The sequence below is a fragment of the Brachybacterium sp. genome (genome assembly GCF_036379615.1).
Taxonomy (GTDB): Bacteria; Actinomycetota; Actinomycetes; order Actinomycetales; family Dermabacteraceae; genus Brachybacterium.
Map to the genome: position 1 here is coordinate 1 of NZ_DASVGJ010000051.1, position 40,878 is coordinate 40,878.

The 40,878-nt window shown below is 69.8% G+C and carries 30 protein-coding genes and 6 tRNA genes; 26 read left to right on the forward strand and 10 right to left on the reverse strand.

Annotated features, from left to right (window positions below; all coding sequences use genetic code 11):
* Positions 1-129 precede the first annotated feature (129 nt).
* The 5 genes from treZ to VF289_RS09630 all read right to left on the reverse strand — a co-directional run bounded on the left by treZ (position 130) and on the right by VF289_RS09630 (position 7,077).
* Positions 130-1,920, reverse strand: a complete 1,791-nt coding sequence (gene treZ / locus VF289_RS09610; RefSeq protein WP_330883475.1) for a malto-oligosyltrehalose trehalohydrolase — start codon at positions 1,918-1,920, stop codon at positions 130-132.
* On the reverse strand, positions 1,917-4,496 hold the full coding sequence (gene treY, locus VF289_RS09615; protein WP_330883477.1) for a malto-oligosyltrehalose synthase: 2,580 nt from the start codon (positions 4,494-4,496) through the stop codon (positions 1,917-1,919). Before treY ends, treZ begins: the two co-directional genes overlap by 4 nt.
* 79 nt (positions 4,497-4,575) lie before the next feature.
* Positions 4,576-6,741 carry a glycogen debranching protein GlgX gene (glgX, locus tag VF289_RS09620; RefSeq protein ID WP_330883479.1) on the reverse strand — a complete coding sequence of 722 codons (2,166 nt, stop codon included), beginning with the start codon at positions 6,739-6,741 and terminating at the stop codon, positions 4,576-4,578.
* A gap of 158 nt (positions 6,742-6,899) precedes the next feature.
* Positions 6,900-6,974, reverse strand: a tRNA-Val gene (locus VF289_RS09625).
* Between the two features lie 27 nt (positions 6,975-7,001).
* Positions 7,002-7,077, reverse strand: a tRNA-Gly gene (locus tag VF289_RS09630).
* 333 nt (positions 7,078-7,410) lie between these two features.
* Here VF289_RS09630 and VF289_RS09635 point away from each other — a divergent pair.
* The 4 genes from VF289_RS09635 (at position 7,411) to VF289_RS09650 (ending at position 7,818) form a co-directional block, all read left to right on the forward strand.
* A tRNA-Val gene (locus VF289_RS09635) sits at positions 7,411-7,482 on the forward strand.
* 26 nt (positions 7,483-7,508) lie between these two features.
* Positions 7,509-7,581, forward strand: a tRNA-Gly gene (locus tag VF289_RS09640).
* A 65-nt stretch (positions 7,582-7,646) separates the two neighbouring features.
* Positions 7,647-7,717: transfer RNA gene (locus VF289_RS09645), tRNA-Cys, on the forward strand.
* Between the two features lie 26 nt (positions 7,718-7,743).
* Positions 7,744-7,818 (forward strand) — tRNA-Val (locus VF289_RS09650).
* A gap of 254 nt (positions 7,819-8,072) precedes the next feature.
* Here the strand turns inward: VF289_RS09650 and VF289_RS09655 are convergent.
* A complete protein-coding gene (locus VF289_RS09655) occupies positions 8,073-9,875 on the reverse strand; it encodes a BCCT family transporter (protein ID WP_330883526.1) in 1,803 nt (600 codons plus the stop codon).
* 387 nt (positions 9,876-10,262) lie between these two features.
* Between VF289_RS09655 and thrS the strand changes: the two genes are divergently transcribed.
* The 12 genes from thrS to VF289_RS09715 all read left to right on the forward strand — a co-directional run bounded on the left by thrS (position 10,263) and on the right by VF289_RS09715 (position 24,389).
* On the forward strand, positions 10,263-12,263 hold the full coding sequence (gene thrS / locus VF289_RS09660; RefSeq protein ID WP_330883481.1) for a threonine--tRNA ligase: 2,001 nt from the start codon (positions 10,263-10,265) through the stop codon (positions 12,261-12,263).
* Positions 12,260-12,829, forward strand: a complete 570-nt coding sequence (locus tag VF289_RS09665; protein ID WP_330883483.1) for an HIT domain-containing protein — start codon at positions 12,260-12,262, stop codon at positions 12,827-12,829. The genes thrS and VF289_RS09665 overlap by 4 nt, the downstream gene beginning before the upstream one ends.
* A 106-nt stretch (positions 12,830-12,935) precedes the next feature.
* Positions 12,936-14,219, forward strand: a complete 1,284-nt coding sequence (locus VF289_RS09670) for a PrsW family intramembrane metalloprotease (RefSeq protein WP_330883485.1) — start codon at positions 12,936-12,938, stop codon at positions 14,217-14,219.
* 111 nt (positions 14,220-14,330) lie between these two features.
* On the forward strand, positions 14,331-15,095 hold the full coding sequence (locus VF289_RS09675; RefSeq protein WP_330883487.1) for a YebC/PmpR family DNA-binding transcriptional regulator: 765 nt from the start codon (positions 14,331-14,333) through the stop codon (positions 15,093-15,095).
* Positions 15,096-15,156: 61 nt separating this feature from the next.
* Positions 15,157-15,750, forward strand: a complete 594-nt coding sequence (ruvC, locus tag VF289_RS09680) for a crossover junction endodeoxyribonuclease RuvC (RefSeq protein WP_330883488.1) — start codon at positions 15,157-15,159, stop codon at positions 15,748-15,750.
* A 26-nt stretch (positions 15,751-15,776) separates the two neighbouring features.
* A complete protein-coding gene (ruvA, locus tag VF289_RS09685; protein WP_330883490.1) occupies positions 15,777-16,391 on the forward strand; it encodes a Holliday junction branch migration protein RuvA in 615 nt (204 codons plus the stop codon).
* Positions 16,388-17,434 (forward strand): Holliday junction branch migration DNA helicase RuvB, encoded by a 1,047-nt coding sequence (gene ruvB / locus VF289_RS09690; RefSeq protein ID WP_330883492.1) that lies wholly within the window; start codon positions 16,388-16,390, stop codon positions 17,432-17,434. Before ruvA ends, ruvB begins: the two co-directional genes overlap by 4 nt.
* Before the next feature lie 134 nt (positions 17,435-17,568).
* Complete coding sequence (gene yajC, locus VF289_RS09695) at positions 17,569-17,982, forward strand: preprotein translocase subunit YajC (protein ID WP_330883494.1); 414 nt, start codon at positions 17,569-17,571, stop codon at positions 17,980-17,982.
* Between the two features lie 84 nt (positions 17,983-18,066).
* Complete coding sequence (secD, locus tag VF289_RS09700; protein ID WP_330883496.1) at positions 18,067-20,013, forward strand: protein translocase subunit SecD; 1,947 nt, start codon at positions 18,067-18,069, stop codon at positions 20,011-20,013.
* A complete protein-coding gene (gene secF, locus VF289_RS09705) occupies positions 20,010-21,290 on the forward strand; it encodes a protein translocase subunit SecF (protein WP_330883498.1) in 1,281 nt (426 codons plus the stop codon). The genes secD and secF overlap by 4 nt, the downstream gene beginning before the upstream one ends.
* Positions 21,287-21,832, forward strand: coding sequence for an adenine phosphoribosyltransferase (locus VF289_RS09710; RefSeq protein ID WP_330883500.1), 546 nt, complete (start codon positions 21,287-21,289; stop codon positions 21,830-21,832). Before secF ends, VF289_RS09710 begins: the two co-directional genes overlap by 4 nt.
* 145 nt (positions 21,833-21,977) lie before the next feature.
* Complete coding sequence (locus tag VF289_RS09715; protein ID WP_330883501.1) at positions 21,978-24,389, forward strand: bifunctional (p)ppGpp synthetase/guanosine-3',5'-bis(diphosphate) 3'-pyrophosphohydrolase; 2,412 nt, start codon at positions 21,978-21,980, stop codon at positions 24,387-24,389.
* Here the strand turns inward: VF289_RS09715 and VF289_RS09720 are convergent.
* Both VF289_RS09720 and VF289_RS09725 read right to left on the reverse strand, forming a co-directional pair.
* On the reverse strand, positions 24,376-25,146 hold the full coding sequence (locus tag VF289_RS09720; protein ID WP_330883502.1) for a hypothetical protein: 771 nt from the start codon (positions 25,144-25,146) through the stop codon (positions 24,376-24,378). The genes VF289_RS09715 and VF289_RS09720 overlap by 14 nt on opposite strands.
* 128 nt (positions 25,147-25,274) lie before the next feature.
* Positions 25,275-27,128, reverse strand: a complete 1,854-nt coding sequence (locus VF289_RS09725) for a DUF349 domain-containing protein (RefSeq protein ID WP_330883503.1) — start codon at positions 27,126-27,128, stop codon at positions 25,275-25,277.
* Between the two features lie 223 nt (positions 27,129-27,351).
* Here VF289_RS09725 and hisS point away from each other — a divergent pair, with 223 nt between their 5' ends.
* Both hisS and trxA read left to right on the forward strand, forming a co-directional pair.
* Positions 27,352-28,725, forward strand: coding sequence for a histidine--tRNA ligase (hisS, locus tag VF289_RS09730; RefSeq protein WP_330883528.1), 1,374 nt, complete (start codon positions 27,352-27,354; stop codon positions 28,723-28,725).
* Positions 28,726-28,796: 71 nt separating this feature from the next.
* Positions 28,797-29,165 carry a thioredoxin gene (trxA, locus tag VF289_RS09735; RefSeq protein WP_330883504.1) on the forward strand — a complete coding sequence of 123 codons (369 nt, stop codon included), beginning with the start codon at positions 28,797-28,799 and terminating at the stop codon, positions 29,163-29,165.
* Between the two features lie 165 nt (positions 29,166-29,330).
* On the opposite strand, the gene VF289_RS09740 is transcribed toward trxA, so the two are convergent.
* On the reverse strand, positions 29,331-31,286 hold the full coding sequence (locus VF289_RS09740) for a DEAD/DEAH box helicase (protein WP_330883506.1): 1,956 nt from the start codon (positions 31,284-31,286) through the stop codon (positions 29,331-29,333).
* A gap of 339 nt (positions 31,287-31,625) precedes the next feature.
* On the opposite strand from VF289_RS09740, the gene aspS reads away from it, so the two are divergent.
* Positions 31,626-33,488: an aspartate--tRNA ligase gene (gene aspS / locus VF289_RS09745; RefSeq protein ID WP_330883508.1), complete on the forward strand. Its 1,863-nt coding sequence runs from the start codon at positions 31,626-31,628 to the stop codon at positions 33,486-33,488.
* Positions 33,489-33,692: 204 nt separating this feature from the next.
* Here aspS and VF289_RS09750 read toward each other — a convergent pair whose 3' ends face one another.
* Positions 33,693-34,286 carry a DUF3043 domain-containing protein gene (locus tag VF289_RS09750; RefSeq protein WP_330883510.1) on the reverse strand — a complete coding sequence of 198 codons (594 nt, stop codon included), beginning with the start codon at positions 34,284-34,286 and terminating at the stop codon, positions 33,693-33,695.
* 101 nt (positions 34,287-34,387) lie between these two features.
* Between VF289_RS09750 and VF289_RS09755 the strand changes: the two genes are divergently transcribed.
* The 7 genes from VF289_RS09755 to VF289_RS09785 all read left to right on the forward strand — a co-directional run bounded on the left by VF289_RS09755 (position 34,388) and on the right by VF289_RS09785 (position 40,706).
* Positions 34,388-35,800 carry a dipeptidase gene (locus tag VF289_RS09755; RefSeq protein ID WP_330883512.1) on the forward strand — a complete coding sequence of 471 codons (1,413 nt, stop codon included), beginning with the start codon at positions 34,388-34,390 and terminating at the stop codon, positions 35,798-35,800.
* On the forward strand, positions 35,797-36,105 hold the full coding sequence (locus VF289_RS09760) for a hypothetical protein (RefSeq protein ID WP_330883514.1): 309 nt from the start codon (positions 35,797-35,799) through the stop codon (positions 36,103-36,105). The genes VF289_RS09755 and VF289_RS09760 overlap by 4 nt, the downstream gene beginning before the upstream one ends.
* A gap of 121 nt (positions 36,106-36,226) precedes the next feature.
* Entirely contained in the window at positions 36,227-36,586 is a 360-nt protein-coding gene (gene erpA, locus VF289_RS09765; RefSeq protein ID WP_330883516.1) for an iron-sulfur cluster insertion protein ErpA, read from the forward strand.
* A gap of 396 nt (positions 36,587-36,982) precedes the next feature.
* Positions 36,983-37,921, forward strand: coding sequence for a cytochrome c oxidase subunit II (coxB, locus tag VF289_RS09770; RefSeq protein WP_330883518.1), 939 nt, complete (start codon positions 36,983-36,985; stop codon positions 37,919-37,921).
* Positions 37,918-39,630 (forward strand): cytochrome c oxidase subunit I, encoded by a 1,713-nt coding sequence (gene ctaD, locus VF289_RS09775; protein ID WP_330883520.1) that lies wholly within the window; start codon positions 37,918-37,920, stop codon positions 39,628-39,630. Before coxB ends, ctaD begins: the two co-directional genes overlap by 4 nt.
* Position 39,631: 1 nt before the next feature.
* A complete protein-coding gene (locus tag VF289_RS09780; RefSeq protein WP_330883522.1) occupies positions 39,632-40,048 on the forward strand; it encodes a cytochrome c oxidase subunit 4 in 417 nt (138 codons plus the stop codon).
* Positions 40,049-40,427: 379 nt separating this feature from the next.
* Positions 40,428-40,706 carry a hypothetical protein gene (locus VF289_RS09785; protein WP_330883524.1) on the forward strand — a complete coding sequence of 93 codons (279 nt, stop codon included), beginning with the start codon at positions 40,428-40,430 and terminating at the stop codon, positions 40,704-40,706.
* The last annotated feature ends 172 nt before the right edge of the window (positions 40,707-40,878 follow it).

Sequence of the window (40,878 nt, forward strand, 5' to 3'; positions counted from 1 at the left end):
CGCAAGAAGTACCTCCGCGCCCTCTCCCGCCTCGCCTCGCTCACGAACGACGGGGGAGCGCTGCTGCGCCCCGGGGCGCCGGACGACGCTCAGCACTCCGGGACGGCGGACGCCGCCTCCTGAGGGCGCTCAGCCGAGGGGGCCGTCGGCCGGTCTCAGCACCACGGCTCCCGCCCCGGCGAGCCGGAGCGCGCCAGCCGCGTCCTGCGAGACGTCGCCGAAGGAGGCCAGCACCTCCAGCGTCCGCGGCCCCGCGCCGAGCGGGCCCGGGCCCCGGTGCGCGAGCACGGCCACACCGCCCCGGCGCAGCAGCACCGTCTCCTCCGCGATCACCTCGAGCGAGGTCCTGCCCAGGTCAGGGTCGTGGAGATCCGGGAGCTCGCGCCGCAGTGCGATGAGACGGCGGTACCACTCCAGCATCGACGCATGCTCTCCCTGCTCCCGCTCCTGCCAGCGCAGGAAGGAGGACTCGAAGGTCGAGCGGGCCTGAGGATCGGGGACCTGATCGCTCCAGCCCATCGCGGCGAACTCCTGCACCCGACCGGCGCTCACCAGCGCCCCCAGCTCGTCGTCGTGGTCGGTGAAGTAGGTGAACGGCGTCGACGCCGCCCACTCCTCGCCCTGGAACAGCATCGGCGTGCCGGGGCCCAGCAGGATCAGAGCGCTCGCCGCTGCGTGCTGCCCGGGGGTGATCCCGTGGTGGATGCGATCGCCGGCGGCGCGGTTGCCCACCTGGTCATGATCCTGGAGGAAGGTCACGAAGGAGTGGGCGTCGTACGCGGTGGAGGCGGGATCCACCGGTGCTCCCCACACCGCCTCCCGGAAGCTGGACCAGGTGCCGGCATGGAGGAACACCTGCTGGAGCACCGTGGCCAGCGCCTCGGTGCGTCCGAAGTCCGCGTAGTAGCCGGTGCGCTCGCCGGTGATCCAGGCGTGGACGCCGTGGTGGACGTCGTCGGCCCACTGCATGTCCATGCCGAGGCCGCCCAGGCCGGTGGGGCTCACGGTGGAGGGCTGGTTCCGATCGGATTCGGCGATCAGGGTGAGCGGGCGCCCCGTCTCCTCCTCCCACGCGGTCACCGCGTCGGCGAGCTCGGCGAGGAAGTGGCGGGGGGAGTCGTCCTTCAGCTCGTGCACGGCATCCAGCCGCAGCCCGTCCAGCCCCATGTCCACGAGCCAGTGGTGGGCGCTGCCCACCAGGAAATCGCGCACCTGACGGGAGCCGGGCTGATCGAGGTTCACCGCCGAACCCCACGGCGTCTCGTGGCGGTCGGTGAAGTAGGGACCGAACATGCCCAGGTAGTTGCCCGAGGGGCCGAGGTGGTTGTGGACCACGTCGAGGACCACTGCGAGACCTCGCCGGTGGGCGGCGGCGACCAGACGCGCAAGACCTTCGGGCCCGCCGTAGGCGGCATGGACCCCGTACAGCCCCACCCCGTCGTAGCCCCAGCCGCGGTCCCCGGGGAAGGGCGCCACGGGCATCAGCTCGATCGCGTCGACGCCGATATCCACCAGCTCGTCGAGGCGCTCGATCGCGGAGTCGAAGGTGCCGCCGGTCCCGTCGGCCCCGGCGGTGAAGGTCCCCACGTGCACCTCGTACAGCACCTGCCCTCGCACGCTGCGGCCCTCCCATCCGGCCTCCTGCCTCAGGGAGGCCGGGTCGACCACCTCACTGTCGGCATGGACGCCGTCCGGCTGCGAGAGCGATCGCGGGTCGGGCAGCCACAGCTGCCCGTCGTCGAGCCGATAGGCGTAGCGGGCGCCGGGCACTGCGGGCACCTCCGGCAGGTCGAACCAGCCGTCCGCCTGCTGGCGCATCGGATGCTCGGCCCCGTCGACCCGTACGGTCACCCGCCGGGCCGCGGGTGCCCAGACACGGTAGCGGGCGCCCGCGGACGGGCCGTCGGGCGTGGTGCTCATCGGGCGTCCTCCTGGTCACCGGCGCGCACCAGCAGCGCGACCGGCCAGTCGTCCAACAGCGTGTCCAGCGGGGTCTGCCCGCCGGTGAGCTCCCTGCCGGTGAGCGTGTCCCGCCAGCGGCCCGGAGGCAGGGCGATCCACGCCTCGCCCCAGCCCCCTCGCTGGGCGAGACCGTGGGCGAGTCGGGTCACCACGGTCACCGTCCCGATCGGTCCCTCGCCCGCCGCACGCCCGAAGGCGAGGGCGTGCCCGGTCGTGGTGGGCAGCGGACGGTAGGAGGCCTCGCGTCCCTGGAAGAGCTCCGGCCGCTCGCGACGCAGCCCGAGGGCGCGGTGGGTGAGCCACAGCTTCTCGTCCGCGATCCCGTCGGGCCCCGCCCCCTCGATCATCCTCTCCAGACGAGCCCGGTGCGCCGCGTGGTCCACCGGCCGGCGATTGTCCGGGTCCACCAGGGACAGGTCGATCGTCTCGTTGCCCTGGTACACGTCAGGGACGCCGGGCATCGTCAGCTGCACCAGCTTCTGGCCGAGGATCGCGCTGCGCTGTGCGGCGAAGGTGCGGCGGGTCCAGTCGGTGAGGATCTCGTCGACCTCGGGCGCATCCAGAGCCGCTCGTCCCAGGGTGAGCACCTGCTGCTCGTATTCGGGATCCTGCTCGGTCCAGGTGGTGTGGACCTTCGCCTCCCGCATGGCCTTGAGGAGGTAGCCCTCGAGCCGTTCGGGAGTCAGCGGGGCGGTGGTTGCGCCGGGCAGGCCCCAGCAGGCGGCGAGGATCTGCCACAGCAGCAGCTCGATCGCGCCATCGACCCGGTCGCCGCGGTGCGCGGCGGTCGCCCGATCCAGGTCCTGCACCACCAGCGCCCATTCCAGCGGCTGCTCGGTGAGCACGGCGAGACGGGCGCGAACGTCCTCGCTGCGCTTGGTGTCGTGGGTGGACAGGGTGGTCATCGCATCGGGACGAGTGCGCACCATCGTCAGGGCGTGATCGTGCAGCTCATCGGGGTCCACCCCGATCCGGTCCGGGTTCGCCCCCACCTCGTTGACGGCCACGAAGCGGGAGTAGCGGTAGAACGCGGTGTCCTCCAGGCCCTTCGCGTGCACGGGGCCGCAGGTCTGAGCGAAGCGCACCACCACTTCGTCCCTCTCCGCGCTGCGCGTGCGCCCTGCGCTGCCCACCTCGTCGCCGCAGACCAGGGCCACGACCGTCTCGAGGGTCGCCATGAGGTCCTCGTCCTCGCCGAGCCGGTGACGTGCCCGAGCAGCGGCCTGCTCGATCACCGCCCGCTCCGCCCCGGAGGCAGGCTCGCCCGGGACGATGTAGGCGCGGTAGCGGTCCATGGACCCCAGCAGCGCCACCACGACCTTCTGGAGGTTGCGCCGGGTGGTGTCCCGCAGCCGGATGTCCTCCTGGCAGATGCGATGGATCAGCGTGGTCAGGCGCTCGATCTCCGCCCAGAGGCTGGTCGAGACGATCAGATCGGTGGACTCCTCGGCGACCTCGTCGAAGGGTCGCAGGTCACCGGTGCGGCGCTGCCACAGATGGGTCAGGCCGATCGCACCGTGAGGATCATGGAACAGGCCGCCCACCCTCCACAGCGCGTCGTAGCCGGTGGTCCCCGCGCAGGGGAAGTCCCCTGGCAGCTGCTCCTCGCCGTCCAGGATCTTCTCCACCACGGTCCAGGCCCCACCGGTCGCGCGCTCGAGATCCCGCAGGTAGCCCCGGGGATCCGCCAGTCCGTCAGGATGGTCGATGCGGTAGCCGTCGATCACCCCTTCGCCCTGCAGCCGCAGCAGGGTCGCGTGGGTGGCGTCGAACACCTCCGGCAGCTCCACCCGCACCGCGGCGAGCGTGTCCACGTCGAAGAACCGCCGGTAGTTCAGCTCGTCGTCGGCGACCTTCCAGTACGCCAGGCGGTACCACTGCCGATCCAGCAGGTCGGCGAGCCCGAGATGCTCCGTCCCCGCGGCGACCGGCAGCGCATGGTCGTAATAGCGCACCACGTGCTCGATCCGGGTGGTGCCGTCGGCCTGAGGGACCTCCGCCTCCCCGAGGGTGATCTCGCCGTCGGCCAGCACCGCGCCGATCGGGCGGCCCAGCACCGGCACCAGCACCGAGAGCTCCCCGGCGAGGTCCACGTCGAACCAGTCCGAGAAGGGGGAGTGCGGCCCCTCGCGCAGCACCGACCACAGGGCACGGTTGTGCCAGATCGGCGTGGGGATCGCCATGTGGTTGGGAACCACGTCCACGATCAGGCCCATCCCGTGGGCATGGGCGGCGTCGGCGAGGCGTCGCAGCGCGCCCTCCCCGCCGATCTCCTCGCCGATCCTGGTGTGGTCGACCACGTCGTAGCCGTGCATCGAGCCGGGCGCCGCCTGGAGGATGGGGGAGCAGAACACGTGGCCCACGCCGAGCCGGGCGAGGTAGGGGATGACCTCTGCGGCGTCATCGGCGGTGAAGCCCGCATGCAGCTGCAGGCGGTAGGTGGAGGTCGGGACCGGGCGGACGGCCGGCAGGGCCCCGGTGGTGGCGCTCTCAAACCGGCGCGGGGAGGGACGGTGTCCGGGGTCGATGCTCACGGGGCGGATGCTCTCCTTCGTCACGTCCGGGCCGTCCTCATGGCGCCGGGGCAGGGCGGTCGTCGTGGAGGGGTCCGGTTCAGGCCCGGGTGCTGCGGGTCTCGTCCTGCTCGGGGAGGGAGTCCTCGGGATCCGTCATGGGGGGCCGCATCAGGATCAGGAGCGAGTGGCTCGGCCGGGTCAGGGTGGTCTCTGCGGTGAGGGCCTCACCGACCTCGATGGTGTCGCCGGTGCCCAGCTGGACGCGCCACTCCCGGCCGTGGTCGGCCGGGGGCAGGGTGAAGTCCACGGGGTTCCCTGAGGCGTTGAACATCACCAGCGCCGAGCTGTCGACGATCCGCTCCCCCCGCAGGTTCGGCTCGGGGATGCCGGAGCCGTTGAGGAACATCGTCAAGCACTTGTTCTGCGGGTTGTCCCAGTCCTCGTCGGTCATCAGGGCGCCGTCGGTGCCGAGCCATTCGACGTCCGGGAGCACCGAGTCGGCGCCGTCCTGGGTCACGCCCTGCAGGAACCGCCGACGGCGGAAGATCGGATGGTCGCGGCGCAGCGCGATGATGCTCTGGGTGAACCAGAGCATGTCCATCTCGTACGGATCCAGCTCCCAGTCCATCCAGGACAGCTCGTTGTCCTGGCAGTAGGTGTTGTTGTTGCCGCCCTGGGTGCGGCCCATCTCGTCGCCGTGCAGGATCATCGGCACGCCCTGGCTGAGCAGCAGCGTCGCCATGAGGTTCTTCGCTCGACGCAGGCGCAGGTCCCGCACCTCAGAGTCCTCCGTCGGCCCCTCGATCCCGGAGTTCCAGGACCGGTTGTGGCTCTCGCCGTCCTTGCCGCCCTCGCCGTTGGCCTCGTTGTGACGATCGTTGTAGGAGACCAGATCCCGCAGGGTGAAGCCGTCATGCGCGGTGACGAAGTTGATCGAGGCGATCGGGGTGCGGCCCGTGTGCTGGTACAGGTCCGAGCTGCCGGCCAGACGCGAGGTGAAGTCACCGATCTTGCCCGGCTCGGAGCGGTGGAAGTCCCGCACCGTGTCGCGGTACTTGCCGTTCCACTCCGACCACAGCGGCGGGAAGCCACCCACCTGGTAGCCACCCTCGCCGAGGTCCCAGGGCTCGGCGATGAGCTTGACCTGGGAGATGATCGGGTCCTGCTGGATGATGTCGAAGAAGGCGGAGAGCCGGTCCACCTCGTGCAGCTCCCTGGCGAGGGTGGAGGCGAGGTCGAAGCGGAAGCCGTCCACGTGCATCTCGGTGACCCAGTAGCGCAGCGAGTCCATGATCAACTGCAGCACGTGCGGGGTGCGCATCAGCAGCGAGTTCCCGGTGCCGGTGGTGTCGTAGTAGTGCGCCTTGTCCTCCTCGACCAGGCGGTAGTAGGCGGCGTTGTCGATGCCGCGGAAGCAGAGGGTGGGGCCGAGCTGGTTGCCCTCGGCGGTGTGGTTGTAGACCACGTCGAGGATCACCTCGATGTCCGCCTCGTGGAGGTTCTTCACCATCTGCTTGAACTCCTGGACCTGCTGGCCCAGCTGACCGGCGTGCGAGTACTCGTTGTGGGGAGCGAAGAAGCCGATGGTGTTGTAGCCCCAGTAGTTGCGCATGCCCTTCTCGACCAGGTGCCCGTCCTGCACGAACTGGTGGACCGGCATCAGCTCGACCGCGGTGACGCCCAGCTCCTGGAGGTGCTCGATGATCGCGGGGTGCCCCATGGCGACGTAGCTGCCGCGGATGTCCTCGTCGATATCGGGATGCAGCATGGTCAGGCCCTTGACGTGGGCCTCGTAGATGACGGTGTCGTGGTACTCGTGGGCCGGCGGATGATCGTTTCCCCAGTCGAAGTAAGGGGAGACCACCACCGAGTGCATGGTGTGCTCGGCGGAGTCGTCGGAGTTGCGCTCCTGGGGGTTCTCGAAGTCGTAGCTGTACAGCGAGGGATGGTTGCTCGCCATCCCGGCGATGGCCTTCGCATAGGGGTCCAGCAGCAGCTTCGAGGGATCGCAGCGATGCCCGGCGGCGGGGTCGTACGGGCCGTGCACCCGGAATCCGTAGCGCTGCCCGGGCTGCACCGACGGCAGGTAGACGTGCCATACGTAGGCGTCGACCTCCGTGATCTCGACCCGGCGCTCGGCGCCCCGCTCGTCGACGAGGCACAGCTCGACGCGTTCGGCGACCTCCGAGAAGAGGGCGAAGTTCGTGCCCGAGCCGTCGAAGGTGGCGCCGAGGGGATAGGCCTGTCCGGTCCAGATCTGCATGAGCCCACAGTAGACGGGAAGTCCCGGCGGGGTATCAGGCACGGCGCGTCCGTGCGGGCAGTGGGGGCGCAGAGGCGGTGACCTGCCTCGAAAGCTCCCCGAGGTGGTGCCCCGGGGGAGCACGAAAAGGCCCCCTCGCTGCTGCGAGGGGGCCGTCGTGGTGGGCGATACTGGGATCGAACCAGTGACCTCTTCCGTGTCAGGGAAGCGCGCTACCGCTGCGCCAATCGCCCGGTGCGTCCGAGGACGCGGGGGAGGGATGGAGCGGACGACCGGATTCGAACCGGCGACCCTCACCTTGGCAAGGTGATGCTCTACCAACTGAGCTACGTCCGCACATCGGCTGGGCCGACGAAGGAAGACAATATTCCGCCCTGGGCCGTCGCGCAAATGCTGAGGGTCGACAGTGTCCGAGGTCACCGGGGTGACGGGCGGTGCCGCGGCAGGTCGCTGCGGTGCGCGGCGGAGTCGCGGTCGCGCATCGGCGGGGCGTGCGGGTCGTGGCGGACGGGTGCGTGCACGGAGGGGCGGTCGCGCGGGCGCGGCAGGCATCGGCTGGGGGGCCGGCCGTTCGCGGCCGGGATGTAGGTCACACGCCGAGTGGTGCGGAGCCCCCGTCACACCGTGTAAGCTTCTTCGAGTCCACTCAAGAGGGTGGCCAGCACCTTCGGGCGATTGGCGCAGGGGTAGCGCGCTTCCTTCACACGGAAGAGGTCACTGGTTCGATCCCAGTATCGCCCACGACAGGATCCATGGATCCCGGTCATGCGGACGTAGCTCAGTTGGTAGAGCATCACCTTGCCAAGGTGAGGGTCGCCGGTTCGAATCCGGTCGTCCGCTCCGAGGAGCGGCGCGCTCGACGACTCGTCGGGAGCGCCGTTTCCCATAGATGCGAGAGCATCTGTGGTGGGTTGGCCGAGAGGCGAGGCAACGGCCTGCAAAGCCGTGTACACGGGTTCGAATCCCGTACCCACCTCCGGTGGCATCTCAGGATGCCGTCCCGGGCGATTGGCGCAGCGGTAGCGCGCTTCCCTGACACGGAAGAGGTCACTGGTTCGATCCCAGTATCGCCCACCAGCACGAAGGAGCCCCGGCCGATGGTCGGGGCTCCTTCCACGTCCCCGGTCCATGTCCCCGCGCCCCATGCTCATCGCACCTCGGCGGCCTCATCGACCTCCGTCGCAGGGAGGGCGTCGGGCCCTCCTGGCAGTCTGATCTCGATGCCATCACGGCACGACCTCGGAGGGCGCCGTGCCGGACACGGACGAGGGCCCCTGCCGTGAGGCAGGGGCCCTCGTGGTGCACCGGCGTCGCGCGTGACGCCGCCGTCGTCAGCTCCGAGGGGAGTCGGTCTCTCCGTCGTGGCGCGCCGCCTGCGCGCCGTCTGCGGGCGTCGACCCCGGCGTGGAGGCATCGGTCGCCTCGGCGGACGTCGCCGAACGTGCCGCGCGGGACTTCTTGTCGGATTCCATCTTCTCGGCATCGGCCGCGGTGACCTCCACGACCGCTTCGACCGTGCGGAGCTCGAAGGGCTCGCCATCATGACGGCCGATGGCTGTCTCCACCGAGTCCTCCAGGATGTGCCGCGCCAGGCGGTTGCGGATCATCAGCGGATCCTTCGAGAGGTCCTTCCAGATCGCCACGCACAGCAGCAGCATGACGATCACGAAGGGCAGGGAGGACACGATCGTGATGTTCTTCAGCCCGTTCAGCGCCGCTGCGGGATCGTTCCCGCCGGCCAGCAGCATGATCGCGGCGACCGCACCGGTGGCCACGCCCCAGAAGACGACCACCTTGCGGGTGGGCTCCTGGGCGCCCTTCTCGCTCAGACCGCCCATGACGATCGAGGCGGAATCCGCGCCGGTGACGAAGAAGATCGCGATCAGCACGACGGCCAGCACCATCAGCGCGCCGATGATGACGCCCGGCAGGGGCAGCGCCTGCAGGGTGTCGAACAGAATCAGGTCGAAGTTGATGTCCGGCGCGCCGTCGACGATCTGCGAGAGCATCGCGGAGGTGTCCTCGGACTTCTCCGCACGCTCCTGGATGCCGATCGCTCCGCCGCCGAAGACGGAGAACCACAGCAGGGAGACGACGGAGGGCACCAGCAGCACGCCCACGACGAACTGGCGGATGGTGCGGCCACGGGAGATGCGGCCGATGAACAGGCCCACGAAGGGGCACCAGGAGACCCACCACGCCCAGTAGAAGACGGTCCAGCTGCTCATCCACTCGGAGAGCGACTCGTCGCCGGAGGCGGCGGTGCGCGAGGCCATCTCCGGAAGGTCGCCGATGTAGCCGCCGACCGCGTTGGGGATGACGTTGAGGATGAAGAGGGTGGGCCCACCGATGAAGACGATCAGGGCGAGGAGCACTGCGAGCACCATGTTGATGTTCGAGAGGTACTGGATGCCGCGCTCGACGCCGGAGACGGCCGAGGCGACGAAGCAGGCGGTGAGGATCGCGATGATGATCACGAGCGCCGGAGAGCTCACATCGCTCATGATTCCGACGGACTCGATGCCGCCGCCGATCTGCAGGGCGCCGAGGCCGAGGGAGCAGGCGGAGCCGAACAGGGTCGCGAGGATCGCCAGGATGTTGATGACGCGGCCGCCGATGCTCTCGGAGATCCGCTCGCCGAACAGCGAGGCGAACATCGAGGAGAACAGCTGCGAGCGGCCCAGGCGGAAGGTGCCGTAGGCCATGCCGAGGCCCACGATCGCGTACATCGCCCACGGGTAGAGGGTCCAGTGGAAGAGCGTCGTGCCCATGGCCGTGGTCATCGCCTCGGGGGTCTGGCCCTCGACGGTGCCCGGCGGCGGGGACATGTAGAAGAACAGCGGCTCGCCCACGCCGTAGAACACGAGGCCGATGCCCATGCCGGTCGAGAACATCATCGAGATCCAGGAGGCGGTCTTGAACTGCGGCTCCTCGCCGTCGCGCCCCAGCGGGATCCGGCCGAAGCGGGAGAACGCCACGACGATCACGAAGACGGTGAACACCGTCGCGGCGATGACGTACAGCCAGCCGAAGTTGCCCATCACGCCGTTCAGGGCGCTGGTGGCCACGGAGCCCAGGCCGGTCGGCGAGATCAGGCCCCAGATGACGAAGCCGATCGCCAGGACGGCGGCGATGACGAAGACTGCCTTGTCGAGGCCTGCTTGGTGACGCTTCCGGCGCCGTGGAGCAGCGGTGCGGAGATCCTCGAGGAGCTCCTTGGTGGTCTGTGTGCTCTAGCTCATGAAGACGCCCCGGCGCGCCCGCGGGGCGGTGAGGAGGGGCGCACTCCTTCCTGGGGAGGGGATGTCGTGCCGGCACAGACTAACGATCCGACAATCCGCAGATCCGCGCTCCCGCCTCCCACCAGCCAGCGCGGCCTGTCGATGTGCAGGGACTCACCTCCTCGGCGTGACCCAGCGAACCCGCGGGCCCGGGGGAGCAGCGGCGGCCGGGAGCCCGATACCATCACCCGTGGAGCCGGCATCGTCGGCCGGCTCGACCCGAACTCAAGGAGCACCCCCGTGGCCCAGATCGCCTTCACCCTCGACGGTTCCCCCCAGCACATCGAGGAGGGGACCACGGGCACCGAGCTCTTCGCGGCGACCCCCTCGATCATCGCCCTGCGCATCGACGGGGAGCTGCGTGACCTGGACACCGCCCCGGCTGCGGAGCAGAGCGTCGAGGGCGTGGACATCTCCAGCCCCGACGGCCTGTCCATCCTGCGCCACAGCGCCGCCCATGTGCTCGCCCAGGCGGTCCAGAAGACGAATCCGGACGCGAAGCTCGGCATCGGCCCGCCGATCACCGACGGCTTCTACTACGACTTCGATGTCGCCGAGCCCTTCACCCCCGAGTCCCTCAAGTCGCTCGAGAAGGAGATGAACCGGATCGTCAAGTCCGGCCAGCGCTTCGTGCGCCGCGAGATCACCGACGACGCCGCGCGCGTCGAGGAAGCGGGTGAGCCGTACAAGCTCGAGCTCATCGGGCTGAAGTCCACCGCCGAGGACGCCGGCGAGGGCGCGAGCGTCGAGGTCGGCGAGGGTGGGCTGACCATGTACGACAACGTCGACAAGAAGGGCCAGACCGTCTGGACGGATCTGTGCCGCGGGCCGCACCTGCCCAGCACCAAGCTGATCGGCAACGGCTTCGCGCTCACCCGCTCCGCCGCCGCCTACTGGCGCGGCAGCGAGAAGAACCCGATGCTGCAGCGCGTCTACGGCACCGCCTGGCCCACCAAGGAGGAGCTGCGCGCCCATCAGGAGCGCATCGCCGAGGCCGAGCGCCGCGACCACCGCCGCCTGGGCAGCGAGCTGGACCTCTTCTCCTTCCCGGACGAGATCGGTTCCGGCCTGCCGGTGTTCCATCCCAAGGGCGCCATGGTCAAGATGGAGATGGAGGACTACTCCCGCCGCCGCCACGTGGAGGCCGGGTACTCCTTCGTCTCCACTCCGCACATCACCAAGAAGAACCTCTTCGAGACCTCCAAGCACCTCGAGTGGTACGCCGAGGGCATGTACCCCCCGATGCACGTGGACGAGGAGGTGGACGCGGACGGCAACATCACCAAGCAGGGCCAGGACTACTACCTCAAGCCCATGAACTGCCCGATGCACAACCTCGTCTTCTCCTCCCGCGGTCGCTCCTATCGTGAGCTGCCGCTGCGGCTGTTCGAGTTCGGCAGCGTCTACCGCTACGAGAAGTCCGGCGTGGTGCACGGCCTGACCCGTGCCCGCGGCTTCACCCAGGACGATGCGCACATCTACACCACCCGTGAGCAGATGAAGGACGAGATCGCCTCGACCCTGGACTTCGTCCTGGGACTGCTCAAGGACTACGGGCTGGATGACTTCTACCTGGAGCTGTCCACCCGCGATCCCGAGAAGTCCGTGGGCGACGAGTCCACCTGGGAGGAGGCCACCCGCACCCTCGAGGAGGTCGCCACCGCCTCCGGTCTCGAGCTGGTCCCGGACCCGGGCGGCGCCGCCTTCTATGGTCCGAAGATCTCCGTCCAGGCCAAGGACGCGATCGGCCGCACCTGGCAGCTCTCGACCATCCAGCTGGACTTCTTCGAGCCCGAGCTGTTCGAGCTCGAGTACACCGCCCCCGACGGTTCGCGCCAGCGCCCGGTGATGATCCACCGTGCCCTGTTCGGCTCGATCGAGCGGTTCTTCGGTGTGCTGCTGGAGCACTACGCCGGTGCCTTCCCGGTGTGGCTGGCCCCCGTGCAGGTGGTCGGTGTGCCGGTCGCGGCGGAGTACGTGCCCTATCTCGAGGAGGTCGCCGCGAAGCTGCGAGCCCGCGGGGTCCGGGTCGAGGTCGACTCCTCCGACGACAGGATGCAGAAGAAGATCCGCACCCACACCAAGGAGAAGGTGCCCTATCTGCTCATCGCCGGCGGCGAGGACCAGGAGAAGGGCGCGGTCTCCTTCCGTCTGCGCGACGGCAGCCAGGACAACGGCATCGACGTCGACGAGGCGGTCGAGAGGATCGTCGCCTCGATCCACGACAAGGTGCAGGTGTGACCTCGCAGCAGGGAGCCGCCGGAGAGGCAGTCGTCGAGGACGCCCGTGACTTCGCGGGCGTCCCCGACGACACCCAGCGGCTGTGGACCCCGCACCGCATGGCCTACATCGGCGGGGAGAACAAGCCGCAGGACCCGCACGACGATCAGCAGTGCCCCTTCTGCGTCGGCCCGACGCGCAGCGACGAGGACGCGCTGATCGTCCACCGCGGCGAGAGCGCCTACGTGATCCTGAACCTCTATCCGTACAACTCCGGGCACCTGCTGGTATGCCCCTACCGTCACGTCCCGGACTACACGGAGCTGGACCAGGCAGAGGTGCTCGACGTCGCCGAGCTCACCCGCACCGCCATGCAGGTGATCCGCGCGGTCTCCGCACCCGCGGGCTTCAACCTGGGCATCAACCAGGGTGAGGTCGCCGGGGCGGGCATCGCCGCCCATCTGCACCAGCACGTGGTGCCGCGCTGGCCCGGGGACTCCAACTTCCTCCCTGTCGTCGGCCGCACCAAGGCGATCCCGATCCTGCTCGCGGACACCCGCGCGCTGTACGCCGACGCCTGGCCCTGAGCTAGCATGACTGCGGCCGACCTCGACGCGCCCCGCTGCTCTCGCAGAGGCCACGGGGACAGCACGGGGACAGGTCGCACCGACCGGGGGAGAGGCAGGACTGCCAGTGACGAGCACGACCGGGACCCCCTCGCGCGCCGCCGCGCCCCGCACCGATGACCCGTACGGCTACGACGTCGACAGGGTCGATCCCCGTGCCCCCGGCAGGATGGGGCGGTCGAGCTCCTCCCCATCGCGTCGGAGACGTCCCTGGCTGCGCTGGGTGATCTTCGGCCTGTCCTTCCTGAGCCTCGCCGCGGCCGCGGTCGCGCTCTACGTCTTCGTCATCCTGCCGCTCGGCTTCGGCACCTCGCTGGTCGCGTTCACCGCCGCCCTGGTGCCGGTCGCGATGGTCTTCGCCGCGGTGTGGTGGCTGGACCGCTACACCCCCCAGCCGCGGATGTCGTTGATCTACGCCTTCGCCTGGGGAGCGATCGGCTCCGTCCTGCTGACGCTCTTCTTCGGCGGCTTCTTCACCGCGTGGATCACGCCGGCGGAGACCGATGCCCTGATCAGCTCCTTCCTCGGGGCCGTCATCCAGGCCCCGGTGATCGAGGAGGCGATGAAGTGCGCCGGTCTGATCGGTCTGCTCATCTGGGGGCGCCGGTACATCTCCGGCCCGCTCGACGGGGTGGTCTACGCCTCACTCATCGCCGGGGGCTTCGCCTTCACCGAGAACATCCTGTACTTCGGCAACTCCTTCCACCAGGCGCAGGCCGCCGGCGAGGTCGCCGTCTTCTGGCAGACCTTCTTCCTGCGGGGCATCCTCTCGCCCTTCGCCCACGTCTCCTTCACCGCGCTGTGCGGGCTGGGCCTCGGGATCGCGGCCGAGCGCCGCTCGCTGATGCTCTACTTCGGGCTCGGCGTGGGCGGCATGTCGCTGGGCATGGTGCTGCACGCGCTCTGGAACGGCTCCACCTTCTTCCTCCCCGTCGATCCTGAGGCGCCGCTGGCGGGCTTCCTGCGCTACTACGTCAGCGTCCAGGTGCCGATCTTCGTGCTGCTGGTGGGCATCGTGCTCTTCCTGCGCCTGAGGGAGAAGCGGATCCTGCGCCGCCAGCTCTCGGAGTACGGCCGCGCCGGCTGGTTCTCCCCGGACGAGGTGGAGACGCTGATCTCGATGCGCCGCCGCCGACGCGCCGAGAAGTGGGCCTCGCGCCACGGCGCGGTGGCCCGCATGGGGATGCGCCACCTGATCAGCTCCGCGATCGTGCTCGGGATGGAGCGGCACAGCGTGCTGTTCGGCAAGCGCACCGCCAAGACGCGCGCCCGGGAGCGCGAGCTGCTGGAGTCGATCACCGCCGATCGCCGACTGATCGGGGCGCTCACGGCCCCTGTCGTGCGGAGCTGAGCGGCCCGCACCCGCGTCTCCGGGGTCGCGCCTGAGCGGCCCCGACCCGACCAGCCACTAGACTGGGCCGGCAATCGGCCGCCGGACGGCGGCGGAGTCGGAAGGAGCGAGATGTCAGGGCATTCCAAGTGGGCGACCACCAAGCACAAGAAGGCCGTCATCGATGCCAGGCGAGGCAAGCTGTTCGCCAAGCTGGTCAAGAACATCGAAGTCGCCGCGCGCATGGGTGGCCCTGACCCAGCTGGCAACCCGACGCTCTACGACGCCATCCAGAAGGCGAAGAAGACCTCCGTCCCCAATGACAACATCGATCGCGCCGTCAAGCGCGGCGGCGGCCTGGACGGCGGCGGCGTCGACTACGAGACGCTCATGTACGAGGGCTACGCACCCGGCGGCGTCGCCGTCCTGGTCGAGTGCCTCACCGACAACAAGAACCGTGCGGTCTCCGAGGTCCGGCTGGCCTTCAACCGCGGCGGCGGCAACATGGCCGACTCCGGATCGGTGTCCTACCTCTTCGAGCGCAGGGGAGTGGTGACGGTCCCCAAAGGAGAGCACAGCGAGGACGACCTGCTCGAGGTGGTGCTCGACGCGGGCGCCGAGGAGATCAACGACGAGGGCGAGACCTTCGAGATCATCTCCGAGGCGACGGACGTGGTCGCCGTGCGGACCGCCCTGCAGGCGGCGGGCATCGACTACGACAGCGCCGAGGCGCAGTTCATGCCGACCATGCGCACGCCGGTCGACCTCGACGGCGCCCAGAAGGCTCTGCGCCTGATCGAGGCCCTCGAGGACAGCGACGACGTGCAGAACGTCTACTCCAACCTCGACATCCCCGAGGACGTCGCCGCCCAGCTCGCGGAGACGGACGCGGGATGACCCCGACGGACGGCGCAGGCACCGCGCGAGCGGCCCTGTCGTCCGTGCGGAGGCGGGGCAGATGACCACCCTGCGGGTGCTCGGGGTGGACCCCGGCCTGACCCGGTGCGGGATCGGGGTGGTCGATGCGCTGGGCGGGCGCCGGGCGCGGCTGGTCCACGCCGGGGTGCTGCGCTCCGAGGCCGAGGACCCGCTCGATGTGCGCCTGCTGACCATCGCGCGCGGCCTGCGGGGCGCCCTCGAGCAGTTCGCCCCGGATGCGGTCGCGGTCGAGCGGGTCTTCAGCCAGAACAACATCTCCACGGTGATGGGCACCGCGCAGGTCTCCGGCATCGCTCTGCTCGAGGCGGCCGAACGCGGCATCCCGACCGCGCTCCACACCCCCTCCGAGGTGAAGGCCGCAGTGACCGGCAGCGGCCGCGCGGACAAGAAGCAGATCCAGACGATGCTGATCAGACTGCTGGGACTGGACGCGGCACCGCAGCCGGCCGACGCCTCGGATGCCGTCGCGATCGCTCTGACACAGCTGTGGCGCGGTGGGGGACCGGTGGCGCTGGACTCGACGGGCGGAGCCCGCACCAGCGCTCAGGCCGTCTGGGCTCGCGCCGAGCGGGAGGCGCGACGCGCCCGGGAACGCTCGACCTCCCGGCACTGATCGAACAGGTGTTCTAGGCTGATCGGGTGATCGCATCCCTGACCGGCCGGGTCGCCCGCATCGACCTCGATTCCCTCGTGCTCGAGGTGGGCGGCATCGGCTACCTCGTCCGCACCACGCCCCAGGCGCTCAGCGCCACCCGGCACGGGGCCGAGCTCACCCTGCACACCGAGCTGGTGGTCAGGGAGGACTCCCTGACCCTGTTCGGCTTCCCCCACGCCGAGGAGGCGGAGACCTTCCGCGTCGTGCAGTCCGTCTCCGGCATCGGGCCGCGCACCGCCCTTGCGGTCCTCGCCGTGCTGGACCCCGAGGAGCTGCGCCGGGCCGTCGCCGAGCAGGACGCCAAGACCATCACCCGCACACCCGGCATCGGTCCGAAGGTCGCCAGCCGCATGCTCCTCGAGCTCGGCGGCAAGCTCGCACCACCATCCACGGCCTCCGCCGCGCCGGGCGGGGCGGCCCCTGCGAGGGCCGCCGCCGGTGGGCCGGACGCCGATGTGGTCGAGGCCCTTGTGGGCCTGGGCTGGGCCGAGAAGGCGGCACTGCAGGCCGTGGAGTCCGCACGGACCGAGGACGGTGCTGACCTCGACGCCGCCGAGCTGCTGCGCCGGGCGCTGCGAGGCCTCGGAGGGAATCGATGACGGAGCCCGAGGAGCTCCCGCTGACCAGTGCTGACGCGGTGCCGCCGGAGCGTGCCGCGGAAGCCGCGCTGCGCCCGCGACGGCTCGACGAGTTCGTCGGCCAGCAGGTCGTGCGCGATCAGCTGTCGCTCGTCCTGGACGCCGCCTCCGGGCGCGGTCGCACGCCCGAGCACGTGCTGCTCTCCGGGCCGCCGGGGCTGGGGAAGACCACGCTGGCGATGATCATCGCCGCCGAGCTCTCCGCGCCGCTGCGCATCACCTCGGGTCCGGCGATCCAGCACGCCGGCGATCTCGCCGCCATCCTCTCCTCCCTCGACGAGGGGGAGGTGCTGTTCATCGACGAGATCCATCGCCTGGCACGGCCCGTCGAGGAGATGCTCTACATCGCCATGGAGGACTTCCGGGTCGACGTGATCGTCGGCAAGGGGGTCGGTGCCACGTCCATCCCGCTGGATCTGCCGCCGTTTACGGTCGTCGGCGCGACCACCCGGGCAGGACTCCTGCCGGCGCCGCTGCGGGACCGGTTCGGCTTCATCGGCCATCTCGACTTCTACGCCCCGGACGAGTTGCGGGAGGTGGTCCGCCGTTCCGCGGCACGCCTGGAGGTGCAGCTCGAGGACTCCGCCTCGATCGAGATCGCGACCCGGTCGCGGGGCACACCGCGCATCGCCAACCGTCTGCTGCGCCGGGTGCGGGACTGGGCCCAGGTGAGGGGCAGCGGCGAGCTGGACCTGGCCGCGGCGAAAGAGGCTCTGCGCGTCTACGAAGTCGATGAGAGGGGATTGGACCGGCTGGACCGGGCCGTGCTCTCGGCCCTCTGCGGTCGCTTCGCCGGGGGGCCCGTGGGCCTGTCGACGCTCGCCGTCGCCGTGGGGGAGGAGACGGAGACCGTCGAGACGATGGTCGAGCCCTACCTGGTGAGGGAGGGGTTCCTGGTGCGCACCCCGCGCGGGCGCGCCGCGTCACCGGCGGCCTGGACCCATCTGGGGCTCGAACCACCGGCAGGATCCGAGGGCACCGCCCCCATGCTGGGCAGGTTCTGAGCCCGTACCCGTCCTCACGCGATCGCTGGGAGGACGACGGTACGGCGACAGGTACAGTGGTGCGGTCAGTCGTCCGCGGCGGCACCCGCATCGTGCAGCAGCACCTCCGGGGGCCGACCGCCGAAAGGAACTCCGTGGAACTTCTCCCCCTGCTGCTCATCTTCGCTGTGATGATGCTGCCCCTGCTGTTCATGTCGAACCGCCAGAAGAAGGCGCAGCAGAAGCAGCTCGAGCTCGTGCGCCAGCTCGGCGTCGGCGACGAGGTCCGCACGCATTCGGGCTTCTTCGGCCTGATCGTGGAGGCCTACGACGATGTCGTGGTCCTCGAGTCCGAGGACGGCACACAGACCAAGTGGGCTCGTCAGGCGATCGCGCAGGCCGTCACCCCGGTCGAGGACGAGGCCGAGGAGCCCTCGGAGGTCGAGGACCAGGCCGAGGGCGAGGTCCCCGGAGTGACTGCGAAGGATTCCGATCAGGACGCATTCCGTGATGATTTCGGTCGCAATGACACCGTCGGCGATGAGGACTCCCGCCGCGACCTGCGCTGACCCCGGGGCTCGACCCCGGCAGGGGCCGAGCTGCGCTCCGCGTCCCGACCATCGATCTTCCGACGTCCAGAGGAACAACTCATCATGCCCGCACGTCGCATCGCCCTGGCGGCCCTTGCGGCGCTGATCCTGCTGCTGGGCGGTGGGATCGGCGCCGGGGTCTGGAAGGGCGGCTGGGAATCAGCACCCAAGCTCGCTCTCGACCTCGAGGGCGGCACACAGATCATCCTGCAGGCGCAGTCCCGGGACGGCTCCTCGATCGATGCCGCCGCCATGGAGCAGGCGCGCCAGATCATGAGCCAGCGAGTGAACGCCATGGGCGTGTCGGAGACCGAGATCACCGTCCAGGGCGGGACCAACATCGTCATCGACGTTCCCGGTCAGCTCGACCAGGAGACCTCGCAGGCGATCCGGCAGACGGCGGCGATGTCGTTCCGGCCGGTCCTGGGGATGGTCGCCCCCGAGGGAACGGGAGAGGCGCTGCCCTCCGACGGCGGCGGGGCCTCGGACGGCGGCGGGGAGGCGTCCGACGGAGGGGGAGAAGGCTCCGAGGAGTCCTCTCGGCCCCAGGTCGATCCCGCGCAGCACCATTTCGACGGGCTCCTCGGCACGGACTCCTCGATGGCGCCCCCGGCACCTCCGGCTGAGGGCGAGCTGCCCTACCCGGCCTGGACCATGGACTGGCTCACGCCGGAGATCCAGACCGAGCTGATGAGTGCCGACTGCACCGATCCGAGCACACAGCAGGACAAGGTCGCCGAGGCCTCCGCCGACGAGCCGGTGGTCGCCTGCGACCCCGACGGCACGGTGAAGTACCTCCTGGGTCCCGAGGTCGTGGCAGGGTCCGCGATCGAGAGCTCCGGGGTGGCGTCCGATGTGAACCAGACCGGTCAGGCCACCGGCTACTACGTCGTGAACATGAGCTTCTCCGAGGAGGGCGCCCAGGCGTTCGGCGACATGACCACCGCCCTCTACGGCGGGCAGGGCGCCACCGGCGCCTTCGGCATCGTGCTGGACGGACTGGTGATCTCGGCTCCCGAGGTGCAGGAGCCCTCCACCGGCGGCGAGGCCTCGATCTCCGGGAACTTCTCGCAGGACCAGGCGAGCCAGCTCTCGGACCAGCTGCGCTTCGGCGCCCTGCCCCTCGAGTTCGAGGTCGCCTCGGAGCAGCAGATCTCCGCCACGCTCGGCGCGGATCAGCTCCAGATGGGACTGATCGCCGGGCTGATCGGCCTGGCGCTGGTGGTGCTCTACGCCTTCGCCCAGTACCGCCTGCTCGCACTCGTGACCACGTCGAGCCTGCTGATCATGGGCCTGCTCACCTACGCCACCCTCACCGTGCTCTCCAACATCCCGGAGATCGGCTACCGGCTCTCGCTGGCGGGCGTGGTGGGCCTGATCGTGGCGATCGCCTTCACCGCCGATTCGTTCATCGTCTACTTCGAACGGGTGAGGGACGAGATCCGCGAGGGGCGAGGGATCGTCGCCGCCGTCGACCACGGCTGGGATCGCGCCAAGCGCACGATCCTCGCCTCCGATGCGGTGAACCTCATCGCCGCGGTGGTGCTCTACGCGCTCTCCACCGGAGGCGTGCGAGGCTTCGCGTTCGTGCTGGGCCTCACCACGATCCTCGACCTGGTGATCGTCTTCCTGTTCACCCATCCGCTGCTGCAGTCTCTGGTCCAGTCCCGCTTCTTCGGCAAGGGCCATCCCTGGAGCGGTCTGGACCCGGCCAGCCTGGACCGGCAGGTGCCCGCCTACGCCGGGCGCGGACGGGTCCGAGCGACACACGAGCGCGGTCGGCGCGGTGCGGCGACGGAGGACGAAGAGCCTCGCGAGCCGCTCGCCGTGCGACGGGCCCGACGGGAGCGCGAGGCCGCCGAGCGCGCTGCCGCGGCAGGGAGCACCACAGCCGCGGGGAGCATCGCCGGGGATCGCAGCGAACGCGGAGGAACCGTGGACGAGTCGACCACGGACCCTGCCGTCGAGCCCGACAGCGCAGAGGACGACTCCGAGGAGCAGAGCCGATGACCGCGACCTTCTCCCGCTTCGGCAACGACCTCCACGCCGGTCGGCGCACCGTCCCGATCGTGACACGGCGCCGCACCTGGTATCTGATCAGCCTCGCCATCGTGGTGCTGCTCGCGATCGGTTCCGTGGTGCGCGGACCGAACCTCGGCATCGAGTTCACCGGCGGGTCCGAGTTCCAGATCGCCGGGGTCGCAGATACCGAGCAGACCTCCGCCCGCGACGTGGTCCGAGAGCATCTCCCGGACAATGAACCGAAGATCACCGTGCTCGGCCAGGACACGATGAGGGTCCAGACCGAGCAGCTCGACTCCGTCGAGACCGCCACCATCGCGGGGGACCTCGCTGAGGCGTACGGGGTCTCCTCCGAGTCCGTCTCGACCTCCTACATCGGACCGGTGTGGAGCGGCGACGTCACCCAGAAGATGCTGCGCGGCGTGATCGTGTTCCTCGCGCTCGTCGCCGGGATGATGGCGCTGTACTTCCGCAACCTCAAGTCCTCGCTCGCCGCGATGGGCGCTCTGCTCCACGACATGCTGGTCACCGCCGGCGTGTACCTGGTGGTGGGGCTCGAGATCACGCCGGGCACCGTCATCGGCTTCCTGACCGTCATGGGGTACTCCCTCTACGACACGATCGTCGTCTTCGACAAGGTGCGGGAGAACACCGCCGGCCTGACCAGTCAGCGGCGCACCACCTACGCCGACCAGGTCCAGCGTGCTGCCAACCAGACCCTGGTGCGCTCGATCAACACCTCTGTCGTGGCGTTGCTCCCGGTGGGGTCGATCCTCGTGATCGGCGCCCTCATCCTCGGTGCCGGGACGTTGAAGGACATCTCCCTCGCCCTGTTCATCGGCATCATCGCCGGCACCTACTCCTCGGTGTTCCTGGCCCCGGGATTCCTTGTGGACCTGCGCCGCGGGGAGCCGGAGCTCGCCGAGCACACGGAGAAGGTGCTGCGTGCACGCCGCGGTGCGGAGGATGAGTCCTCGGGCGCGGCCGCGCGGGGTGGGCGACGCGCCAGCTCGATCTCCCGGACGCCGGCGGGCGAGGCCGCCGGCGACTCCGACGAGGACCCGGACGTCGACACGGGTTCGGACACCGCCGAGAGCCCGGACTCCTCCGAGAGCCCGGACTCCGCCGAGAGCCCGGACTCCGAGGCGGTGGCCGCGGGCGATACCGTGCCTGAGCAGTTCGGTTCCTCCGCCGATGCCACCCGTGGGAGGCAGCCGCGCCGCGCCACGCGCCGCCATCGCACCACCGAGCGAGGACCCCGATGACCGACTCCGCCCTCGCACCCATCGACGCCCTGCTCCGGACCCATATCGCCGAGTACCCGGGCTTCCCGACACCGGGGGTGCTGTTTCGCGACATCACGCCGCTGCTGCGCGATGCGGCGGCGCTGCGCACCGTGATCCAGCACTGGAAGACGCTGATCCCGGAAGGGATCGAGTACATCGTCGGGACGGAGGCCCGCGGATTCGTGCTCGGAGCGCCGCTGGCCTACGAGATCGGTGCAGGCTTCATCCCTGTCCGCAAGGCAGGGAAGCTTCCTGGGAACCCCGCGGGGCTGTCCTATGACCTCGAGTACGGCAGCGCCCGCATCGAGATCCCCGAGAACTCCCTGCCAGCCGGTGCCCGCACACTGGTGGTCGACGATCTGCTCGCCACCGGTGGCACCGCCGCTGCGACCCTGGAGCTGGTCCGGCGCTTCGACGTCGAGGTGCTCGGCGCGACGTTCCTCATCGAGCTCGCAGGGCTCGCGGGCCGCGATCAGCTTCCCGGCGTCCCGCTCACGGCGGTCTGGACGATCCAGGACTGACTCCGGCGCTCGAGCGGCGCAGCGCCCGGCTGGGTGGCTGTGCCCGGCCGCGGGGCCGTGCTCTGCCGAGGGGGCGCTCCCGGCCATGGCGTCGGGACCAGTGGTGACCCGCGCGTAGACTGAGCCCCTCAGCCAGGAGGTGTGCATGTCCCAGGAACCAGCGTCCCCCTCCTCGAGAGCCGACGGCACCTCGAGCGACGAGCGCACGGTGCCCGGGCCCCCTCCTGCCTCGACACCGCGCAGCCCGTCGTCGGCGCCCCGCAGGAACCGCTCGCGGCTGTCCTTCTTCTCCTCCCGTTCCGGTGCCTCCGTCGATCCTCTGCTGGCTCCGCTGCTGGAGACAATGACTGCGGTCAGCCCGAAGGAGAACCTGGAGCTCGTGCGTCGGGCGTACACCGTGGCGGAGCGTGCCCATCGAGGGCAGTCCCGCAAGAGCGGCGACCCGTACATCACGCATCCGGTCTCCGTCGCGATGATCCTCGCGGAGCTCGGCTCCCCGGCCGAGGTCGTGGCTGCGGCTCTGCTGCACGATACGGTCGAGGACACCGAGTACTCGCTGGAGCGCCTGCGCACCGAGTTCGGTGACGTGATCGCGGTGATGGTCGACGGCGTGACCAAGCTGGACAAGGTCACCTACGGCGAAGCCGCCCAGGCCGAGACCGTGCGCAAGATGATCGTGGCGATGAGCCGCGACGTGCGGGTGCTGCTGATCAAGCTCGCCGACCGGCTCCACAACGCCCGCACCTGGAAGTACGTGCCGGCCGCCTCCGCGGAGCGCAAGGCCAAGGAGACGCTGGAGATCTACGCGCCGCTCGCGCACCGCCTGGGTCTGAACACCATGAAGTGGGAGCTGGAGGACCGCTCCTTCCAGGTGCTGTACCCGAAGGTGTACGAGGAGATCGTCTCCCTCGTCGCTCAGCACGCGCCCGCTCGGGACCAGTACCTCGCCACGGTCTCCTCCCAGATCAACGACGACCTGCGCAAGGCGAGGATCAAGGCGGAGGTCACCGGACGGCCCAAGCACTACTACTCCATCTATCAGAAGATGATCGTGCGCGGCCGGGACTTCTCGGACATCTACGACCTGGTCGGGGTGCGGGTGCTCGTGGACACGGTGCGGGACTGCTATGGAGTCCTGGGCACCCTGCACGCACGGTGGTCGCCGGTGCAGGGGCGGTTCAAGGACTACATCGCGCTGCCGAAGTTCAACCTCTACCAGTCGCTGCACACCACGGTGATCGGTCCCACCGGCAAGCCCGTCGAGATCCAGATCCGTACCCGGGAGATGCACCGTCGGGCGGAGTACGGCGTCGCCGCCCATTGGAAGTACAAGGCGATGGCCTCGGCCCAGGGCGGCGCTGTGGCGACTCCGGTGAGCAATGATGCGGCGTGGCTGCGACAGCTCATGGACTGGCAGAAGGAGACCACGGACTCGGGGGAGTTCCTGGATTCGCTGCGCTTCGAGATCAACACGCAGGAGGTGTACGTCTTCACGCCGAAGGGGGACGTGCTGGCGCTGCCTCAGGGGGCGACTCCCGTCGACTTCGCGTACTCGGTGCACACCGAGGTGGGGCATCGGACCATCGGTGCCCGGGTCAACGGCCGGCTGGTCTCCCTCGAATCCTCTTTGTCCACCGGCGATGTGGTCGAGGTGTTCACCTCCAAGTCGCCGGATGCCGGTCCCAGCCGGGACTGGCTCGGTTTCGTGAAGTCGCCCCGGGCGCGGAGCAAGATCCGGCACTGGTTCTCGAAGGAGCGCCGGGAGGAGGCTCTCGAGAAGGGCAAGGAGGAGCTCGCGAAGGCGCTGCGGCGTCAGGACCTGCCGATGCGTCGCCTGCTCACGCACGACACCCTCGCCACTGCGGCCGATGATCTGAGCCTGCCCTCGGTCGATGCGCTGTACACCTCGATCGGAGAGGGGCACACCGGCGCCCAGCACGTGGTCGAGAAGCTGCGGGCGTCCTTCGGTGGTGCCGACGGGGCCGCGGAGGACCTCGCCGAGATCACTCTGCCCTCCCGCGTGCGGTCGCATGCCGGTCGCGCCGAGCGGCGCGCGGCGGAGACGGATCAGGGCGTCATCGTGGACGGGCACGCCGATCTCTGGGTGAAGCTGGCCAAGTGCTGCGCTCCGGTTCCGGGCGATCCGATCGTCGGCTTCATCACGCGGGGCTCGGGCATCTCGGTGCACCACGAGACCTGCACGAACGCCGTCCAGCTGCAGGCGCAGCAGCCGGATCGCATGGTCGATGTCGCCTGGTCGGGGCGTCACAGCACCGCCTATCTCGTGCACATCAAGATCGAGGCGCTGGACCGACCGCGACTGCTCACCGATCTTGCGCTGGTCATCTCGGAGCAGCAGGTGAATCTGCAGTCGGCGTCCGCGCAGTCCAACAGTGATCGCCTGGCCACCAGCTTCTTCTCCTTCGAGCTGGCGGATCCCTCGCACCTGCAGGCGGTTCTCGCGCAGGTACGGCGGATCGAGGGCGTCTACGACGTCTATCGCGTCACGGCGGACGGCAAGCCGGTGGGCGCGGCGGCGCCGCTCACCACGGGCTGATCGCCGCAGCGCCACCCGCGGCGGGCTGATCGTCACCCAGGCCGGCCTGATCACCGTTCACGGTGGGGCGAACACCGAGCAGCAGCATCTCGAGCCGGTCCCTGGCGGCCTGCACGCCGGGGTGCCGATGCATCCGGTGCAGGCGCTGGAACACCTCCTCGGGCTCCGTCTGCCCGCTCTCCACCAGCCGGCGCAGCCATGGCGCTGCGAGCGGTGCCGGGGTGAACCGCAGCAGGTCCATCGCCGTCCTCACCGGGACCGTGACGGGCGCGCCACCGATCGTCTCGACGTCGCCGGGGTGCAGGCGGGCGTGGCGCAGCACCACGCCGGCCAGGTCCCCACGGTGCGCGGGCGAGAGCAGCTCCGCCGTCGCCGGGGGATCCCCTCCCAGCACCACCCAGGCCGCGGAGGGCCCGGCGATCACATGGTGCGACTGCAGCTGGGCACCGAGGGCGCTGCCGAGTGCGAGGGAGCGCTGCACCGCGCTGCGCAGCAGATCAGGCGGGATGTAGCGGCCGGGCAGCAGGCGCGCGAGCTGCCCCTCGGCGACCAGCACCCGTGTGGAGGGCGTCTCCTCCCAGCGCTGGAGCGCGGCGCCGATCGGTACGGCGAGCTCTGCCGCGTGGTGCGACCAGGCGGCGCACAGGCCGATGGAGACCGGCGCCGGGTCCGGGTGCCGTGCGGGGATCGCGACCCGCCCGGCGGTGGCGAGCCGGTCACCCTGGACGGGTCGCCGGGGTGCGAGGAGCTGTTGCATGCACCGACTCTGGTTCCTCTGTCCCCGAAGAGCAACGCCCCCGCCTGTCGCTGTGGACAGACGGGGGCGGTGGAGGAACGGTCCTCGGCTCTGGTCAGGTGTGGGTCTGGACCGGATGCGGGCCCCGTTCAGCCCAGGTCGCGGGCCGAGCGTTCGATGACCGCGAGCCACTCCTTGCGGGCCTCGAGCGCCGCCTCGGCCTCAGCGATCTTCTTGGGGTCGCCGCCGGCGATCGCCTTGTCGAGCGTCTCCTGGTACGAGGCGATCGCGGAATGGAGCTGCGAGGACGCGCCTTCCACCCGGGCCTTGGTACGGGGATCCGTGCGTCGCCACTCGTCCTGCTCGGCGCTGTTGACCGCACGCTCCACGGCGCGGAGACGATCATCGACCCTTCGCATGTCGCTGCGCGGCACCTTGCCGGCCGCCTCCCAACGGTCCTGGATCGAGCGCAGGGTCTTCTTCGCCGCGTCCAGATCGGCGGTGACGTCGAGGGCCTCGGCCTCGGTGAGGAGCGCCTCCTTGACCTCGAGGTTCTGGCGCTGCTCGGCCTCCGTCTCATGGAGATCCGCGTTGCGGGCCTGGAAGAAGGTGTCCTGGGCGGCCTTGAACCGCTTCCACTGGGCGTCGTCCTTCTTGCGGCTGCCACGGGGTGCGCCCCGCCACTCGTCCATGAGGTCCTTGTAGGCCCGGACGGTGGGACCCCAGTCGGTGGACTCCTGCATCGCCTCGGCGCGGGAGATCAGCTCCTCCTTGACCCGCGCGGCCTCGGAGTGCTTTGCATCGAGCTGGGAGAAGAACTGCTTGCGCATCCGGTCGAAGGTGGCACGCGATGTGGAGAGGCGCTTCCACAGCGCCTCCTCGGTGGGTCGGTCCAGGGAGACGTCCTCGGACTGCATCTGCTTCCAGGTCGGGACCATCTGGCGCATGGTCTCCCCGGCGTTCTTCCACGAGATCTGCTCGGGATCGGTGGCGACCAGTGCCTCGATGGACTCCACGAACTCGGTGCGACGGCGAGTGGCCTCCTCACGACCCTCGGCGCGCTTGGCCTCGAGCGCCTTGATCTTCTCCTTCGCCTGCTCGCGCAGATCGCCCGCCCGGGCGCGCAGAGCAGGGATGTCGCCAACGACCTGAGGCTCCTTCATGTTCTTGCGCAGGTTCTCGAGGAGCCGGTTCAGCTCGTTCTGCGTGTGCTCCGGAGCGTTGAGCGTGGTCTGGGTGAGATCGAGGAAGGCCACCAGGTCCAGGTAGGCCCGCGCGAACGGGTCGAGGGCGGCGTCGTGGTCGCTCTCCGTGGTGGTGCCGAGCGTGCGGACCTGGGTGCCGTCCTGGACGGTGATGGTCCCGTCCGCGGCGACGGCGCCGAAGGCTCGGGCGGCGGCGATCTGCTCCGCGTCGTACTCGGCGACCGGCGGGGCGACCGGCAGCAGCGCTGCACTGGGCTTCTTCGCCGCCAGGGCGGCCGGGGAGGGAGCGGCCGGACGCGGTCGAGGCGTGCCGGGCGTGCCGGCGCGCGGCTGCGGGCGAGGGCTCGGTGCAGCGGGCGTCGGAGCGGACTGTGCGTCCGTCTGCTCGGCAGCGACGGGGTCAGCCGCCGGAGCGGGCTCGTCGGCAGGGACCGGCTCCCCCGCGGGAACGGGGGCAGTCGCCTTGGCCGGCTCCTCAGCAGGGGCAGGCTCCTTAGCAGGGACCGGCTCCTCGGCAGGGACAGGCTCCTGCACCGAGGGACGCCCCTCCTCGGCGTCCGGGGCTCCGGAGTGCGATGTTCCAGCATCCGGTGCCGCGGTGTTCTGTGCCGTGGTGTCCTCTGCCGCGGCATCCGGTGCCGTGGTCTCCGACGCCGTGGACTCCGATGCCGTGGCGTCCTCGCCGACGGAAGGGACTGCGGGAGAGGGCGCGGGCTGATCAGCAGCCTGGTCGCCTGCCGGCTCAGCGGACTGAGGGGCGGGGGAGGATGCGGGGACGGGGGTCTCGGACTCGCTCACGGGAGAGCTCCTTCGAAGGGATCCGCTGCAGGGCGGGACACTGCCACCGGGTTCGGTGGTCGGGCTGGAATGCGGTCGCTCCCCGAGGAGAGCGCACCACGTCACGGAACTCTACAGCGACCCGCACCTGCGCGAGGACCTGTCTGGCACGGACCGCGTCGTCCCGTCCGGTGGGATAATGGGTCTCGGCATTCAGCCCATGAACCAGAAGGATGTGCACCGCATGGCGAAGATCGCCGCCCTGTCAGGATTCCCGGAGTGGCTCCCCGCCGAGCGACTCGTCGAACAGCATGTCATCGACGTGTTCCGCGAGGTGGCCGAGCTCCACGGGTTCTCGGGCATCGAGACGCGCGCCGTGGAGCCGCTGGAGCAGCTGCTGCGAAAAGGGGAGATCGACAAGGAGGTGTACGTGCTGCGCCGCCTCCACGCCGAGGAGGAGGGCGCGGAGACCGTCGGCGAGGATCGCTCCCGCACCCTGGGACTGCACTTCGACCTCACGGTGCCGCTGGCTCGGTACGTCCTCGAGCACCAGAACGACCTCGTCTTCCCGCTGCGCCGCTTCCAGATCCAGAAGGTGTGGCGCGGGGAGCGTCCCCAGGACGGCCGCTTCCGCGAGTTCTACCAGGCGGATCTCGACGTCATCGGGCAGGACGCCCTGCCCGGTCACATCGAGGCCGAGGTGGCGGTGGTGATGGCCGAGATCCTCGACCGGCTCCCGATGCCCTCGGTCACGATCCATGCGAACACCCGGCGCCTGTCGGAGGGCTTCTTCCGGTCGATCGGGTTCGAGGACCGGTCCGCCGTCCTGCGCAGCCTGGACAAGCTGCCCAAGATCGGGCCGGAGGCCGTGCGGGAGCTGCTGCTCACCGAGGCCGCCGCGAGTCCCGAGCAGGCCGACGCATGCCTCGCCTTCGCCTCGATCCGCACCCGTGACGGATCCTTCGCCCAGCAGGTGCGAGACCTCGGCGGCAGCGGTGAGATGCTCGAGCAGGGCATCGCCGAGCTGAACTCGGTCCTGGAACGGGTGGAGGCTTCGGTGCCCGGCGTCATCATGGCTGATCTCTCCATCGCGCGCGGACTCGACTACTACACCGGCACCGTCTTCGAGACCTTCCTGGCCGGTCATGAGTCGCTCGGCTCGATCTGCTCGGGGGGCCGCTATGACTCCCTGGCGGCGGACAACCGCCACACCTATCCGGGCGTCGGGCTCTCGATCGGCCTGTCACGGCTGGTCTCCCGACTGCTCAGCGCGGATCTCGCCAGCGCCTCCCGCTCCGTGCCCACCTGCGTGCTGGTCTCGGTGGCCGATGAGCAGCACCGCCACCTCAGCGAGGCCTCCGCCCGGGCCCTGCGCGCACGCGGAATCCCCTGCGAGGTGGCGCCCACCGCAGCGAAGTTCGGCAAGCAGATCCGCTATGCGGATCGGCGGGGGATCCCCTTCCTCTGGTTCCCGGGCGTCGATGGCGCGGTCGACCAGGTCAAGGACATCCGGAGCGGTGAGCAGCTCGATGCGGACTCCTCGATCTGGGAGCCGCCGGCGGAGGATCGGACCGTGCGGATCCTGGGCGGCGACGCGACCGGATCCGCGTCGCGCTGACACGAGCGATGACCTGAGTCACAGTGCGGGGCCGAGGGAATGTTCCCCGGCCCCGCGGCGTTCCACCGGTCATGGCTACGCTCACCCTGACCACCGAGAACCACGACAAGACCGTCGAGGACGGCATCGTCCTGATCGACTTCTGGGCGGGCTGGTGCGTGCCGTGCCAGCGCTTCGCCCCGATCTTCGAGGACTCCTCCGAGACCCACGAGGACGTCACCTTCGCCAAGGTCGACACCGAGGACCAGCAGGAGCTGGCGATGCGCTACGGCGTCACCTCGATCCCGACCCTGGTCGCCTACCGGGAGGGCATCCCGGTGTTCTCCCAGGCCGGCGCTCTGCCGCAGTCCGCGCTCGAGGACCTCATCGGTCAGGTCAAGAACCTGGACATGGACGACGTGCGCAAGGCCTACGCCGAGGCGCAGGAGAAGCAGGACTGATCTCCGCCGTCGCCGCCTCGTGATGAGGGGCTGAGAGTCCCGCTCTGAGCTCCCTCGCACGACAGCGCTCTTCGCACAGCAGAGCTCCTCGCACGACAGCGAACGGCCCCGCCACCGGCATCGGTGGCGGGGTCGTTCCTCGTCAGGAGGTGCTCAGGACGGGGGTCAGCCCTCGTTGCGGCGGAACGGACGGCGCTTCGAGTCGACGCGGCCTCCGCGGTCCCCTCGGTCATCACGGCGGGGCCGATCATCACGACGGAAGGGGCGATCGCCCTCCCGGCGCGGGCCCTTGCCGCCGCGCGGTCCCTGATCGGGACCGATCCGCAGCTCACGGCCGCCCACCTTGGCGTGGGAGATCCGCTCCATCTGCTCCGTGGAGAGCGAACCCCGCACCTGCACCAGGGCGAAATGCGGGAAGATCTGGATCTTGCCGATGTCCTTGCCGTTCAGACCGCCCTCACCGGTCATCGCGCCGACGATGCCCGGCGGACGCGCGCCGTGGGAGTGGCCCACGCCGACCTTGTACGAGGTGTAGCCGTTCTCGGTCTGCAGCGGCTCGCGGGACCCGCCGCGCTCCCCGCGGTCGCCGCCGCGACGGTCATCACCGGAGAGCTTCGAGCTGGTGAACTCCTCCTCCTCGGACGCGGACCCGGGTCCCTCATCGCCCACGGTCATCGCGCCCAGGACAGCAGCGAGCTCGAGCGGATCGATGTCGTTCTCGGTGACGAACTCGCTGATCAGCTCGCGGTAGAGCTCGAGACGACCGCGCTCGATGCGACCGGGCACCTGGGTCAGCAGGGCGGCCAGGCGGTGCTTGGACACGTCGCGGGGCGACGGGATCACAGCCTCGGCGAGCGTCTGCTTGGTGGCGCGCTCGATGTTCTTCAGCGCCCGCCGCTCGTGCGGGCCGATGAAGGTCAGCGCCTCGCCGGAGCGGCCGGCGCGGCCGGTGCGCCCGATGCGGTGCACATAGGACTCCGCCTCCTTGGGCACATCGAAGTTCACGACCAGGCCGATCCGCTCCACGTCCAGACCGCGGGCAGCGACGTCGGTCGCGACCAGCACCTGGAGCGAGCCGTCACGCAGTCGCTCGACGATCTTCTCGCGCTCCTTCTGGGGCACGTCGCCGCTGATCGACGCAGCGATCAGACCGCGGGAGACCAGCGAGGAGCCGACCTCCTCGGCGGCGGCGCGGGTGCGCACGAACACGATCGCGGCCTCGGCCTCGGAGGTGGCGAGCACGCGGGCCAGGGCCCCGGTGCGGTGCCGGAAGGGCACCACGGCGTAGGACTGGGTGACGCTCTTAACCGTCGAGGACTGCGGCGACACGCTCACGCGCACCGGGTCCTTCATGTGGGTCTGCGCGACGCGCTGGATGGCCGAGGGCATGGTCGCGGAGAACAGGGCGACCTGACGGCTCTCGGGGGAGTGGGAGAGGATCTCCTCGACGTCCTCCGCGAAGCCCATCCGCAGCATCTCGTCGGCCTCGTCGAGGACGGCGAAGCGGATGGTGTCCAGCCGCAGGTTGGTGCGACGCATGTGGTCCATCACGCGGCCGGGGGTGCCGACGACGACCTGGGCACCGCGCGCGAGCGCACGCTCCTGGGGGCCGTAGGGGGAGCCGCCGTAGAGGGCGACCACGTCGAGACCGCCGAGCGAGGTCGCGAACGAGGCGATGGCGTCGGCCACCTGCATCGCGAGCTCGCGGGTCGGTGCGAGGACCAGTGCTTGCACCTGGCGGAGATTCGGATCGATCGCGGCCAGCAGGGGCAGGCCGAAGGCGGCGGTCTTGCCGGTGCCGGTCTGGGCGACGCCGATCACATCGCGCCCCTCGAGCAGCGGCGGGATCGCCTGAGCCTGGATCGCCGACGGGGTGGTGAAGCCGAGTTCGTCGACTGCCCGGCGCAGCGGAGCAGGCAGGTCGATGTCATCGAAGCTCGGGCCGGCCGGGGCCTCGGGCTCCGCGGGGGACTCGGGGGACTCGGGGGCGGCGGCGTCAGCGGCTGCGGAGGTGAGGTCAGACGAGGCGCCAGCGGCCGGAGCGGCCGTCTTGGCAGTCGACGAGGTGTCCTCGGACTCGGCGGGGAGGGCGGAGTCGGAGACAGGGAAGGAGTCGGTCATGGTGTCCTTAGACAGTCAGGGGTGGAGCCAGCCCCAACGTGTCGCAAGGGCGAGGATGCCCGATCTTCGGGCGTGGGCGCCCATACATGTCGCGCGGCGGGCGTCCTGCGGTGGCAGGGGACGGCTCGGGCGAACTCGGGCGTAAACAGACCTGCGATCTCGCAGGTCGGACCATCGTCGAGTTTACGGGCGTCGAGGCCGGTGCAACAGTGCCGCGGTGGCGAGATCCCTCACCCTGCGCGGTAGGGTGAGCTGTCCACGCCTGCGGGCGTGAGGGCCGCCGGAGGGAACTCCGCCCGCCCGGACCATGACCTGTCGACTCCATCAGAAGGACACCCCGTGCTGCGCACCCATACCGCCGGTGAGCTCCGCCAGGAGCACATCGGACAGACCGTCACCCTCACCGGCTGGATCGGCCGTCGCCGTGACCACGGCGGCGTGACGTTCCTCGATCTGCGCGACGCGAGCGGCGTCGCCCAGGTGGTCGTGCGCGAGGACGAGGCGATGCACCTGCGCAACGAATACGTGCTGAAGGTCGTCGGCTCCGTGGGCCGCCGGCCCGAGGGCAACGAGAACCCGCAGCTGCCCACCGGCGACGTCGAGGTCACTGCCGAGAACGTCGAGGTGCTCAGCGCCTCCGCCCCGCTGCCCTTCCAGCTGGACGAGCACAGCGAGGTGGGGGAGGAGGCCCGCCTGCGCTATCGCTACCTCGATCTGCGCCGGCAGGGGCCCGCCGCGGCCATGCGTCTGCGTTCCGAGGTCAACCGCGCCGCTCGCGACACCCTGCTCGAGCAGGACTTCGTCGAGGTCGAGACCCCGACCCTGACCCGCTCCACGCCGGAGGGCGCCCGCGACTTCCTGGTCCCGGCCCGCCTGGCCCCGGGCTCCTGGTACGCGCTGCCGCAGTCGCCGCAGCTGTTCAAGCAGCTGCTCATGGTGGGCGGCATCGAGAAGTACTTCCAGCTCGCCCGCTGCTACCGCGACGAGGACTTCCGAGCGGACCGCCAGCCCGAGTTCACCCAGCTCGACGTCGAGATGAGCTTCGTGGACCAGGAGGACGTGATCGCCCTGGCCGAGCAGATCCTCAGCGCCGTGTGGGCCAAGGGCGGTCACGAGATCGCCGGGCCCTTCCCCCGGATCACCTACGCCGAGTCGATGCGCCGCTTCGGCTCGGACAAGCCGGACCTGCGCTTCGATCTCGAGCTGACCGAGATGACCGACTACTTCCAGGACACCCCCTTCCGCGTGTTCCAGTCGCCCTACGTCGGCGCCGTGGTCATGGCGGGCGGAGCCTCCCAGCCGCGCCGTCAGCTCGACGCCTGGCAGGAGTGGGCCAAGCAGCGCGGAGCCAAGGGCCTGGCGTACGTGCTGGTCCAGGAGGACGGCACCCTCACCGGTCCGGTGTCCAAGAACATCTCCGAGGCCGAGAAGGCCGGCCTCCTCGAGGCCACCGGCGCCGCGCACGGGGATTGCATCTTCTTCGCCGCCGGCGAGGTCAAGTCCTCGCGCGCGCTGCTCGGTGCGGCCCGGGCCGAGATCGCCGAGCGTCTGGGGCTGATCGATCACGACGCCTTCGCCTTCGTGTGGGTCGTCGACGCTCCGATGTTCGAGCCCGCCGCCGACGCCCGCGCCGCGGGGGACGTCGCGGTCGGCGAGGGCGCCTGGACTGCGGTGCACCATGCCTTCACCTCGCCCAAGCCCGAGTTCATGGACACCTTCGACAGCGATCCCGGCTCGGCGCTGGCCTACGCCTACGACATCGTGTGCAACGGCAACGAGATCGGCGGCGGCTCGATCCGTATCCACGATCAGTCGGTGCAGCAGCGTGTGTTCAAGGTCATGGGCATCTCCGAGGAGGACGCGCAGGAGAAGTTCGGCTTCCTGCTGGACGCCTTCCAGTTCGGTGCCCCGCCGCACGGCGGCATCGCCTTCGGCTGGGACCGCATCGTGGCGCTGCTCGCCGGGGAGGACTCGATCCGCGAGGTCATCGCCTTCCCCAAGACCGGCAACGGCTACGACCCGCTCACCGCGGCGCCCGCCGCGATCACGCCGCAGCAGCGCAAGGAGGCGGGCGTGGACACGAAGCCCGCACCGCGCGGCGACAAGGCGGCGACGCCGACGACCACGGCTGAGGCCGGCACCGAGTCCTCTGACGGGACCGAGTCCGCCGGCGGGACCGGGTCCCCGGGCGTCGGCGCCTGAGCGGCCGCTCCCCGGGGAGACGGTCCAGAAGGGACCCAGGCCCGGGAGCGGGCCCCACAGCGCACCCGCTCCCGGGAAGATGGTCCCGAGGCGGACGACGAGGAACGGCCGACGCGGAAGATCGCGTCGGCCGTTCCGTGTGCATGCGGCGAGGCGGTGGCGGCTGGGGGAGTGCAGGACCGGCCTGCCCGGTCGCCGGGGGACTCAGCGCGGCATCTCGCCGTGCTTGATCTGGGGGCGGGGGAGCCGGAAGCGACGGATCTGGATCGCGCGCATGATCCCGTAGCCGACCAGGCCGCGCTGCACATCGCCGAACTTCTCGGAGAGCAGACGACGGAGCCGCTTGCGCAGGAACAGGCTGTCGACCACGCACACCGCGATGCCGCCCCACAGGATGATGATCATCCCCGTGCTCAGCAGCGTCGTGAGCTCCGGGCGGATCAGCGGGAGCACCAGCGCGACGAGCATGAAGATCAGCGCGATCGGGAAGAAGAACTCCGCGATGTTGCGGCGTGCGTCGACCACGTCCCGCACGAAGCGGCGCTCGGGGCCGCGGTGCTGGAGGGGCATCTTCTTCTCGTCGCCGGTCATCAGCGCCTGCTGCGACTCCATGCGCTCACGGTTGGCGCGCTCCCGGTCCCGACGACGCGCTTCCTTGCGGTCATCGACCACCAGGGGCCGACGGCGAGCCGCCTCGGCCTCTTTGCGGGAACGGGTGGGACGACCCTTGGAGCCGGGGCGCGCGGACTGCGGCTCGGGCTCAGGGCTCTGCGGGGGCTCTGACTTGCGGAAGATCACCGCAGCAGTCTAGGTGACACCGGCTGGGACCCCGTCGGAGCTCCGCTCCGGGGAGCCACGAGGGTCCTCGGCCGGCCCTCTCCGGCGGTACGGTGACGGACATGAGCACTCCTGATCCCTCCACCACTGCTGTGCCCACCGGCGATGCCGAGGAGGTTGCGGCGCTGCGGTCACGTCTCGACTCGCTGCTGCCGGCCGCCATCGAGGATCTCAAGGACCTCGTGCGCATTCCGTCGATCGCCTTCGCGGGCTATGACCGGGAGCCGGTCCGGCGCAGCGCCGAGGCCGTGGCCGCGCTGCTGCGCGAGGCGGGAATGGCCGAGGTCGTCATCGAGTCCGTCGAGGACGGCAGTCCGGCCGTGATCGGCCGCACTCCCGCCGCAGACGGACGGCCGACGGTGATGCTCTACGCACATCACGACGTCCAGCCCACCGGCGACGTCGAGGACTGGACGAGCGCACCCTTCGACCCCGTCGAGCGGGACGGTCGGCTCTACGGCCGCGGTGCCGCCGACGACAAGGCCGGCGTGATGGCACATGTGACCGCCCTGAGACTGGTCGGCGAGGAGCTCGCCGCCGACGGCATCGGGGTGACCGTCTTCGTCGAGGGCGAGGAGGAGGCAGGCTCACCGACCTTCCGTCCTTTCATCGAGACGCACCGGGACCGGCTCGCGGCCGATCTGATCATCGTCGCGGACTCCGCCAACTGGGCTGTCGGCACCCCCGCCCTCACCACCAGCCTGCGAGGCGTGGTGGACCTGGTGGTCGAGGTGCGGGCTCTGGATCATGCCGTCCACTCCGGTCTCTTCGGCGGGCCGGTGCTCGACGCGCTGACCCAGCTCTCGCGTCTGCTGGCCACCCTTCACGACGAGCACGGCGAGGTCGCGGTCGAGGGGCTGCTGCGCGCCGAGGACCCGACCGTCGAGATGGAGGAGTCGGACTACCGCCGGGATGCGGGTGTGGTCGAGGGACTCGATCTCTCGGGTCGCGGCTCCCTGACCTCGCGTCTGTGGACGCGGCCCGCCCTCTCCGTGATCGGGATCGACGCCCCCGCTGTCCGGGACGCCTCGAACACCCTGGTCCCCGTCTCCCGCGCGAAGGTCTCCCTGCGGATCCCCCCGGGTGAGGATCCCGCCACCGCGATGGAGGCTCTGGTCACCCACCTCGAGCGGCATGCGCCGACGACTGCGGAGGTCACCGTGCAACGGGGTGAGCAGGGCAAGCCCTACCAGGCCCGCCACGAGGCTCCGGCGATGGACCTCGCCCGAGGAGCCTTCGCCCGCGCCTGGGGCGTGCCGGCCGTCGACACCGGTCTGGGCGGCTCGATCCCGTTCATCGCAGACCTGCTGGAGGTCTTCCCGCGGGCCGAGGTGCTCGTCACGGGCGTCGAGGACCCTGAGTCCCGTGCCCACGGCGTCGACGAGTCGCTGCACCTGGAGGAGTTCGCGAAGGTCTGCCTCGCCGAGGCCCTGCTGCTGCGCGGTGCCGGCGCGCTCGACAGGAGTCGCGCGTGAACCACCCGAACCAGCGCTCCGGCAGGGGTGACCGCTCCGGCCGCAGCGACCACGACCGCAGCAGGAGCAGCACACCGGTCTCCCCGCTCATGGTCCCGATGCTGTTCCTCGGTCTCCTCGTCGGCTTCGTCGCCGGCTACTTCCTCCTGTGGTGGGGACTGGTGGCCGTCGCGGCCGTCCTCGCGATCGCGGCGTCCCTCGTCCTCACCGGCAGGAGCAGGGACGGCGCCACGGGGATCGTGACGGGCGTGGTGCTCGGCTATCTCGGGATCATGCTGGTCGCGCTCTTCCGCGGGGCGCTCTGACGCCCCGTCGCTGTGCGCGCGCGGCGGGCGGGGAGCGTGAGGCGGATCGCGATCCCCTCCGCTCCCCGTTCCTGGTCGGGGGGGCGTATCCTGAGCGGACACGAGCTTCGAGGAGGACCTCATGACCACGCCCACCACTGAGCGCCCCGCCGCCGCGCATGGCGTCGACCTCACCCCCGGCGCCGCGCAGAAGGTGACCACCCTGCTGGAGCAGGAGGGACGCGATGATCTCCGCCTGCGCATCGCGGTGCAGCCCGGCGGCTGCTCCGGCCTGATCTACCAGCTCTACTTCGACGAGCGCGTCATGGACAACGACCTGGTCGCCGAGTTCGACGGGGTCGAGGTCGTCGTCGACAAGATGAGCAGCCCGTACCTGACCGGTGCGGTCATCGACTTCGCGGACACGATCGAGAAGCAGGGCTTCACCATCGACAACCCCAACGCCGGCAGCTCCTGCGCCTGCGGCGACTCCTTCAGCTGAGCCCCACCGGGCGCCGCGCCCCCGCGAGGCGACGCCCCCGGCCGACGGATCCTCAGCTGAGGGAAGGGCCCGGCCCGGTGACGATCACGTCACCCGGCCGGGCCCTTCTGTCTGTGATCACCACGACCGTGAGGTCACGGACGGGTCACGGACACGGGGCGTCCGGGGCCTCGGCGAGTCGAGGTGGCCGCACCACCTCCCGAAAGCCGTATGATGACGAGGTGCCGTCAAATGGCCGACCGCGGTCGGGCATGGTCCTCTCCCTGCGGAGAGGACGCGGCACTGTGGGCATGCCCCGCCCACGATCAGTACCAGCTCCACACCGCGGAGCCGGCCGAGCCCGAGCGCACGGTCCGGTGACGAGGTCGGGAGACGACGAGCGGAAGGTCATCCCCTGTGATCCCCCAGGTCCCTCAGCGCGCGCGGCGTGGTCGCCTCGCAGCGGCAGCAGGCCTCGCCCTGGCCACACTGGTCCTCGCCGGCTGCACCCAGGCGCAGCAGCGCGGGTTCTTGCCCGGTCCGGCTGATGGACAGGAGGTCACCAACCAGACCGAGCGGATCACCAATCTCTGGGTCGGCTCCTGGACGGTGCTGGTCATCGTCGGCCTCATCATCTGGGGCCTGACGATCTGGTGCGCCGTGGCCTACCGCCGCCGCAAGCACGACACCGGCTTCCCGGTCCAGCTGCGCTACCACGTGCCGCTCGAGCTGATGTTCACGCTCGTGCCCGTCGTCATGGTGCTGACCTTCTTCTACTTCACCCAGCGTGATGCCCGTGAGATCGAGATGCACGTGGCCGAGCCGGACTACACCGTCAACGTGGTGGCCAAGCAGTGGAGCTGGGACATCAACTACGTCGACGACGACGTCCACGAGCCGGCCGGTGTGCAGTCCTTCGCCACCGGTGAGCCGGGTGCCGCGGAGTCGCTGCCCACGCTGTACCTCCCCGTCGGCCAGACCGTCGAGTTCCGCCTCGACTCGCGCGACGTCATCCATTCCTTCTGGGTCGTGGACTTCCTGTACAAGAAGGACATGATGCCGGGCCACACGACCAGCTTCCAGGTCACGCCGACCCGTGAGGGCATCTACGAGGGCAAGTGCGCGGAGCTGTGCGGCGAGTACCACTCGGACATGCTCTTCAACGTGGTCGTCGTCTCCCAGGAGGAATTCGACGCCCACATGGAGGAGCTGCGCTCCCAGGGCTACGAGGGCCAGCTCGGCGTGGACCTGAACCGCAACGAGCAGGAGTGGAACATGCGCGAGAAGCATGACGACGCCGGTCCTCGCTACACCGAGGAGACCGCCTCCACCGGGACCGAGGGAGACAACGAGTGAGCACCGAGACCACCGCCGCGCCGAGGAGCTCGGCGCCCGCGCGGTTCCAGGACGAGCGGCCGACGAACCTCGGCAGGCAGTTCTTCAACCTGCTCACCACCACCGATCACAAGCTGATCGGCATGATGTACATGGCCATGGCGTTCGGGTTCTTCGCGTTCGGCGGCCTGCTCGCGCTCGGCATCCGCACCGAGCTGTGGGAGCCAGGACTGCAGGTCGTGGTCTCCAAGGACCAGTACAACCAGCTGTTCACCATGCACGGCACGATCATGCTGCTGATGTTCGGCACGCCCCTGTTCAACGGCTTCGCGAACTACCTCGTGCCGCTCCAGATCGGCGCGGTCGACATGGCCTTCCCGCGTCTGAACATGTTCGCCTTCTGGGTCACGCTGTTCGGCTCGCTGATCGTGGTCTCCGGCTTCCTCACCCCGCAGGGCGCCGCCTCCTTCGGCTGGTTCGCGTACGCGCCGCTGTCGGACACGACGTTCTCCCCGGGCCTGGGCGGTGATCTCTGGGTCTTCGGATTGGCGTTGCAGGGCTTCGGCACGATCCTGGGCTCGGTCAACTTCATCACCACGATCCTGTGCATGCGCATGCCCGGCATGACCATGTTCCGGATGCCGATCTTCACCTGGAACTCGCTGATCACCGCGGTCCTGGTCCTGATGGCCTTCCCGCCGCTCGCCTCCGCGCTGCTGGCCCTGGGAGCGGACCGACGCTTCGACGCCAACATCTTCGATCCGGCCAACGGCGGACCGGTGCTGTGGCAGCACCTGTTCTGGTTCTTCGGCCACCCCGAGGTGTACGTGCTCGCGCTGCCGTTCTTCGGCATCGCCTCCGAGATCATCCCGGTGTTCTCCCGCAAGCCGATCTTCGGCTACAAGACCCTGGTCGGTGCGACGATCTCCATCGCCGCTCTCTCGGTCACCGTGTGGGCCCACCACATGTACACGACCGGCGCCGTGATGCTGGACTTCTTCGCCTTCATGACAATGCTGATCGCGGTCCCGACGGGCGTGAAGTTCTTCAACTGGATCGGCACCATGTGGCGAGGGTCGTTGACCTTCGAGACGCCCATGCTGTTCACCCTCGGCTTCCTCACCACGTTCATCTTCGGTGGTCTGACCGGAGTCATCCTGTCCTCGCCGGTGCTGGACTTCCACATCTCCGACACCTACTTCGTGGTCGCGCACTTCCACTACGTGATGGCCGGTACCGTGGTCTTCGAGATGTTCGCGGGCTTCTACTTCTGGTGGCCCAAGATGTTCGGCTACAAGCTCAGCGAGAGCATCGGCAAGCTGCACTTCTGGCTGCTGACCATCGGCTTCCACATGACCTTCCTCATCCAGCACTGGCTGGGCGTCTACGGTGCTCCGCGCCGGTACGTGAACTACCTCCATGAGGACGGCTTCGACTGGATGAACCAGATCTCGACCGTCGGTGCGTTCATCATGGGCGCCTCCACCCTGCCGTTCCTGCTCAACGTGGTGCTCACCCACCTCAAGGGCAAGAAGGTCGAGGTCGATGATCCGTGGGGCTACGGTGCCTCCCTCGAGTGGGCGACCTCCTGCCCGCCGCCGCGCCACAACTTCCACTCGCTGCCCCGAGTGCGCTCCGAGCGTCCCGCCTTCGATCTCCACCACCCGGAGGTCGCGCTGCAGGACCACATGCTCGCCGAGGAGCCCGCCGCGAACCCGAGGACGAACTGACATGAGAGCAACAGCAAAGATCTTCTGGATCCTGGCGGTCTTCTTCCTGATCGTCGCCATCGCGTACGGAGCCATCACCGCGCGCTTCGAACCGATGGGCATCGAGACCGTGGGCTTCCCGGCCATGCTGGCGGTGGCTGGCCTCGCCTTCATGATCGCCATGACGGCGAGCCTCGTCGCGCGCAAGAACGACCTCGGTGCCTCCGACGAGCTGGACGGCGAGGTCTCCGAGGATCACGGCGTGCAGGGCAGCTTCTCGCCCTACAGCTGGGCCCCGCTCTGGGCTGCACTGGGTGGGGCGCTCTGCTTCCTCGGCGTGGCAGCCGGCTGGTGGATCTTCGCCTTCGGCGTCATCTTCGCCATCTACGGCGTGCTCCAGTGGGTGCTGGAGTTCTCCAACGGCCAGCACGCTCACTGAGCCACCACGAAGCCCCTCAGGGGAGCTGACAGCGAGAAGGCCCTGCATCGAGAGGATGCAGGGCCTTCTCGCTGTCCGGACCGGTGGGCTCTTCCCATGATCCTCACCGTGAGCGCCACATGCGGTCCGCTCCGAGCGTGCCTCAGAGGGCTGCGCTCGGCAGCGACCCCGTCTCGACGTACGGGACGTTCTGACGCGGACGTCATCACTGGAACGCACGAATAAGGGTGTACCGTCCTCTTCGAGTCGCCGATGCGGATCCCTTCAGGGAGCTCGTGATCGCCGCGCCCTGCGGTGCTAGCGTGGCCTGCACCAGTCACAGGACCTGTGGAGGCGTGCCCTCCCCGGCTCCGCACCTCCGGACAGAGGGAGAGCAGTCATGATCGGTGGGAGGACCGACCCGGTGGGGAAGGCCGAGGAGGAGCTGCATCGGCTCTTCCCGGGGGAGCGGGATCTCTCCGGCGCCACGGCCTGGGCGGCCGAGACGCTGCGGGATGCAGGAGTCGATGCGACCTCAGCTCCGCTGCGCTCCGTGCGCGTGCTGCGGCGGGCCGAGCGTCGACTCAGTGCCGTGACGGCGAGATATCTCGTCGAGACCGTGTCTGACAGACCCCAGGGCTCGCGCCGCCGAGAGAGCGGCAGTCCCCACCTGGAGTGAGCGGAGGCTCCCAAGGAGCGTCGAGGCGCCCAGCGATGCCGGTCGGGCTGCGAGGTGCCCGCCGACGAGGGTCGTGCTGCGAGGCACCCGCCAATGCCGGTCCAGGTGCGGACGATGCTCCTGTCGACTCCGCCGATTCTCTTGGCCCGCACGACGAGAGCGGGGGCGCGAG

Coding starts and splice junctions, on each gene's coding strand:
- erpA (WP_330883516.1), top strand. CDS start 36,227: ATGACCACGCCCACCACTGAGCGCCCCGCCGCCGCGCATGGCGTCGAC.
- hisS (WP_330883528.1), top strand. CDS start 27,352: ATGGCGAAGATCGCCGCCCTGTCAGGATTCCCGGAGTGGCTCCCCGCC.
- glgX (WP_330883479.1), bottom strand. CDS start 6,741: ATGCAGATCTGGACCGGACAGGCCTATCCCCTCGGCGCCACCTTCGAC.
- VF289_RS09675 (WP_330883487.1), top strand. CDS start 14,331: ATGTCAGGGCATTCCAAGTGGGCGACCACCAAGCACAAGAAGGCCGTC.
- VF289_RS09785 (WP_330883524.1), top strand. CDS start 40,428: ATGATCGGTGGGAGGACCGACCCGGTGGGGAAGGCCGAGGAGGAGCTG.
- secD (WP_330883496.1), top strand. CDS start 18,067: ATGCCCGCACGTCGCATCGCCCTGGCGGCCCTTGCGGCGCTGATCCTG.
- VF289_RS09740 (WP_330883506.1), bottom strand. CDS start 31,286: ATGACCGACTCCTTCCCTGTCTCCGACTCCGCCCTCCCCGCCGAGTCC.
- VF289_RS09720 (WP_330883502.1), bottom strand. CDS start 25,146: ATGCAACAGCTCCTCGCACCCCGGCGACCCGTCCAGGGTGACCGGCTC.
- VF289_RS09755 (WP_330883512.1), top strand. CDS start 34,388: ATGAGCACTCCTGATCCCTCCACCACTGCTGTGCCCACCGGCGATGCC.
- ruvB (WP_330883492.1), top strand. CDS start 16,388: ATGACGGAGCCCGAGGAGCTCCCGCTGACCAGTGCTGACGCGGTGCCG.
- VF289_RS09780 (WP_330883522.1), top strand. CDS start 39,632: ATGAGAGCAACAGCAAAGATCTTCTGGATCCTGGCGGTCTTCTTCCTG.
- secF (WP_330883498.1), top strand. CDS start 20,010: ATGACCGCGACCTTCTCCCGCTTCGGCAACGACCTCCACGCCGGTCGG.
- VF289_RS09710 (WP_330883500.1), top strand. CDS start 21,287: ATGACCGACTCCGCCCTCGCACCCATCGACGCCCTGCTCCGGACCCAT.
- ruvC (WP_330883488.1), top strand. CDS start 15,157: ATGACCACCCTGCGGGTGCTCGGGGTGGACCCCGGCCTGACCCGGTGC.
- trxA (WP_330883504.1), top strand. CDS start 28,797: ATGGCTACGCTCACCCTGACCACCGAGAACCACGACAAGACCGTCGAG.
- VF289_RS09715 (WP_330883501.1), top strand. CDS start 21,978: ATGTCCCAGGAACCAGCGTCCCCCTCCTCGAGAGCCGACGGCACCTCG.
- treZ (WP_330883475.1), bottom strand. CDS start 1,920: ATGAGCACCACGCCCGACGGCCCGTCCGCGGGCGCCCGCTACCGTGTC.